This window comes from Xenorhabdus kozodoii (assembly GCF_002632875.1).
Classification (GTDB): domain Bacteria; phylum Pseudomonadota; class Gammaproteobacteria; order Enterobacterales; family Enterobacteriaceae; genus Xenorhabdus; species Xenorhabdus kozodoii.
Window position 1 is genome coordinate 1 of record NZ_NJCX01000028.1, and the last position, 40,614, is coordinate 40,614.

The 40,614-nt window shown below is 40.6% G+C and carries 39 protein-coding genes and 6 pseudogenes; 23 read left to right on the plus strand and 22 right to left on the minus strand.

The window, feature by feature from the left end:
- Positions 1–81: 81 nt before the first annotated feature.
- Both Xkoz_RS16230 and Xkoz_RS16235 read right to left on the minus strand, forming a co-directional pair.
- Positions 82–705, minus strand: coding sequence for a recombinase family protein (locus tag Xkoz_RS16230; protein WP_099143071.1), 624 nt, complete (start codon positions 703–705; stop codon positions 82–84).
- A gap of 7 nt (positions 706–712) precedes the next feature.
- Positions 713–1,543, minus strand: coding sequence for a KilA-N domain-containing protein (locus tag Xkoz_RS16235; protein WP_099143072.1), 831 nt, complete (start codon positions 1,541–1,543; stop codon positions 713–715).
- A 310-nt stretch (positions 1,544–1,853) separates the two neighbouring features.
- Between Xkoz_RS16235 and Xkoz_RS23285 the strand changes: the two are divergent.
- Positions 1,854–2,443: pseudogene (locus tag Xkoz_RS23285) on the plus strand (IS1 family transposase); the annotation flags it as partial.
- A gap of 52 nt (positions 2,444–2,495) precedes the next feature.
- Here the strand turns inward: Xkoz_RS23285 and Xkoz_RS16250 are convergent.
- The 3 genes and pseudogenes from Xkoz_RS16250 to Xkoz_RS16260 all read right to left on the minus strand — a co-directional run.
- Positions 2,496–3,575: pseudogene (locus tag Xkoz_RS16250) on the minus strand (Tn3 family transposase); the annotation flags it as partial.
- A 49-nt stretch (positions 3,576–3,624) separates the two neighbouring features.
- A complete protein-coding gene (locus tag Xkoz_RS16255; protein WP_279627414.1) occupies positions 3,625–4,116 on the minus strand; it encodes a Tn3 family transposase in 492 nt (163 codons plus the stop codon).
- A 20-nt stretch (positions 4,117–4,136) separates the two neighbouring features.
- Positions 4,137–4,706: a recombinase family protein gene (locus Xkoz_RS16260; RefSeq protein ID WP_099143074.1), complete on the minus strand. Its 570-nt coding sequence runs from the start codon at positions 4,704–4,706 to the stop codon at positions 4,137–4,139.
- A gap of 170 nt (positions 4,707–4,876) precedes the next feature.
- Here Xkoz_RS16260 and Xkoz_RS16265 point away from each other — a divergent pair, with 170 nt between their 5' ends.
- Genes Xkoz_RS16265 through Xkoz_RS16280 form a run of 4 tightly spaced genes read left to right on the plus strand, consistent with a single transcriptional unit; the run spans position 4,877 to position 8,843 of the window.
- Positions 4,877–5,137 (plus strand): type II toxin-antitoxin system Phd/YefM family antitoxin, encoded by a 261-nt coding sequence (locus Xkoz_RS16265; RefSeq protein WP_099143075.1) that lies wholly within the window; start codon positions 4,877–4,879, stop codon positions 5,135–5,137.
- A gap of 25 nt (positions 5,138–5,162) precedes the next feature.
- On the plus strand, positions 5,163–5,441 hold the full coding sequence (locus Xkoz_RS16270) for an arylsulfatase regulator (RefSeq protein ID WP_099143076.1): 279 nt from the start codon (positions 5,163–5,165) through the stop codon (positions 5,439–5,441).
- 5 nt (positions 5,442–5,446) lie between these two features.
- A complete protein-coding gene (locus Xkoz_RS16275) occupies positions 5,447–5,761 on the plus strand; it encodes a type II toxin-antitoxin system RelE/ParE family toxin (protein ID WP_099143077.1) in 315 nt (104 codons plus the stop codon).
- A gap of 31 nt (positions 5,762–5,792) precedes the next feature.
- A complete protein-coding gene (locus tag Xkoz_RS16280; protein ID WP_099143078.1) occupies positions 5,793–8,843 on the plus strand; it encodes a Tn3 family transposase in 3,051 nt (1,016 codons plus the stop codon).
- Between the two features lie 157 nt (positions 8,844–9,000).
- On the opposite strand, the gene Xkoz_RS16285 is transcribed toward Xkoz_RS16280, so the two are convergent.
- The gene (locus tag Xkoz_RS16285; protein ID WP_099143079.1) at positions 9,001–10,563 is read right to left on the minus strand and encodes a non-ribosomal peptide synthetase; all 1,563 of its coding nucleotides are present in this window, start codon (positions 10,561–10,563) and stop codon (positions 9,001–9,003) included.
- Between the two features lie 3 nt (positions 10,564–10,566).
- Between Xkoz_RS16285 and Xkoz_RS23290 the strand changes: the two are divergent.
- From Xkoz_RS23290 to Xkoz_RS16310, 5 genes and pseudogenes are all read left to right on the plus strand, one after another.
- Positions 10,567–10,875: pseudogene (locus tag Xkoz_RS23290) on the plus strand (protein RepA); the annotation flags it as partial.
- Positions 10,876–11,671: 796 nt separating this feature from the next.
- Positions 11,672–11,983 (plus strand): BrnT family toxin, encoded by a 312-nt coding sequence (locus tag Xkoz_RS16295; protein ID WP_099143080.1) that lies wholly within the window; start codon positions 11,672–11,674, stop codon positions 11,981–11,983.
- Positions 11,970–12,263: a BrnA antitoxin family protein gene (locus Xkoz_RS16300; RefSeq protein WP_099143081.1), complete on the plus strand. Its 294-nt coding sequence runs from the start codon at positions 11,970–11,972 to the stop codon at positions 12,261–12,263. Before Xkoz_RS16295 ends, Xkoz_RS16300 begins: the two co-directional genes overlap by 14 nt.
- Before the next feature lie 440 nt (positions 12,264–12,703).
- The gene (locus Xkoz_RS16305) at positions 12,704–13,591 is read left to right on the plus strand and encodes a hypothetical protein (protein WP_099143082.1); all 888 of its coding nucleotides are present in this window, start codon (positions 12,704–12,706) and stop codon (positions 13,589–13,591) included.
- 45 nt (positions 13,592–13,636) lie between these two features.
- Complete coding sequence (locus Xkoz_RS16310; protein WP_099143083.1) at positions 13,637–14,080, plus strand: DUF1240 domain-containing protein; 444 nt, start codon at positions 13,637–13,639, stop codon at positions 14,078–14,080.
- A 30-nt stretch (positions 14,081–14,110) separates the two neighbouring features.
- On the opposite strand, the gene Xkoz_RS16315 is transcribed toward Xkoz_RS16310, so the two are convergent.
- The 3 genes from Xkoz_RS16315 to Xkoz_RS16325 form a co-directional block, all read right to left on the minus strand.
- Positions 14,111–14,590 carry an Hcp family type VI secretion system effector gene (locus tag Xkoz_RS16315; RefSeq protein ID WP_099143084.1) on the minus strand — a complete coding sequence of 160 codons (480 nt, stop codon included), beginning with the start codon at positions 14,588–14,590 and terminating at the stop codon, positions 14,111–14,113.
- 125 nt (positions 14,591–14,715) lie between these two features.
- Positions 14,716–15,390 carry a replication initiation protein gene (locus Xkoz_RS16320; RefSeq protein WP_279627413.1) on the minus strand — a complete coding sequence of 225 codons (675 nt, stop codon included), beginning with the start codon at positions 15,388–15,390 and terminating at the stop codon, positions 14,716–14,718.
- Positions 15,391–15,403: 13 nt separating this feature from the next.
- Positions 15,404–15,964 (minus strand): recombinase family protein, encoded by a 561-nt coding sequence (locus tag Xkoz_RS16325; protein WP_099143086.1) that lies wholly within the window; start codon positions 15,962–15,964, stop codon positions 15,404–15,406.
- Positions 15,965–16,217: 253 nt separating this feature from the next.
- Between Xkoz_RS16325 and Xkoz_RS16330 the strand changes: the two genes are divergently transcribed.
- The 5 genes and pseudogenes from Xkoz_RS16330 (at position 16,218) to Xkoz_RS16345 (ending at position 20,316) form a co-directional block, all read left to right on the plus strand.
- Positions 16,218–16,490 carry a CopG family ribbon-helix-helix protein gene (locus Xkoz_RS16330; protein ID WP_099143087.1) on the plus strand — a complete coding sequence of 91 codons (273 nt, stop codon included), beginning with the start codon at positions 16,218–16,220 and terminating at the stop codon, positions 16,488–16,490.
- Complete coding sequence (locus Xkoz_RS16335) at positions 16,478–16,768, plus strand: type II toxin-antitoxin system RelE/ParE family toxin (protein ID WP_099143088.1); 291 nt, start codon at positions 16,478–16,480, stop codon at positions 16,766–16,768. Before Xkoz_RS16330 ends, Xkoz_RS16335 begins: the two co-directional genes overlap by 13 nt.
- 25 nt (positions 16,769–16,793) lie before the next feature.
- Positions 16,794–17,944, plus strand: a pseudogene (locus tag Xkoz_RS22155) (DUF4158 domain-containing protein).
- Positions 17,884–19,722, plus strand: a complete 1,839-nt coding sequence (locus Xkoz_RS22160; RefSeq protein WP_208615289.1) for a Tn3 family transposase — start codon at positions 17,884–17,886, stop codon at positions 19,720–19,722. The pseudogene Xkoz_RS22155 and the gene Xkoz_RS22160 overlap by 61 nt, the downstream one beginning before the upstream one ends.
- Positions 19,723–20,316, plus strand: a complete 594-nt coding sequence (locus tag Xkoz_RS16345) for a hypothetical protein (RefSeq protein ID WP_099143089.1) — start codon at positions 19,723–19,725, stop codon at positions 20,314–20,316.
- 87 nt (positions 20,317–20,403) lie between these two features.
- On the opposite strand, the pseudogene Xkoz_RS20110 reads toward Xkoz_RS16345, so the two are convergent.
- From Xkoz_RS20110 to Xkoz_RS16370, 5 genes and pseudogenes are all read right to left on the minus strand, one after another.
- A pseudogene (locus Xkoz_RS20110) lies at positions 20,404–20,544 on the minus strand (Tn3 family transposase); the annotation flags it as partial.
- Positions 20,545–20,932: 388 nt separating this feature from the next.
- Positions 20,933–21,724, minus strand: coding sequence for an SDR family NAD(P)-dependent oxidoreductase (locus tag Xkoz_RS16355; protein ID WP_099143091.1), 792 nt, complete (start codon positions 21,722–21,724; stop codon positions 20,933–20,935).
- A 141-nt stretch (positions 21,725–21,865) separates the two neighbouring features.
- Positions 21,866–23,038, minus strand: a complete 1,173-nt coding sequence (locus tag Xkoz_RS16360) for an MFS transporter (RefSeq protein ID WP_208615290.1) — start codon at positions 23,036–23,038, stop codon at positions 21,866–21,868.
- Positions 23,035–23,550: a cupin domain-containing protein gene (locus Xkoz_RS16365; protein WP_099143092.1), complete on the minus strand. Its 516-nt coding sequence runs from the start codon at positions 23,548–23,550 to the stop codon at positions 23,035–23,037. The genes Xkoz_RS16360 and Xkoz_RS16365 overlap by 4 nt, the downstream gene beginning before the upstream one ends.
- Before the next feature lie 138 nt (positions 23,551–23,688).
- Positions 23,689–24,270 (minus strand): TetR/AcrR family transcriptional regulator, encoded by a 582-nt coding sequence (locus tag Xkoz_RS16370; RefSeq protein WP_099143093.1) that lies wholly within the window; start codon positions 24,268–24,270, stop codon positions 23,689–23,691.
- 146 nt (positions 24,271–24,416) lie between these two features.
- Between Xkoz_RS16370 and Xkoz_RS16375 the strand changes: the two are divergent.
- From Xkoz_RS16375 to Xkoz_RS16400, 5 genes and pseudogenes are all read left to right on the plus strand, one after another.
- Positions 24,417–24,572 (plus strand): annotated as a pseudogene (locus Xkoz_RS16375) (transposase); the annotation flags it as partial.
- Between the two features lie 682 nt (positions 24,573–25,254).
- A complete protein-coding gene (locus tag Xkoz_RS16385; protein ID WP_099143094.1) occupies positions 25,255–26,256 on the plus strand; it encodes a GNAT family N-acetyltransferase in 1,002 nt (333 codons plus the stop codon).
- Between the two features lie 21 nt (positions 26,257–26,277).
- Complete coding sequence (locus Xkoz_RS16390; RefSeq protein ID WP_099143095.1) at positions 26,278–27,711, plus strand: FAD-binding oxidoreductase; 1,434 nt, start codon at positions 26,278–26,280, stop codon at positions 27,709–27,711.
- Between the two features lie 9 nt (positions 27,712–27,720).
- On the plus strand, positions 27,721–28,875 hold the full coding sequence (locus Xkoz_RS16395) for an acyl-CoA dehydrogenase family protein (protein WP_099143096.1): 1,155 nt from the start codon (positions 27,721–27,723) through the stop codon (positions 28,873–28,875).
- A 60-nt stretch (positions 28,876–28,935) separates the two neighbouring features.
- Positions 28,936–29,496, plus strand: a complete 561-nt coding sequence (locus tag Xkoz_RS16400) for a ferredoxin reductase domain-containing protein (protein WP_099143097.1) — start codon at positions 28,936–28,938, stop codon at positions 29,494–29,496.
- A 365-nt stretch (positions 29,497–29,861) separates the two neighbouring features.
- Here Xkoz_RS16400 and Xkoz_RS26150 read toward each other — a convergent pair whose 3' ends face one another.
- The 4 genes from Xkoz_RS26150 to Xkoz_RS26155 all read right to left on the minus strand — a co-directional run bounded on the left by Xkoz_RS26150 (position 29,862) and on the right by Xkoz_RS26155 (position 31,562).
- Positions 29,862–30,104 carry a helix-turn-helix domain-containing protein gene (locus Xkoz_RS26150; RefSeq protein WP_099143098.1) on the minus strand — a complete coding sequence of 81 codons (243 nt, stop codon included), beginning with the start codon at positions 30,102–30,104 and terminating at the stop codon, positions 29,862–29,864.
- A 29-nt stretch (positions 30,105–30,133) separates the two neighbouring features.
- The gene (locus Xkoz_RS16410; protein WP_167386611.1) at positions 30,134–30,574 is read right to left on the minus strand and encodes an autoinducer binding domain-containing protein; all 441 of its coding nucleotides are present in this window, start codon (positions 30,572–30,574) and stop codon (positions 30,134–30,136) included.
- 627 nt (positions 30,575–31,201) lie between these two features.
- Positions 31,202–31,438, minus strand: coding sequence for a helix-turn-helix domain-containing protein (locus Xkoz_RS25205; RefSeq protein WP_339373903.1), 237 nt, complete (start codon positions 31,436–31,438; stop codon positions 31,202–31,204).
- Complete coding sequence (locus Xkoz_RS26155; protein ID WP_425275097.1) at positions 31,425–31,562, minus strand: recombinase family protein; 138 nt, start codon at positions 31,560–31,562, stop codon at positions 31,425–31,427. The genes Xkoz_RS25205 and Xkoz_RS26155 overlap by 14 nt, the downstream gene beginning before the upstream one ends.
- Before the next feature lie 118 nt (positions 31,563–31,680).
- On the opposite strand from Xkoz_RS26155, the gene Xkoz_RS16420 reads away from it, so the two are divergent.
- Complete coding sequence (locus Xkoz_RS16420) at positions 31,681–32,067, plus strand: cupin domain-containing protein (RefSeq protein WP_099143100.1); 387 nt, start codon at positions 31,681–31,683, stop codon at positions 32,065–32,067.
- Here Xkoz_RS16420 and Xkoz_RS16425 read toward each other — a convergent pair whose 3' ends face one another.
- The 4 genes from Xkoz_RS16425 to Xkoz_RS16440 form a co-directional block, all read right to left on the minus strand.
- Positions 32,068–32,757 carry a helix-turn-helix transcriptional regulator gene (locus Xkoz_RS16425; RefSeq protein ID WP_099143101.1) on the minus strand — a complete coding sequence of 230 codons (690 nt, stop codon included), beginning with the start codon at positions 32,755–32,757 and terminating at the stop codon, positions 32,068–32,070.
- A 740-nt stretch (positions 32,758–33,497) separates the two neighbouring features.
- Positions 33,498–34,478, minus strand: coding sequence for a ParB family protein (locus tag Xkoz_RS16430; RefSeq protein WP_099143102.1), 981 nt, complete (start codon positions 34,476–34,478; stop codon positions 33,498–33,500).
- The gene (locus tag Xkoz_RS16435; RefSeq protein ID WP_099143103.1) at positions 34,468–35,685 is read right to left on the minus strand and encodes an AAA family ATPase; all 1,218 of its coding nucleotides are present in this window, start codon (positions 35,683–35,685) and stop codon (positions 34,468–34,470) included. Before Xkoz_RS16435 ends, Xkoz_RS16430 begins: the two co-directional genes overlap by 11 nt.
- Before the next feature lie 439 nt (positions 35,686–36,124).
- Positions 36,125–36,391 carry a helix-turn-helix domain-containing protein gene (locus Xkoz_RS16440; protein ID WP_099143104.1) on the minus strand — a complete coding sequence of 89 codons (267 nt, stop codon included), beginning with the start codon at positions 36,389–36,391 and terminating at the stop codon, positions 36,125–36,127.
- 1,232 nt (positions 36,392–37,623) lie between these two features.
- On the opposite strand from Xkoz_RS16440, the gene repA reads away from it, so the two are divergent.
- Positions 37,624–37,887, plus strand: a complete 264-nt coding sequence (gene repA / locus Xkoz_RS16450; protein WP_099143106.1) for a replication regulatory protein RepA — start codon at positions 37,624–37,626, stop codon at positions 37,885–37,887.
- 385 nt (positions 37,888–38,272) lie between these two features.
- Positions 38,273–39,358: a Replication protein gene (locus Xkoz_RS16455; protein ID WP_244183495.1), complete on the plus strand. Its 1,086-nt coding sequence runs from the start codon at positions 38,273–38,275 to the stop codon at positions 39,356–39,358.
- Positions 39,359–40,614: the final 1,256 nt, after the last annotated feature.

Below are 40,614 nucleotides of genomic sequence, written 5' to 3' on the forward strand. Positions count from 1 at the left end.
GAAAACGACTCTGGGCAGAAAAGAATTTAACCCAGATTTAACCTGACAGACACCTGTATAAATAACCGGTAGTTGTCAGATCTAATCTGGACTAATACATTTTAATACCCTTTTGCCGTGTTCCCTGAGTTCCCCATCTGGTCCTACATACTTATAGAGAGCTTGTCTGCTAATCCCAAGCTCTTCACATAGTTCAGATACGCTACAATCTCTACTCTTCATGGAAGCTTGTGCCAGGCGAACCTGAGATTTTGTGAGTTTAAAAGAACGTCCACCTTCACGTCCTCTTGCTCTGGCCGCTGCCAGCCCTGCTTTTGTTCGTTCACTGATCAACTCCCGTTCAAATTCGGCCAGCGCGGCAAAAATCCCAAAGACCAATTTGCCACTGGCCGTCGTCGTATCAATTTCTGCACCTTGCCCGGTCAGGACCTTAAATCCGATTTTTCGATCCGCAAGATCATGGATAGTATTCACCAGATGTTTTAAGCTTCGGCCAAGCCTGTCAAGCTTCCATACCATTAACACATCGCCAGGCCTAAGGGCTTTCAAACAGGCATCCAATCCAGGACGTTTGTCTGACTTCCCTGATATTTCATCCTGATAAATGTTTTCTTTATTAACACCGGCAGCAAGTAAAGCATCCAGTTGGAGATCCTGCACCTGACTTCCATCAGATTTGGAGACACGGGTATACCCAATTCGCATGAACGACCTATTTTAATTGTTTAAGTTTTTCAATGGATTTGTTTTCTATCAGGATCTTCATTTGACTGACCGCAACGCGATTCAGTTTTTGGAACCTGTCGTTTGCAGAGAGGCCTTGCTCGATAAGTTCAGCATTGAAGCTCTCTAAATTAGATAACACGACAAGCTGTTCCAGTGTGGCATAGTCCCGTATATTGCCTTTTAGTTCCGGGTTCTCTTTACGCCAGTCGCTGGCTGTCTTGCCAAACAAAGCCAGATTCAATATATCGGCCTCATTAGCGTAAGCAAAGTTTCTTGCTTTTGGGTTAGGCTCCAGGGCGGGAATAATGTTCGTTTTTATTGACTCTGTATGAATATGATAGTTGACCTTGGCCAGAGTGCGCGAAACATTCCATTCCAGATTTTTCTGTTCATTTTCTGCTTGTTTGAGCCGTTGGAATTCTTTTAATAGATAGAGCTTAAACTCCGCGCTGATCCAGGAAGCAAACTCAAAAGCAATATCCCGATGCGCATAAGTTCCGCCATATCTGCCCGCTTTCGAGATGATCCCGATTGCATTGGTGGTTGTGATCCAGCGTTTTGGCGTGAGAGAGAAACTGTTTGCGCCCGCTTCATGTTTAAACCCATCGAATTCGATGGAATTAAAATCGGGATTATGGAGCTGTTCCCACAAACCGATAAACTCAATGGTACTGCGGTTTCTCATCCAGTTTTGCAGAATGTAATCACCGCGGTCGCCATCTTTGTACTTAGCGATGTCAGATAGCGATATATAGTCATCTTGTTTGTCGGAAAAGACAGAGACTTTTATACCCCGAACATCAATTTTTTGCGCCATAAACCTTTCTTCTCGCTTTTGGTGTGTCAGTTAAACGAAGGTTTAAATGACAGCCTTGTTTTAGCCTAAATACGGATGGAAAGATGTAATATAAACTGTATATAAATCTATGTCCATTAAAGGTGGAGATAAAAAGATAAAGTGACATATTAAGAATTAAAAAAATGAATACCAATAAAAAGCGCCTGACTATACTGACTCAACCTGAAATTCAGGACTATTTTGGCCTGCCTCGATTTACTTTGGAGGGTCATGCTCCCAATAGTTAGATTATTGTAGTAAACTTTCCATTTTTTATTACTGGTGAGATATGGCTAAAGTTGATGTGGTTTGTCGTTATTGTCACAAAGCAGAGGAGGTCAAAGGGCATGGAAAAGGAAGCAGTGGACACCCGCGTTATCACTGTTATGCCTGCCGTAAAACCTTCCAACTGAATTACACTTATCAAGCCTGCAAACCCGGAGTGAAAGAACAAATCACTGATATGGCGATAAATAACGGCGGGATCAGAGACACTGCACGTGTTTTGAACGTCGGGATCAATACTGTGCTTCGCACGTTAAAAAACTTGAACCCAGACAAGTAACAACACGGCCTCTGGCAGGAAGTGAGATTCACATTATCTGTGAAATTGATGAGCAGTGGTCATTTGTCGGCAACAAGAAGAATCAACGCTGGCTCTGGTATGCGTGGGAACCAAACCAGAAGCAAATCATCGCACATGTATTTGGCGATCGCAGTAAAAAAACGCTGGAAAAACTGTTGGCGCTTCTGGCATCGTTTGAAATCCAGTATTATTGTACTGATAATTATGCTGTTTATGATTGCCTTCCTGGGAGAACTCACCTCAGAGGAAAGAAATTTACCCAACGCATCGAAAGAATGAATCTGACCCTGCGTACTGGGGTTGTAAGCGGGAAGCCGCCAAAATTTTGCGGGCTTGCCATGCGGCTTATGACAACGTCAGTCCCTCAATCATGGCGTCCAGATCGAGTTCTTTCCCTTCACTGATAAAGGTGTAATGGCCATTCAGAAAAATATGCTGCCAGGCTACGGGGGACATTCGTCTGAGAAGAGCAAGGCCCTGGGTGTTCCCAACCTCTTCATACTTCTGCAACAACCGCGACAGCAGGGCTGAGTTATAATAAATAATAATGATGCTGAGCAGTCGCCCGCACTGATTACTGATCTCCAGCTCAATATCATTCTGTCCGGTCAGCTCTTTTTTGCCACCAACCTGCGCGATTGCTGAACGAAGCTGATGCCAGGATTCAATGCGATTTTGCGACCGGTGGCTGTTTCTGGCCACCTGCGGGTTACGAAGATACCGGAGAATGTAAAGACTGCGGATCAGTTTATCAAACTCAAACAGGGCCTTCCTTGTCGGGTTTTCCGCTGAATAAGTACACAGTTTGCGAATCAGGGAACCCTGAGTAATTTCTTTCATCCCCAGCGTGGCGACGATCTGGTCCAGATGCGGTTTTTCATCAATGATAACTTGCTGATTTATCTGTCCTACAGGCTGGATAAGGAATTTTTTATAACGTTCCGGATCGTCCGCGCAGTATAGCTCTTTCAGCATGTCCTCTATCGAGGTAAATCGGGGTTCGAAACGCAGCCCGAACCAGTAAAGAATGGCAAAATTAGCCCGGTTAATACTGTGCATGTCACCGGTTATCGCCGTGGGTACAATTCCGCTGGTATTCCTGTACCAGATATCGAAAACGTGATGTGCTTCATACTCATGGGCGCCGATGAGATAACCATTCAGTGGAATATGGTTGCACAGCAGGGTGTAGGCCACTACGCCCTTCCCAAGTCCAAAATATTTTTTTGATGCCCGGGCTTTGATCATCGGACGTTCAACGCTGAATTTTTGCCCATCGACAGCGCCATACAGTTCCCCCAACTCCAGTGAATAATACGGGAAGACGGGAAGTGTCTTAATTCCGTCGCCAATACAGTCACATGCAGCCTTCAGCGTGGAGAGACGCAGATATTGCTCGTAGGAATCGTTGAGCGCGTGGTACGGGTCCAGTGGAAGAACCCCCAGATCTGTAAACTTTGAGGGAAAACCCTGATCAGTCATCCCGCCAAAAATGTTGTTTCAGGTGAGACTCCAATATCCTCGCCATCGCTTCCACATCAATCTTCCCGTTATTTCTCTTAAAGTTGTATCGCCCCGTGAACAATGTGTGTGTCCAGGCAATCGGTGAAATCCGCGTAAACTCATCAATAATTTCTTGAGAAACATCATTGACTAGCATCTTTTGGTAGACCGCATTCAGGATCATACTGTTGTAGGCAATGATGCAGTTGGCAACCAATCTGGCCGCATGGGCACTGACCCGGTTTTCAACGATTTTTTTACCCTTGAAGATACCGTTGTAGGTTTTTCGGATGTTACTTTGGAGCTGATGATAGGCTTCCGTACGGTTTCGGGCACTTCGGATCGCTTTTCTCAGTGCCATATCATCAATCAGATTGAGGACATGAGTGCTCTTGAAGATGGCATTATATTCAAACAACGCCGCTTTTAATCTGGCATACGGGTCCTGTGGAAGAACCCCCAGATCTGTAAACTTTGTGAGAGCTACGAGTTATCAACGTGCTTAAATGTGTTCAAAACACGGTAGATGGTTGCTTCGCCTAGCTTGAACTCCTTGGCTAACTGACCAATCGTAATGCCGGACTGACGCTTGAGATAAATATCATTTCGTATATCTTCGGTTAACTTAGCGGGGCGCCCGAATCTGACACCATTCTCTTTCGCTTTGGCGATCCCTTCCGCCTGGCGTTCACTGCGTAAGTCATTTTCAAACTCCGCGATGGTGGCCAGCATATTGAACATAAGACGCCCTGTTGAAGTTCGGGTATCTATATTTTGATCCAGAACGACCAAATCAATATTTTCTTGCTGAAAGCGACTAGAAATTTGTGATAAATGATCCACTGAACGTGCAAGCCGGTCTAATTTTGTGACGATCAGAGTATCACCTTCACGCAGGTAATCCATACAGGCTTGGTATTGCGGGCGATGCGCTGTCCGGCCACTGCGTTTTTCCTGATAAAGACGTTCACACTCCGCTTGTTTTAATTTTTCCAGCTGAATGTCTAAACTTTGACCTGTTGAGCTGACACGCGCATAACCAATTTTTGCCATAATCTATCATTATCCCTTAGACTATTTGATTGAGTACTTATGATAGGAATTTTGAGAGCCATTTCCAATGGTTGTCAAAAAGTATACTTTTTGATAGCTTTAAATTTGATCAGGTCGTTCGATTCGTTTATATTGTTTGAATCATACCATTATTCAATGAGGGGATTATTATGGATGCTCTTTCTGCCAATGAAGCCAAAACTCAGTTTGGCGACATGCTACTCAAAGCACAACGTGCCCCAATCCAAATAAATAAAAACGGAAAACCCGTTGCGGTGGTTATCTCAATGGATGAGTACGAAAGTATTGAAACACTCCGGTTAAAATTATTACAGTCAAGAGCGGCACAGGCCAGCGTTGATATTGAATCCGGTAACATCGCCGATGGTGAAGCTTTTTTTAATGAACTGAGATCAGGTCTGTACGATTAAAACTTCACATATTAAGGAGAAAAAAATGTCTGTAGCCGGGCTGAGGGCAGAACAATTACAGCGGGTGAAGCGTATACACGACTATGCTACCCGTTTTCCTCTTACCGAGACCGGCGATACGCAATTACTGAAAACGTGTTACGACTATATGGGTATATTCAAACAGGTGATAGACAGTACATCAACTGCCCAACTGGATGATATCTGCCAGCAATACACCGGATTTTTCCGATTCTCCAAATTGATGGAAATGCTGGCTCAGGGTATTGCTGAGGGCATCATCAATGTTCCCAGGGATCATTAACCATAATGGACAGACCAAACTACCGCTTAACGCCTGATGCACAGGCCGATCTTATTGAAATCCGCCGCTTTACTGTACAGCAATGGGGTAAGATGCAATCGGAAAAACACCTGTCAGAACTTCAACAAACCTTTCGTTTGCTGGCTGTTACCCCTGCTCTGGGGAGAGGCAGGCCGGACGTGGGAGCGGAAGTATTGAGTTTTCCTCATGTCAGTCATGTTATTTATTACATAATCCATGAACGGCAACCCGTTATATTTGGTGTACTGCACAAACGAATGGTGCCCGCAAATCATCTGGACGGACGCGGGATGATTTGACTGTTTGGCCTCACTGAATCCGGGACTCACAATGGACAATATCAAGCGTATTCACTTATTATCCAGTACAGAAATCGAAGAACTTTATGCTCGTCCCGAATTCAATGATCACGAACAAAACCTGTATTTTTCCTTAAGTCCGGCAGAACGGGCTGCTCTCGAACAGTTCCGTAATATCCAGACCCGTATCTATTTCATCCTGCAACTGGGCTATTTCAAGGCTAAACAACAGTTTTTCAACCTGTCACTTGATGAGGTCAGCCATGATGTTCAGTATATTGTGGCCACTTATTATAGCGATACTGATGCGGCCCTGTTCAAAGGCACACTCTCCCGCAAATATATGCGCAGTCAGCGACAGGCAATACTCTCGCTCTTTGGTTACCGAAACTGGTCTTCTCAATATACGGCTGAAATAGAATCTCATCTCGCCTATTTGTTGCGTTACTATCCCAAAGGGCACAATGCGTTTCGTCAACTGCTGGCGTACTTTGAGCATCAAAAGTTGATGATTCCGTCCTACCGAATACTACAGGATATGTTCAGCCACGCATTTATTGCGGAGGAAAATCGCCTGAATGTTGCGGTTTCCTCGCTGCCCACAGCAATCATTGATCAACTTGTTGCTTTGGTGCAGCGGGATGACGGTATCACCACACTCAATATTATCCGTGCCGATCAAAAGGATTTTCAGTACACCGCCGTCAGAATGGAAGTAGACAAAGCATTACGTATTGAAGATCTTTATCAGTTTGCCAGGGACTTTCTTCCTTCTCTGGGGTTGTCAAAAAATGCCATTCGTTACTATGCGGAAATTGCCGAGCAATATGCTGCCTCCCGGTTGCGGAGATTGAGCAAAACACAACAATGGCTACAGGCATTGTGCTTCGTCTATCACCGCTATCAGCAGATCATGGATAATCTGATTGTGAGTTTTTGTTATCACACGCGGGCGATCATGGATGCGGGCAAAATTTATGCGTCGATAGCACACATGGAGCACAGTTCCAGAGTCGTCACGGACTTTCCCGGACTGGCAAAGTTTCTGAAATGGTTTCCAGAGCGGGATCCGAACATGAGCCAAGCCGAACTGAATGAAGTGGCTTTCAGTATGTTGCCCAAAGCACAATTTTCAGTCATAGCAGAATTTTTGGAAGGCAAATCTTTTGATAAGAAAGCGGCGTTGTGGGAATACTATGGTAAGTCATCCCGCTTGCTCTCGCTGTATCTGCGTCCGGTATTTACCAGAGTAAGACTGGAATATTACAAGAAAAACAGCTATATCGGCGAACTGATTCATGTGTTGAAAACACATTATGCCAGCGGTAAAAGTCCATCCGCCTTAAAAATCTGCGATGAGCTGGGATTCACCATTCCTAAAGGCATGAATGCCTACCTGAAGCGGAAATCCTCGGACACCCGAATTGATCCGTATTTATTTGAATTTTTTATCTATCTAAAGGTTCTCCATGAGATTGAACGAGGCCGTCTGTATTGCAATGACAGTGTCTCGTACTGTGATATTGATACCGATCTGGTTGACGATGCGCTAGTCGATAACGTTGAGAAGATCGCTGAGGAATTTGGTTATTCCAGTCTCCCTGTTTACTGTGACCAGCGTCTTGATGAAGCGCTACAGGGGCTGGATGAGGCATGGGAGAGGACGACTCACAATATTCGTGAAAATAACAACCCTGGCTTTAACGTTCGTGAAACCAAAACCGGACAACAACACTGGAGCCTGCGCTATGACAGCGTTGAAAAGCTTGACGATGCTTTTTTCAAAAACTTACCCAAAGCTGAAATTGCTAACATTGTCATGTTCATCGGTGAGCTGACTGACCTGTGGCGTGGATTTACCCACCTGAAAGACCGTTATACTAAGCGGAAAAAACCGTTATCGCTGGCAATTAATGCTTGTTTGCTGTCGGAAGCCTTTGGGTTTGGTGCCTTGAAAATGGCCGATATGTCAGATTTGGAACTCAACCAGCTTCGCGCAATACGGGAGGATTTTATTCGGGTTGATACGCTTTGTGCTGCCAATGAAATAGTCAGTAATCATATTCATTCACTGGCTATCTTCAAACAATGGAACCTCATGGATGACAAAGTATTGGCTGATGCAGACGGGCAAAAGTTCGCAACCACAGACAGTACGATACAATCGCGTTATTCCAGAAAGCATCTGGGTAAAGGCCGGGGCATCTCGCTCTACACACTGCTCGCCAATTACGTGGCGGTTAATGCGAAAAATATCGGCCTGAACGAGTACGAAGGCCATTCGCTGTACGACATGATTTACAACAATAAAACGGATATTGATATCCATATGGTGACAGGAGATAACCACTCATTGAACAAGCTGAATTTTGTCACGCTGGATTCCATTGATGTGGATTATGTTCCCAGCATCAAGAATGTGCGTCATGCAGCTGACGATATTTATTCAGCTAACCCCCTGGATTATGATACCGGTATCCTCAAACCCAAAGGGGTGATTAATGTCGAACGTATCCGCTCTCAGCGGCGAGGCGTTCTGCGTGTATTGCTTTCGCTTATCATGCAGGAAAACACCCAGGGCAATATCATCCGCAAACTCAACTCTCATGCCCGTTATGCCAGATTAAAAGCGGCGTTGTTTGAATATAATGCCATCTTCAAGAGCACTCATGTCCTCAATCTGATTGATGATATGGCACTGAGAAAAGCGATCCGAAGTGCCCGAAACCGTACGGAAGCCTATCATCAGCTCCAAAGTAACATCCGAAAAACCTACAACGGTATCTTCAAGGGTAAAAAAATCGTTGAAAACCGGGTCAGTGCCCATGCGGCCAGATTGGTTGCCAACTGCATCATTGCCTACAACAGTATGATCCTGAATGCGGTCTACCAAAAGATGCTAGTCAATGATGTTTCTCAAGAAATTATTGATGAGTTTACGCGGATTTCACCGATTGCCTGGACACACACATTGTTCACGGGGCGATACAACTTTAAGAGAAATAACGGGAAGATTGATGTGGAAGCGATGGCGAGGATATTGGAGTCTCACCTGAAACAACATTTTTGGCGGGATGACTGATCAGGGTTTTCCCTCAAAGTTTACAGATCTGGGGGTTCTTCCACTGGACCCGTGAAAGGTAGACAAGATACTTAATCTCTTTTAATTTCATTATTTTTTGTGATTTTTTCTTCATTGAATTATCCAATTCATAGCTAAATCGCTATTTTTTGATGTGTCAGCAATATCGTTTTTGTTCATGAGGCGTTAACACCGCAGCCGCTGCATCGGCGCTCATGCTTAAAGGCGCATTCAGGTTTTCCATGATAAAGTCCTCCAGAAGTGAACTAACAGTAGCTATGTTTTCACGATATAACATCGTGTGGTGTCCACCCCGGACACTGGATAGAATATATCTCCCAGCCCAACGGGAAAGCCACAGCTCGACACTCTCTTTGCCTGAATGCGGGGACTCTTCAGCCATCAGATAAAGTAACGGACTACTGATCTGACCAGAAGGAGAATAATCACAGATAAACTTCACGTGTTGCTCATAAACAGATTTAAAGCCTACGGCCATCGAAGAGTGCTCCGGCAGCATTACGCCATAAATGTCAGCAATCAGCTGTGTCAAATGATTACCCGATAGCTCTTCAGCATCACCCCCTGTATCTTCAAAGCAAGCATCCAACATGATTATGAGGGGTTGATAGCCCTTTTGCTCCAGCAACCATGCCAGATCCTGTGCAATAAGCGCCCCAAAGGAATGACCACACAAAATAATCTTTCCCCCCTGGTGTGTTGACTCGATGCTGAGTAACCAAGTGTCAAGCATCGTGTGATATGACTCAAATGGTAGTTGTTGCCCGTTAAGGCCTTTAAGCGATAAAATTTCCAGCCAAAGTTTGTGGATACAAATTTCTTCCATTGAATTAGGAAAAACACGCACAGGCCTTAATGATTCAGGCTCCATGCCAGCCATTTTGTGCCTGTCAAATTTTCCGTTGTCAGTGATGGGTAAGGAAGCTAAAAAAATAATACGGTGAGGCACCATATAATGCGGTAAAACCTTTATCAAGTCAGCCTTCACGCTTCCTTCTGAAAGTGAGCCGCCATCACCATCGCTTTGGATAAAAGCTAATAAGGTTTTATCTTTTTCAATCACGACAACATCGCTGATGGCAGTGCAGTATTGAATGGCATGAACAATTTCTTGTAGTTCGATACGATACCCATTCAGTTTAATTTGCGCATCTTCCCGGCCAAAATACATCAGTTCTTTACTTCTCTCCCATGAAACAATGTCTCCTGTCCGATAAACACGCACAGGTGCAAACGGCTGGAGATGGAGATAAGTAAATTTCTCCGCTGTGATTTGCTCGCGGTTCAGGTAACCATTTGCCACACCCGGACTTGCAATACACAGCTCCCCTTTTTGGTAGGGCAAGGAGGGTTTATTTCCCTTCATTACAAATAACCGGGTATTAAAGATTGGCCTGCCAATAGGTACCGAACCTCGCCTGTTCTGACACGCCCGGTTAACTTTATATACGCAGCATCCCACGACAGTTTCTGTTGGACCATATTCATTAAAAAATCGGGCATTTGGGAACGCCTTAAGCCAGGGCTCAAGTGTTTCCCATGTGAGACTCTCCCCTCCAATTACAAATATATGCGCAACTTTATGGCTTTCCGCCATATTCAGGCAAGGCGTCAAAACGGAAAGATGCGCCGGCGTGATTTTTATTAGTGCGCTCTCCCTGTAGATTTCCTGACTCAATAACGCCAGTTCTTGTCCCATGGGTATCGGTACGATCACAAAGTATTACTGGGCCTCAAAGCACTATCAGAACTTTCCAGGAAGGAAGCAGCACAGTCGCTATACGTATATTTCGAAAGCATGCCACCATCCACTCTGTTTATCTCTATGAAACGCTTACGTGAGCGTTTAGCCATGGAATCCCAGGTTAAAGACCAGAATGCAACGATAAGACGGGCAATGCTAGATTTAAAAAAAATCGGCTACATCGACTACTCTGAACAAAAAAAGGGTAGAGAAATCATGTTTATAATACATAGCAGGTCACCAAAGTTAGGTCTGACGTCTCAATAAGGCGGTTACTTTCATAACGGCTGTGTCAGAGAGCGGTTACTTTCATAATATGCTCATAGTAGGCGTTCACTTTCATAATAAAGACGGCAACTTGACCTCTAAAACGTTTGGTTTTTAATCAAAACTCATGGGGAAATGTTGAAATTTATGAAAGCAGCTACCTTATGCAGGACTAAAAAGAACTTTTTTATGAAAGTGGGCTCTTAATTATGAAAGTAACCACTTTTTAATCTGTAAGTAAATGATAAATAAAGTAATGATTCAGGCTTAAATCCAAGCGGAGCCTTGTTTAGCACTTATAGAAGGGAAAGCATAAAAATCTGTGGGGCAATCATTTAAATGCTCCCCCCAGACGACCATTCTGAATGGCGAGTTACAGGCGTAATTTGGACTTTGGTATCCCAGCATCAAAATTAATGGGCCAGACGGCTGTACGGTTGATAGTTCTCAGCTATAACGGCATAAACACCAATGTAGTGCCCCACACTTTTTTATGCTTTCCTATTAATTCGATTTCACACGGATGTGAATGATTTTTAGCAGTGGGGAAAATTGACGTAAATTCGGTTTACGTGATCTTTTTGACGTAAAATCCATGAGCACGCAGTGGTGTGCATAGTTATGCATGGCGTTAAAAACGCGTGTAAACCATTTTGCGCGGTTTTTTCGAAGATGACAGTTGTAATGAACCTTTCAGACAAAAACCATGCTGAGGGGCGTACAGGAGGCTCTGGCAACGGCTGTTATGTTAAATTCATAGTTTGTTATTTGACTATATATACTAATATGTATATACATAAATGTATTTTGTGGTGTAAAAAGGGAGTTTGAATTTGAATGGGACTCCGTTAAAGCGGAAACCAATTTTCGTAAGCATGGGATTCGTTTTGAAGAAGCTGCTCTTGTTTTTGATGATCCTTTTCATTTATCAGTTAAGGATCGTTTTGAGAATGGTGAATACCGCTGGCAGACGATTGGAACAGTAAAAGGATATGTGGTTGTGTTGGTTGCCCATACAATAAGATTTGAAGATGGAACTGAAATTATCCGTATTATCAGTGCACGTAAAGCCGAGCGGAATGAGAGGAAACGTTATGAGCATGGTTAGGTATAAACGAAATGAACTGTCACCTCTGACTGAAGATCGGAAATATGAGCTTAATGCATTGTCTGATAGTGATATTGATTACAGTGATATTGCTCCGTTGGATGATGATTTCTGGAAAAAATCCGAACAAGGGAAGTTTTATCGTCCGGTAAAAACGCAAGCTTCGGTTAGGATTGATGCTGATGTGTTGGCCTGGCTTAAAAAAGCTGGAAAGGGATATCAAACGAGACTTAACGCTATCTTACGTGAAGCTATGATGCGTGATTTGCATCATAAGTAATATCCATACAGTCCGTCCATTCGTGGCACACGTAAGCCGGAACCGTCCAAGATTTTGTCATGCTTACTATCTGAGTCACAATACGAACGCTCAACGGCGGGACGGGACTAGATGTGTTTTGTAGCACCGCCCGCACGCAGTCAGTATTACAAAACGCTGGGTCGGGGCAAAGCCCCGACATCCCTTCGCTAATGCCCATAATGTATCAATAACAGGAAGTTTCCCGCTTACAACCCCTAAATATGAGGACAGAAATTTCAATGTCATAGCCAGACTTATCAGCTGGTCGAGGAGCTTAAAACACAGTGTTATATCCCGACAGGGAAACGTGATCCACTTCCCAGTAATTCAGGAAATTTAAAGAAAAAATAGTTGAGTCCGATAAGATATGAGACAAAATGTCAATAAATTATCAGGTTATGTAGTTTTGGGGGTGTCAAATGAGCAGAAGCATTTCAGATGAGTTTATGGATGGGCAGTTAGTATTTGATAATGGAAGATTAAAACCTCTTAGCCATATGAAAGCGTATAGGGAAAAACAATATGCTGAGTTTGAAAGAAAATTAAATGATGCAAAGAATGAAGAACATTATGCTCTAATAACGTTAGAAGAAGCTACAGGCTTTTTAAAAGCAGCATTGTGTAAAAATGGTGAATATAAGGCATGGAAAGATAAAATATTTTCATGTACAGATCCAGTATCGTCGTTTGCAGGAAATATGTTTGATTCTATAGGAGTGATTAAAATAATAAATGAATTTAAAAGTTTTGGTATTAAAGCTAAAGAATATAAAGGGAGAGGAGGATCTAAACATATTAAGATAACAGGTAAACAAAGCGTTAGAAAATTTATAACAGGAACTAATTATCGTCTTGATAATCAAAAAATATTAAAAATAGGAATCGGTTCAAAAAGTCTAGTAAATGGTATAGTTACTGGCGTTAAGGTTAGTATAGTTTTTTCTCTTGCTTATAGAACTATCGAATTTATGACAAAAGATGAATATGAGCTTGCCGATTTTCTGGGTAATATAACAGTTGATGCGGCCAAGACATTGGTTACTGTGTTAGCTACTGCCGCTGTTGGTGAAATAGCGGCTGGATATTTTTTAGCAGCGGGAGTGAGTGTAATAGGCCTTTCTGTTGGATTGTTTTTTATTGGTGTTGGTATAGCGGCACTTTTATATTATCTTGATAATGAATTAGGAATAACAAATAGCGTCATTGAAACGATTAAAGAAGTAGATAAAAAAATACCAGGTGATCATTATGAGATTAATCGCCAAGCAATGGGCGTAAGTACGCCAGCTATTTGGCCTTGGAATTAAATATGGAAATGTTTTTATTTTATGATTATTAAATGAGAGAGCTTTATGCCAAATAAAATTGAAAATAAAAACGAGAAACCGGTAATTTTTTCTTTATGGCGTAGGATTTTTTACATATCAATATTGATGTTGATTATGTTATCAATGTTTTCGGTGGTTTTTTTTTCATGGCGTGATTTCATTTCATTAATTAATTTAAATGATAGGGTTTATTTTTCTTGGAGGGTGTTTTTTATTTCCTTTGGATTTCCAATAAGTATTCATATGTTGTATTCTCTTATGATTGCTTGTTTCTTAGATAAACCTCGACCATATCAAGGTCGTATGGTTAATTTTTTAGTATGGTTATTTTTCTTGGCGTTTATTTTTAGTATTCCTGTATCTTTATATGTTGATAATAAATTGAAATATTTTGGTTATGTAACGTGTAGCAAAAAATCTTTAATTGCACCAAATGAATATGTTAGAAATATAAATTTATGTCATTAAGCATATATTATATATATGCTTAGTTTTTACTTAGTACACTCTGTCTTCCCATATACTATAGGCAGATGTACCTGCTGTTACATGATTCCATGAGATTGATTTATAGTTAAGTATAATTCTTTCATATGGTATGGCATCAAAATCATTTATAGAGTGCGGATAGGTACAAGAAATTTCAGAAATTGTGGCTTCCGTGATTTTGACTTCATAAAAATTCTCTAAATGTCCTATCTGACCAGTTCTGAAGAAAATAAATTTACCATCTAGTGATTCGTTGGAATCTATTGCCATGGCTAATAATGGAGATGATTTATCTATGGGTTTGATAAATTGTATGGGGTGATGACTTACATTCTGTTGACGAGATATTGAATGATCTAAACTGAGTACCTGTATTTGATCTTCGTGCCCTTTTTGGTATCGGTTCCCTATAGAGTCTAGAGTGGAGCAACCTGCGGATATCAATCCTTGCTTCTTGCCGTTTAATGTTAAATAAATTATGTATGACATAAAATTACCATCCTAGTTATTTATAGATAATCTAAATTAATAACATATCACACAGACTTTCTCTAAAAAAGAAATATAAATCCAAATAAACGGTTTGATTTTATATTATTTTCTAATGATTTTTGTTAAATGCTCATTTTTATTTGATTATCCTCTTTAAATATGAAATGTAAAGCGATAACATTACGCCCATCTTTAACAGTATCAACGGATACAAGCAGATTGCTTTTTTGATTTAGTTCTTTTATAGATGGCTTTAAAATAAATTTATTTAAGTCCTTAAATTGTAAATATTTATCTTCTATTCCTAACATGGATCTAAAATCTTTTAGATTAATGATTCTATCTCCAGTTTTTTTGAATTGCATTAATAATTCATAAATTCGTATGCTATAGGTTCTCTTTAGCGCTGAAACATTTTTTACTGCTATGCTACTAGTAAATTGGCCTTTTAATTGTGTCAAATAAGGTATAATTAGATCAGAAAAAACTAATTCTACTTTCCCTTGACCATTAAAATATTTAGCTTGGCCTTGAATCCATCTTATTTTTTCTTCTTTTTCCTTCCAATGAATATAAATCCAACGTTCAGCTAATTTATCAGCAGCTTCCTGTAATCTGCGTTCTGCATTCTCTCTGCCCATATCAGGAAATGCTAAGTAAAACTCACTGGCTGTTAATTGAAATGTTTTTTCAGGCGTGACTGCTTGAGGGTTCAACTTACCGATGCACATCAATAAAACTCTTTGTTCTTGAAGAGTCAATTTATAACTAGGAGAGCGTAAAAAAGTGTGGGGCAATCTAACCGTAAAATCACTCGCCCTTGTTGGCCTCTATATACTTATAGAGGGTTGGTTTTGAGATCCCCATCATTTCGCAGATTTGACCTACCGTATGCACTTTTTCGTCATAAAGCTTCACAGCCAAGGCCTGTTTATCTTTGCTAAGTGACTTAGGTCTACCCCCTTTCCGACCACGTGCGCGCGCCGCCTGAAGACCTGCTTGAGTTCGTTCTCGGATCAAGTTCCGTTCAAATTCAGCTAATGCACCGAAAATATGGAAAACCAGTTTTCCAGAACTCGATGATGTGTCGATTGCTTCTTTAAGACTCTTTAAACCAATCTCTTTAGATTCTAATAATGTCACCATTTCAATCAGATCTTTGAGTGACCGACTAAGTCTGTCCAGTCGCCAGACCACTATGGTGTCACCAGCTCTCGCATACTGCAAAACTTGGTGTAATCCAGGGCGTTCCGCTTTGCCTCCACTCAGCCTGTCTTCAAAGATTTTTTCACATCCAGATTGACTGAGTGCATCTCGTTGCAAATTAAGGTTTTGGTCGTCTGTTGAGACTCGTGCATAGCCAACCAGCATGTGCTTCTCCTTTCTTCAGGCACATTTTAGATATTATCTCCACTTTGAGAGTTAAATAACCCGTAAAACATAAGTATATGTTAACATTGAAATGTTTACCGAGTATATTTACTTTTTGTGGGCTGTAAATCTGTTGCCTTTTGGACTTGCAGAATAGAGTAAATAAAACGAGGGTTTTATTTACTCTGTAGCACATTTGGAAATCTGTGATATAGTAGTAAAAGGTAATACCTTTTACTAACGAGGTGCTTAAATGGCGACATCTGTAAAAATTGACAATGAATTAAAAAGTCGAGTTCAACACTTGGCTGAGACTCGACATCGTTCGCCACACTGGATCATGTGTGAAGCGATCCGAGATTATGTTGAGCGTGAAGAAAAGCGTGAATCTTTCAAACAAGATGCATTGCGAGCCTGGGAAGCCTACCAGGAAAACGGACTACACCTGACGCTTGAAGAAGCTGATGTTTGGCTGGCGAAGCTTGAAGCCGGTGAAGATGCGGAGCTGCCTAAGTGCCACATTTGATTTGGTCTCCGTCAGCTCTCGCTGATGTACAAAGGCTCTATAGATTCCTTGCTCGAAAAGATGAAGAGGCAGCTAAAAATGCCATCAAAACAATACGGGTTGGAGTGAAAATACTCGCACACCAACCAGAAGTAGGACGCCCTGTAAAAGATATGGATCCTGTCTTTCGGGAATGGCTGATTGATTTCGGAAGTAGTGGCTATATCGCGTTATATCGCTTCGATGGTGAAGCCACAATGATTCTTGCCGTACGACATCAAAAAGAAGCTGGTTACTAAAGATAAGAAAGAATTATGACAGATGATGGGCAATGAAAGATTTCTGACCCAACGACAACGTTACCAACCAGTGACGTTGCCGCAGGATTTCTCTGATGAAGAAATGGTTAGAGACTGGACGTTATCGGAAGCGGACCAGAAAGAAGTTAAGCGCTATCGCACCAACTCCCGTCTATTCATCGCCATTCAACTTTGTGCCGTACGTTTATATGGCCGCTTCCTGATGGAGGTTAATGACCTGTCGCCACGTATTGTTAGTTACTCAATAGCCAACTTGATTTGCCGCCATCGCTGACTATCAACACCCCAAATCGAGATGCCACGTTTTCCGACCAGCGAAAGCACATCTTGACTTACTTAGGCTTTGCCAGATATGACGATAATGCACAGGCTAGTTTGGAAAAGTGGCTGTCTAAGCTGGCTGAACAAGGTTATTTGCCAGATGAATTGTTTCTGCGAGCAGAGCAATATCTTTTGAACACCAAGGTTATCCTGCCAGGGCCAACCGTGATGGAGCGTTTGATTATCAGTGTTTGCTCTGATGTTCACGAACGTTTATTTGAATCGCTTTACCAGCAACTATCCACAAAAATTCGGCACGCCATCGATGAGTTGTTGATTGCCTCGCCTGGCGATCAGCGAACGCTGTTTTACCTTCTGAAAGAGGATCCACCTTCGGCTACCATATCATCGATTCAAAGCTACTTAGAACGTTATCGCTCTCTCGATGATACCGGTATCGATACTATTGAATCCCGGATCGTAGATCCGGCATTTATGGATTATCTTTACAAGCTGGCTCGTCGCTACAACGCCAAAGACATTAAACGATTTAAAGAAAACAAGCGCTATTCCTTGATGTTGTGTTTTCTGCTGGAAACACGTAAGGTGTTGTTGGACCACTTGGTAAAGATGCATGATCAGTACATCTTGGACATGCTACGTAAAAGCAAGCAAGTTCATGAGAAGAAACATCGAGCACTTCGCAAACGTCAAAAGAAAGCCATTGATACAGTACTGGATGCTACCCATTTTATCGTGGACTGGCTAGATGATAGACCGTTGAGCAAGGTAGATCTGTGGCAACGCATTGATGAAAAAAACTGCTGGAGTCCATGGATGATTTACATATCTTCAAGCGCCTGGAAGAGCGCGGTTACGGAGATCTGCTGTTAGCCCGTTATCCCAGCATGCGAAAGTATTTCTCGGAATTCCTGCACCTGCCGTTTCAGGCCAAATCCGGTAGTGAACCACTTCTGAAGTCCATACAATTGATTCGTCAGCTTGATGCCGATGAACTGAAAAACCTTCCCAATGACGTACCAACATATTTCATTCCCAAGGAACTACGGCGCTGCCTGAAAGGCAAAAATGGTAAGATTCAGCGCAATGCCTGGGAACTGAGCGTAGCTATCGCTATGAAGGAAGCGTTGCGCTCTGGGGATCTATTTTTGCCCAAGAGTAAACAATACGTCTCTTTCTGGGATCTGATGCTGAACCAACACCGTTGGGAGGACACCCGCAAAGCCGCTTATGAGAAGCTCCAGCAACCATTCAAAGATCAGGTGAAAGCACAATTGATTCTGCAATTTCACCAAAGTGCAGGCGAAGCAGACAAGCGGTTTAACTTGGACACCTTTGCCGACATCAAGGGTGGTAATCTTAAGTTGAAACGTTACGACAAGGCAGACATTCCCGAAGAGGTGAAGAAACTCCAGAAGGTCATTGACGCCAGTATGCCCTCTATTCGCATTGAAGAACTGCTGATGGCGGTGGATAGGGAAACCAATTTTACTCGACACTTTATTCCGGTACAGCAACATCAGTCTAGACCCAAGAACTTCTACAAAACACTAATTTCCGCCCTAATTTCCCAAGCCACCAACTTGGGTGTGGTGGCTATGAGTGCAAGCGTTGATAACGTTACCGTGGATATGCTGCGTCACGTCTTACAGTTCTATGTACGCGAGGAAACCATCACTGCAGCAAGTGCTGAGATTGTGAACCAACACCACCAATTGCCGTTTAGTGAGGTTCATGGCTCTGGCCAAGTGTCGTCATCCGATGCGCAACGTTTTAGGATCAGAGCCGATAGCCTATTGGCTGCTTACTATCCTCGGTACTACGGTTACTATGAAAAAGCGATAGGTATCTACACTCATGTGTCTGATCAATACTCGGTGTACAGCACCAAAGCCATTTCCTGTAATCCAAGGGAAGCATTGTACGTGCTTGATGGAATATTGGAAAACAACACCATCCTGAAGATCCGCGAACATACCACCGATACCCATGGTTACACCGAAATCATCTTCGCGCTATGTTACTTGCTGGGCTATTACTTCATGCCTCGGATCCGAGACCTCAAAGATCAGCAGCTCTATAGAGTGGAGCGTAACGTCAATTACGGTGTGTTCACACCCCTACTAAATAAAACGGCGGATCTGGATATTGTTGAAGAGCAGTGGGATGAAATGATCCATGTAGCCGCATCATTAAAGGAACGTACAGCACCGGCGCATGTAATTGTAGAACGATTGATCAACAACTTCCCTTCCGACCGTTTAGCGAAAGCTTTCACCAACCTAGGTAGGATCATCAAAACCGAATACATTTTGCGTTACATTACCGACAAGTACTTGCGCTGCACGGTCCAACTCCAACTCAACAAAGGTGAGTATCGACACAACCTGCCGCGCTGGATCTTTTTTGCTAACCAGGGCGAGTTTACTACCGGTGATTACTTGGAGATTATGAATAAGGCAAGTTCGTTAAGCTTAGTGTCCAATGCCATCCTGTACTGGAACACATCTAAGATCAGCAACATTGTAGACGAACTCCGAAAGCAAGGTGAGACGGTAGATGATGACCTTTTGGCTCATATTTCCTTACTGCCGTACAAACACGTGTTACCCAATGGTACTTATTTTATTGAACATGAGGAAACTAATTAAATGGGTGAAGTTCACAACTACTTGCCACACCTAACGGTTAATCAATTGTTGATCCATAATCTTATGACCGCGAAAGCCCCTTGTTTCGCATTAGGCTACGTAGAGGACCGGAAAGAGAAACGCGGTTTTATTGCTATACGACCTGAAATTCCAATACCGAACCATATAACGCAGCAAGGCATGAATTTTGGGCATTCCGTTCTTGGCACAAGCCAATACAAGGTGCTTCACTTTGGATTTAAATTCTATGGTAATGCTACGTATCATGGCTTGGTGCCAGCCGGTAATCCCATCATTCAAGCCGTAATTTCCACCATGCTGGATACTCAGGATTACTTTTTCTTCGCCATTAATCCGGACCAAACTGTTACAGCCTTTCGTTCCCAATTCGAGGTCAGTAATCTAGCAGGATTACGCGCCAACCAAATACTATTAGGCGATGACAGTTGCTCATTGGAGCAATATGAAAGTGCAGTGGAGCTCTTTACTAAGAAGCCAGATCCTCCTGGCACAGTGATGACCTGGGTATGTCGTAATAACTGGGATTATCTGGATTTAAAGAAGTACCCACTCGATCTCAATCCTCGGTCATGAAATGAAGCAAGGGAAAATTACGCAGGAATTTACGGTTTGAGTCATATCAGTTAGGACGAAACCGTAAGTTTCTGTTCAAATGCCCCCGCTAGTCCATATACCGCATTCCACAGTCAGCAACGTCAGACCGCTGGCTCGATAGCTCTGATTCTCCAGCCTCCGATCTCTGATTTCACCCAGCCGATGCATAAAGACCGCTCGAGCAAGGTCATTGCGAGCCTCACCTTTCATATGGAAAATAAAAAGGCTGATGGCGGACTGTTCCGGCCACTACGGCATAATGAAAAAGCTTAGCGTACTATTTTTTCCGAATTCTGTGGTTACCCGTTCTACAATCAGTTGGGGCTCATCCAGTTGCGAGGCTTCCGTGGGCGAAGGCATGATTCTGTCCGAGAGCCGGATGCGTTAGAATCGCACGTCCGGTTCGATGAGCGGGGTGTGGAAACGGGATTTATGGTCAGGACAGTAAGGCACCGCCAATCGAAAGAGGCAGCAACAGATATGCCTGACCTGCAAAATTACCGCGCCACATCTCAACTCTACCCATTTTCCAAGCGGACCCCACTCAACGAAGAAACAACATTATGTTGATTTTTATTCTGATTATATGTCGTCCTTAAATACAAGAACCACCGGAAACATCAATAACTTGTCCTGTAATCCAACGACTATCATCAGAAGCGAGAAATCCGACAAGAGAAGAAATATCATCTGGAGTACCAACTCGTGAAAAAACGGATAAGTTGCTAGCTTCCTGTCGAGCATTGTCCTCATTCAACCACCTGCTGTTCATATCAGTGTCTACAATCCCTGGAGCAATAGCATTAACCGTTATTTTTCTTGCACCAAGTTCAGCAGCTAAAGCTAAGGTCAGAGAATCTATGGCACCTTTTGAAGAAATATAAATTGTTGCTTTTGTCTGAGCTACTACTCTGGTTAATGATGTAGATACGTTAATTATTCTCCCTCCTTCTCTAATGTAAGGTAAAGCTGCTTGTATTAAAAAAAATGGAGCTTCAAGGTTAACTGATAACACGGACTTGAAAATATCTTCGTTTGTCGATGATATGGATGCTAAAGGAGCAATTCCTGCGCAGTTAATAAGAATATCCAATCCCTCATATCCTCTTTTCTCCAACTCCTGATAAAATTTACTCCACAACTCATCACTGCCTTTTTTGCCGTTTTCAATGAAATTGGCTTGGATAACACATGTTTCTGCTCCCAATATTTGAGCAGCATCGGCGACATCTAATGCAGCTTCAGAATGCTCAGCATAGTGAATTCCTATAAAAGAAACTCCATCTAGTGCGAGTTTTTCTACAATGGCTCTGCCAATCCCTCGTGAACCGCCAGTAACTAAAGCAACTTTACCATTTAGTTTATTACTTGCTTCTAAAGTAACCATTTATGTCTCCATATTCTATTAAACTAATAGTGATTTAATTCTAGCTTGATGTGACTGAAAAATTTATAAGCTCTTAATTTTTTGGTGATATAGATTGCCACTTATTATCATTGACTATAAATATATTTATATTACTTATTCTTAATTTGTTTTTAATAATGTTTCATTTTCTTTTTTAAAAAGAATTTGTTGTAAGATAAGCACACATAAGACAAAAACAACCAAAACTGCGCCTGTCCAAGTGGCAACTACGGGATTTTCACCAAAAATACCCATGGTAAATGAACTGAATGTGGTTCCTGACGTTACACCTAAGGTTACTAAAGTAGTATGAACAGTGGTGACTAGATACCCAGTTCCTCCCGCTTTAGTAACTCGTGTTACTAAAGCGGGATTCATAGAAATTCCTATTAATCCAACAATAAGAACCATAACTAGAGTTATTGTTTTCACATGACTAAATAAAGATAAATTAATTAGTGCAACAAACAGAATTGAATGTCCAGTTATCAGAACGCCGACTGGATGTGCATCGGCAAATCGTCCTACAATTAAATTACCAATAACAGTGCAGATACCATAGCCTAAGAGAATTGCAGTAGTTGCATCTGAACTGAAGCCTGCATTTTCTTGCAACAAAGGAGTAAAAAAAGAAAAGGAACCATATGCTGCCCCAATGGTAAGAAAACTAACAAGATAGCATAACCACAGCTTTGGTGATCTTAAATTACGCAGATCCTCGGCAGACTCACCTTCAGATGCTTTTTCAAAATCAGGTAAACCCTTAGCTACAATGAGACTAATAACTAATGCAGCAACTCCTAGTAGATAAAAACATGCTTGCCAGTCCCACTGACTAGCTATATAGTGACTCATCGGCAGACCAATGACTGTTCCCATTGTTAAACCACTTAACACAATAGAAACCCCACGCCCAATTTGAGACGGAGATGGAGCTAAACGTGCTGCAATTATTATAGATAGGCCGAAGGTTGCTCCAGACAAACAGCCAGTAATCAGACGAGCCAATGCCAACCACCAATATTGATGTACTACAGGCGCTACTAATTCGATCACAGCATATCCAGCGATAACACAGGATAATGCTAGACGTGGTGGTTGACGGCGTAAAAAAAATGTTATGACAGGAGCCCCTATGGCCATTCCTAGTGCATAAATTGACACCAGAAGCCCTACACGGCTTATTGATTCATTAAGATCAGTCGCAATGCTAGGTAACATTCCAGCAGTTTGTAATTCGCTCATTGTGACAATAAGAATTGCCATCATTAAAATATATAAATAGCGTTTCAAATTTTCACCTCTTGATATGAACCATACTTTGCTCCTATCACACGAGCGAATTCCTGATTAGTGTTGGAAACTTCAGGAATCGGACGACCAGCTTGTGCAGTTAACCCCACTTCAAAGAAAAATCGTTCAAATCCTCCTGGAGTAAAAATCAGCAATTGTTTTGCAAAATCTCTTGTTGTATTTCTAAAACCATGCATCATTCCTTGCGGAACAAACACTAGGCTTCCAGCTGTAGCAGTGAAGGTTTGCTCACCAGCTGATATTTCAAGACTCCCGTATGTCACATAAAAAATCTCATCTTCATTTTCATGGTTATGCCTCGGAGGACCACCTCCTGGTGGAATTGTGGCTTCAAGTATTGATACTCTCCCGCATGTTTCTTCTGTATCTATTAATTGTGTATACAGATCTCCATTCATCCAAACCGCTTTTCCTTCACCTGTTCGTAGGTGTAAAGCAGTTTGGTTTTCACTAGGTAAAGTGTCTTTTTCATGATGAACAGCATTCTTCATTTTCTTGCTCCATGTATTTTTTATCGTTCAATATAAAACTAGATATAAGTGAATTTCACAAAAAAAAGTTAATATTCAAAATCCAATTTTTTATTGATTATTACAAAAATAGATAAAAAAATTATATTGATTTCTAGACTAAAGACCTGACACAATGCCTTCGATTACATCATTTAGATACTCTTTCTCAGGCATAGACTGTCTAAGGATAAGAAGACCATAATAACTAGCTAAAAAAGCTCTGGTTACCTCTATCACAGAACGTTTCTTAGATATTTCATTATTATCCATTCCCTCTTTTATTAGTTGTGATAGAGCAACTTCTATTTTAGTAACGTAGTGGCGATTAATATGTTCTACGACAGGATCTTTATTATTTCGCTCAAAAACTGAGTGCAACGCCATACAACCTCGGTGTGTATCAGATTCAAGATCAGCAGTAATTCCCCACAACAAGAATGCCTTAAGCCTTTCTTTTACTGAACCTATGTCATTTAAAATGCTTTTCTGGATTTCAAATCCTAATTCGTGATAACGGCGTAAAACTTGCTCATATAATTTTTGCTTACTACCAAAAGCGTGGTACAAACTACCAGACCCAATACCAGTTTTTTCACATAGCTTTTTGGTGGAGCTAGCCTCATAACCATGAGTCCAGAAGACATCCATAGCAGAATCTAGAACATCGACGCTGTCGTACTCTTTTGGCCTACCTCTCATCTAAGAACACCTCTAAATTATGTTTATTTTTTATATATATTACTTTTGTAACGAACAGTCAACAATTAAAAACCAATAAACAGGAGCTATGGGATCTGTCGTATTAACAGCGAAATCTCAAGCAAAAATGAGTTCGTTTATTTTCCTTTTCGCATCTGAAAAAGCGTTACTGGGGTCAGCATTTTTGAGGTAGAGGCTATTTTTGTGCAACGGTGGGTCAGTTAACAGATGAGATGATAAAGGCCTATTTGGAACATCACTTTGAACCGAACCCGGATGATCACTTCAGGATGGACAATTGACGCATCGTTCAGCCGATGCGTATCCGGACTTTCAGTCCGTTAATCACTAACCCACCGACTTTAGTCGGTGGTTGTTGAGTTAGGTGTAGCTCTGTGTGGATTAACATTTGGTGGCGTGGCAACATTGTTACAAACAGCTTCTGCAGATGGTGCTGATGTAGCTCAATCCATAGTTGTTACGGTTTGGAACTTAGCTATTGTGGGTGGTGGCATTATAGGAGGAATACTTCTTGAAACCAGCGGGGTGTCTTCACTTCCTTGAGCTACATGCCTATTGTTATTGGTTGGATTAATAGTAACTTGGCAGGCTCAAAAATATGATTTTCCTTATAGTCGGCAAACTGTTCTACCGCATTAACAGAAATAACTTAAACGAAAGTTAGTTGATTGATATTTATAAAATTAGCTAGGAAAAACCTGCATACTCACACATATAGAGTTATCGAGGCGGGATCATTCCCGCCGTTCTCTCACATACATAGACGCCTCCACCGTACATACGGTTTCGTATACGGCTGTTACTGTTTGCATTGAAGTCACGGAGAACACCCTTGCTGGGTGTTCTCACCACAGATGCACCAATAATAAACCTATCCGATCGGATAGGTTTATTCTGCCTTACTGAGATATATCATCCTAATGATCATTGTTAAACATCTATTTTATCGTAATAGGCTAAATCATGCTGATATCCCATTCCGAGCTCATAATCTCACCAATAAAGAAACAAATACGAGCAGAGGCTCAAAAGGTAATTTCATTTCTCTCTAAAACTAATTTACCTACTTATTTGATTGAAATAGAAGGTATTACATCCATTTTTAGCCCAACTGTTTTTTCCCAAGAAGTGATAAATCATTACTTTCTTCATGCAAATACAGGTGAAGTCACGACAGGATATACCTGTCAACTAGCTATTTTCAATGAACTATCTGATTCTGGAAAAACAATTTGCACAGTAATCAATGCTGATCACATTGATTTGATTGCTGATGCATTCCAAGCTGGGTTTATTTTTGGCGGACTTACGTCAAGAATTGATGAAAGTGGAAATATAATTGATTTGGTTCAATTAGTTATATCAAACAATACACATTCACATTCACATTCACATTCACATACACCACACCCATTCGTCCAATTACCAGATGGAGGGATTTCTGATGGTACTTTGACACTTCGCATCACTGATAAAAGCGATAGCCTCATTTTGTATCAGAATCAGTATGATCCTGTAACCCGCCATTGGTCTATTTATCCTGATAAAAGTTACGAAGCTATAGAAAAAGAAGCAAAGCTCGCAAAACTGAAATGGTTGCTTGGCGAAAAAATGTCTCTCACTATTTTTGAAAATGTTAGCGGCAATGCTGTTGGCTATATAAGCCTTCGTCCTGTTATTCCTCCCAAAGTTGCAGATGTTGGCTACGGTATTTTTCTAGATTATCGTGGACTTGGTTATGCCAGTCGCGCTTTAAATATATTTACCGAGTGGGCATTCAATTCAGCAGGATTTGTCAGAATCGAGCTTGGAGTTAAAGCTGGAAATATCGCTTCTAAAAAAGCTGCAATAAAAGCCGGTTATATTCAAGAGAGTATATGCCAGGGCCGGTTGATAAATAGTGATGGCACTTTCAGTGATCAACTCAGCTTCATCAAACTTAATCCTGTGATCACACGTAGTTAATTCATACTACTGAGGTACTCAATGAAAAATGATTTTTTACAGCACGTAGCTGCTAGGATTGGTGACAATTGCGTCATCAACGTTAACTACTTACCTGATAACGTAAGCAACTTTTATAAACGTAAAATCAAAGGAATTTTCCGACCAAATTCACTGACTGCTCTCTCTCAGATAGTTAATGAAGCCAAGAAATACTCTGGTACGAGACTTCATCCAATAAGCATTGGTTATAATTGGGGGTTGGGATCAAAGGAAGATATCGCCGATGGCTCTTACCTTATTGAACTCGACAATATAAATGCTATCCGCAAAATAAACATAGAGCAAGGTTGGGCTATTGTTGAACCTGGAGTTACCCAAGGACAATTATCCACTCTGCTAAAAGGCACTGGGAAGATGATAAATATAACGGCATCTTCAGCGTATTCCAGTTTCCTCGGTAATGCATTAGATCGCGGAGTAGGACTCCGGCATCAACGAACAGAAGATTTGGTTGGACTAGAGGTCATTCTGCCGAATGGAAAAATCATACGAGTCGGTTGGTGGCCTACTGAACAGCATACTGCCATATATTCACACGGTGTTGGCCCATCGCTCGTTCAATTCTTTGCACAATCTAGTTTTGGTATTGTGACAGCAGGTGTTGTCAAATTACATTCCAGACCTGAATTGACAAACATACTTCGGTTTAACTTTTCACGCAGTAATCTCATTCCTGTAATTACAACTTTGCAGCACTGGGTTAGTAATCGTGTAAACAGTGGTGTACTGAAAATATACGATTCAACGGCTAATACCACTTATGGCGGAATAGATAGTACGTATACAGTTCACATGTGTATTGATGGGCTTGAAAAAGATGTTTATGCGAAAACACAACATATTTTGGAGTATTGTGAAATTTCCGATATTTTTTCTAATGCAGTAGCAAGCCAAGTTAACGAAGATCATTATCCTGGTTCTGATATCATCGCCAACCTTGTTGAGGCTGCTCACGTTGGTGATACCAGTTTTAATGATGTTCTTCTCAAAAAAACACTCGGAGCCAAGCATGACATGATAGATAAAACAGATAATGGTTGGATATTCTTTTTACCCCTGCTCCCATTTACACCTGATGCACTTCTAAAAGCATATGAGATCATAGATGAAATTCACGCTGAATCTGGAATTTTATGTGGAGCTACCATAAACGCACTTAATGAGGGAGTTATTGACCTTGTTATTTCTATTGCGTTCAACAAAAAATCAGAAGAGCAACCACGAACTTTACATGCTCTGGATCTTCTGCATGAGAAATTCCAAGAGAATGGTTTTATTCCTTATCGACTAGGGGTGAATCACTCTGAGTGGGCTTCAAAAATAACGCCGAGCGACAGCGAAAACGATTTTATCCGGGAGTTGAAGTCGTTAATTGATCCACAAAACATTATCAGCAATGACCGTTATCTATAGGAGAATAAAATGAACATCAAAACATTCGAACATATACTGGAAGTTACCAAGTCATTGACATCCAGTCTACCAGTTTTAAGTTCAATATTTGAAACCGAACGACGGCTTACTGATGATGTTATTGCCCAGCTTAAAGCTATTGGTGTTTTTAAAATGAACTTCCCAAAAAGTTGGGGAGGCCTTGAACTCACTTCAGCACAACAAACACAAGTTATCGAGCAATTAGCTATTGGCGATCCTGCAGTGGCTTGGTGCGCTATGATCGGTAGTGACTCAGGTATTTATTCAGGTTATTTAAACGAAGAAGTTGCAAAAAAATTATTCACCATAAATACCATCACTGCTGGTTGGATTCATCCACAAGGTATTGCCGAAGAAGTACCCGGTGGTTATTTAGTTAGTGGGAATTGGCGATTCGGTAGTGGACTTAGCCATTGCAACATATTAAGTGCTGGATGCTTTGTTTACAGGAACGGTACAAAATTGTTGGACGAAAATGAAAAGCCGATTTGGCGGGTGATGCTAGCTAAGCCAAGTGAATATCATCTCAAAGACAACTGGTTTACTACTGGCCTAGCAGGGAGTGGAAGTAGGGATTATTCTGCTAAGAATATGTTTGTTCCTTATGAGCATAGTTTCAGTTTTTTAGAACCCCATCGCTCTGGACCTTTGTTCGATACACCTGATGCAATTTTAAGGAATATGTCAGGCATTCCTTTAGGAATGGCAAGGGCTGCTATTGACTACATTAAGGGGCTAGTAGATAAAAAATATGATCGTTCTTTGTCTGTTTCCTGGAGGCTGAGCCCTCGAGTCCAGTCAGTAATCGCAAAATGTGAAATAGATCTCTATGCAGCACGTTGTGCCGTATATTCATCTTTGTCAGAACAATGGGATGCTTTGATAGAGAAGAAAGGTGATGATGAAGAGCTTAGAGTTCGTCCCGCTTTGGCTCGTCATAATGCATTTAAAACAGTTCGAAAAATTATAGCAGAGCTTTACGATCTTAATGGAGGAGCATCTATTTATAAAAATGAATCTCCTTTAGACAGATGGTTACGTGATAGTTACACTATTTGCCAGCACGCAGTAGCAAGTGATTCAATACTCCAACAATGCGGCCAGTACTTGTTGGAGGGAAAGTCGAACAATCTCTTCATTTAAGCTCAATTATAGCTGGTGCTATAACGGTTAGCACCAGTTGCAACTTACGAGGTAGTTCCTGTGTTCGTCGCTATGATAATTAATATTGAACCATTAAATGATTATATTTATCGAATAGTTCTATCGTTTTCTCATCCCTTTATTTTTAAAGCAGGTCAATACATTGAAATGGTACTTCCTTGTGGGAAGTCGGGATATTTTTCTATAGCCTCACTTATTAATTGCGGAAGAAATATTGAGTTACATATATCTGATACTAAAAATAGTAATAGTATTATTAGGAAATTAAAAGTAGGAAATGAAGTGAAGATTAGTCAGGCAAGTGGGAATGCGTGGCTACGTGCTACTTCTGACAGAAGTATGCTTATTGTTGCTTTTGGATCTGGTTTTTCATATGCGCGATCTATTTTGCTATCAGAAGCATTATCAAACTCATCAAGAGAAGTATATTTTTATTGGATAATGCAAAGCAAAGAAAGTATATATGAACTTTATTTAATTAACTCGTTACCAGAGAGATTCAAGTGTCAAGTTTTTCATTATCGTGACAACACAAAAAGTAAGTATGACATTGGTAGAGTATCAGGGCGCGAGCATACTTTGGTTAATATTTTCCCTTAAAATGTAAATTTTATTCTCTAACTCTATAGTCTCCTATAAAAGTTAAAGAATTGTTCGGTTGTCTGTATTTTGCTCGATTTAAACACCATGAAATGGTCATTTTGAAAAATAATAATCTTTAAAAGGTGGCTAAAATAGTGTGCTCGCACCCTGGGTAGAGTATTGAGCAGCATATCCAATTTACATCAAGATATGTCTGCATTTGACATTTATATTGTTGGGGATAGAATAATTGATCTCGCAACTCGCCATGTATTTCATTTGAAAAATAAAGCTTCTATCAACCAAATATTTGGTGATTAATTTTAGTAAGCTCAATTTATTAATTTTTCATTTATATTTTATTTCTTGTTTTTGGATGTAATTTATTTATATTGAATATTTTCAATGTGATATGAAGCAAACTTAAGGGATTGCTTCATATTTACCGTACCTAGTTTTTTAAAAATATTGCCAACATGGAATTTTACTGTAGATTCACTAATAGATAAAATAACTCCAATTTCATAATAAGTTTTCCCTTGACTAACCCAAAAGAGAATCTGGCTCTCTCTCTTGGTAAGTAATACTGAGGTAGGTCTGTAATCAGAGTATAGATTTGATTCCATAAATAATAAAATACTCTGATGAATAGAAATTATCTCCTCGTGAATAGAATGTATTTTTTATTGAAAATTACTCTGCGCCCTGTATTTTTACCAAGTTGACAAAAGCTAAATGCAAGAACATTGTCTTTATGATCATGTAATGGAATCGTATATCCATTAAATGCACCTTCTATATTTATTGGATTGATCTGTAAGTTTTTTACATGTTCAAATACTGAACCACTGTCATCTTTCCACCGGAAAGGCTGAATGCTATTTTTGGCGAATATCATTATAGGGTCGATTATATGAAATGATTGCTCTCTATATCTTGAAAGCCAATAATTTGGGAAGTTTGAGATGATCAAAGGATCTAGGTCATTCCTCTTTGATTGTATAACGTAGGAATAGTTTGTCATCCCCATTGATTCAACAATACTTTGGATTTCTGCAGAAAATTCTAATGATATAAGGTTTGAAACGTTATCCATTACTAACTCCATAGAGAATAATTATTGTGGCTTGGTATTTCATGTTGAGAAAAAAACCATGCATATCTAAAATGTGAGAAATTTACGAAAATAAATTAATTAACATCAGTAATGGTTTATACGGATACGTGTTATGCTTAATTATTTTATGCAAATTATTTAGAATCAGTGTATTACAGATATAGCTGCGAAGTTACGTTTAATATTAATCCGGAGAAAGTTTACATCACCATATAATTCAGAGATATGCGGTTTTCTGTGATTAAACTCCGTTCTAAATGTTTTGCAGGTTAATAACCTTAACCTATTCGAATATAAACGCGATCATTAACCAGTGAGTAATTTATGAGCAGCAAACATTCATAATAATTTAATAGAGCCAATTTTTAGTTAGCAAAATAAAAACCTAACTAATATGTTAATATTTTACATGGTTATATCTCAATTTAGTTATTAAATAATAATTAATAGAATACCGTACATCCGACATTCCTCACTGAATTTATAACTATGTGGTATAGAATAATTAAACTCCTAATTAAAACCTATGAAATCAAATTATTAACTCACAAGATATTTAGATCGGGTTCTGTGGAAGAACCCCCAGATCTGTAAACTTTGTGAATGCTACGAGTTGTCAGTGCGCTTAAATGCGTTCAAAACATGGTAGATTGTCGCTTCGCCGAGTTTGAACTTCTTTGCCAACTGGCCAATCGTAGAACCAGATTGACGGCGGAGATAAGTATCCTTTCGTAGGGTCTCCGTTAATTTAGCGGGACGCCCGAATCTGACACCATTTTCTTTCGCTTTGGCTATCCTTTCCGCTTGACGTTCACTGCGTAAATCGTTTTCAAACTCCGCGATGGAGGCTTAGTATGTTGAACATAAGACGTCCCGTTGGAGTTTGGGTATCAATATTTTGGTTCAGAACGACCAAATCAATATTTTCCCTGGTGTAAGCAAAAAGAGTAATATTTTTAAAATAAATGAGAAAAAATCATGATAGTTGTAAAAATTTATTTTCTTGTATATGTATTAATGTTAAATTTTAATACATTACTTAACAGAGTAAAAAATACTCATATTAAAAATATAAGGATGTAATTGTGATAGAGTTTGCGAGTTTTTCTACAGAAGAGGCTATCAAAGATAATGCGGTTGGTATTTCAGTTAGACAGATGATAAAAAAAGAAGGACTAAATGCTTATGCGACGGTTATTAATGCAGGAAAGAGAGTTGGGTGTCATAACCACAGTATCGGAGAGGAATGGTATATAATACTTTCTGGAGATGGGGAAATTTGGACAGGTAAAGGATCAGACAATGAAGTTCATAATATACAAAAAAGGCGATTTTCTCAGGGGGATATTTTTTGTATTTATCCAAATACAGCACATCAACTTGTCGCTTATGAAAATGTAAAATTAATATTTTTATGCCCAGAGTCCCATCTATCCCATGATAGGGTATGTTTTTCAGATATATGTGAATAATTATTTTGCAAAAGTGATAGACAGTGATTCCCTGAAAAAACTTTCAGGGATATAGTTAGCTATGTTATTTTCATAACAATATCCAACCAAATCTTTCTTACATTTCACCCCTGTTTTTTGATACAGATTTTGGATGTGATTGGTGATTGTTCTGTAAGACAGAAATAACCTTTCAGCGATATCTTTAGTGGAAAACCCTTGCAGAATATAAAACACTATTTCCCATTCTCTTTTACTAAAAAACGTTGATGGAGGTGTAAAAACTAATGATGTTTGCATAGTTATTTTGTTTAGCTTTTCTAGTGTTATCGTATCTACTGGTCTTCCATGGAAAATGGTTCCTCTGCATGTCCCGTTTTCATCAATTAATGGAAATTTATCGAAATACCATGGTTGAAGGTAGGGGCGGTTTTGAAAAGGATGAATTTCAATAGAGGTGACCCGATCTAATAATGTTTCAACTTTCCTGTCGTGTTTCTGAAATTCATCCTGAAAATTGGCAGTTGATGCTGGAAGTTCACCATCAAAATGACCTTCTACATCATACCCTTTAGGAAGGGAGAGTAATTTATGATATTTTTTATTAGCATATATAAATTTTGAGGTATGATCTTTCGCACCCCATGGATCATTACTAATTTCCCAAAATTTTATTAGCGGCCTAATCAAACTTTCTACTGAACAATTCATACGCCACCTTCTGATTAATTATTCGTTTTCATACTTATAATTTAAATAGTAAATAATATTACTCTAGCTTCATGGTTTATCGTTTTCAGATTAAATGTCTAATTAAAAATATTCAATAATAAAATTTATTAAAGGTTTAAGTGAAAATATTCAATAATAAAATCAATTAGCAATGATGGATTGATTATGTGAATTTTTCATCAAAACATTGTACGCCCCGTCATCATTCAATGTATTGAGATGTTCGGACGCTGTGGCCTAAGCAATTAATTCAATAGTTAATACACTGTCATTTTTGGGATTCCGTCTTAGGGGGGCCACAGAATCCCTATCATGCAACTCACAATCTAATTTAGGGCGGGATCTTACATTTTTTATATGGTTATTGTGGGTAAAAACAACCCTCTACCAGCTCAATAAATGTTCATGCCAGATATCAAAACCTCTCAATAAAATCGTATTGAATGTGAGAAATTATCAATATCTGCGAATTGTATGATTTTTACGCTCTCTTCGTCTTTTGTGTTTGCAGGTTATTTTTAGCTGAGCCATGATGGATAGCAGAGGAATATCGATTCACACTCTAGGCCATCAATGCACTGCCAGAGTCTGATAGAAATTAAAATCCCAGCCTTTGATAAGTCGCTCTTCTGTCATGAAATCTTTGGCGATTTCACCCTGAAATTTTTTAAATAAACTGAATAAATTCATTTAGTTATACGATAAAATCGTATGGAGAATTACTCGTTTGAATTGAAATGTTTTTGCATCAAAACTTGGATCATTTTTTCCAGTTCCTCCTCGAATTCTTTTGGTACGCGGTTAAATTCAAAGCTCACGGATCTGTCTTTAATCCGTTTGCGGGCAAAAGAATTCTTATCTTTGAAATCCCAAAGAGAGCTTATTTGCCGCTTTTCTTGCGCGATTTTTTTTATGTTGTTACTGCTGAAATCTTTAAACAGTTTGATGATGATCGATTTCATTTCGTCGGGAGCAACTGGTTTGGTTTTATCCATATTCTGGACTTCATCACGCACACAACTGACGACTTCATCAATCGAAAGATTGTTTTTCTTGATGTTAATGGTGACGTCTAAAAGTGCTTTATAGTCTGGATAGCTCAATTCTGCGATAACAGGGAATACGCCAACAATATCGCTAGGTACTGAAGCACACTGAATTGCGCGAGTCACCTTAGCTTGTGACATATTATTAGACTCAGCAATTTCTTTCTGGGTCATACCCGCTTCTCGCAGCTGGATCAGGCGCAGACCGATTTCACGAATATTGTGCTCTCTTGCAGTCTGGATATCTGCAGCAAGTTGTCTTGCGTCATCGGAGCTGATGTTGGTGTTCGTGACTAAGATATCTAAACCAACACCACAGAAAATAGCAGCGGCACGTCTGCGAGAGCCATCCAGAATTTCTATCTTTCCATCAATACGACGACCGATTGCAGGGAAGAATTGTTGAAGACTGATAGTGCGTATTATGTCGCTGACAGATTCTTTTGTCAGTGCACTTTGATCTCGGCCGTTGACTAAAAAATTAATGGTAGTCTCCGACTCCAGTTTGTCGGCTGGAATGTGCTCTAGCTGAAACATGGCCGTTTGACCCGAGGCAAGTGTGAAACGCTGTTCTGTAGTTTGGTTCTCTACTGGTGTATCCAAGGATACTGAATTAAATGTTCTGCCAATGGTTAGACGTTTTTTATTTTGCATTCTTGCCTCTGTTGACTCTGATGAATTCAATACGATCAAAAACTGCTTTGGCGAAGTCTTCTGCTGCTCTTTTCGCATTCTTTAGCGCTTCGCCACTGCCAATATACGTGGCTGGGTTTGCAGAAATAACGGTATCAAAAGACTCCCCGCAACGTTCGAATCCATCCAAACGCGGGATAGCGAAATCAAGCATATCACCACCAAAAATTTCTTTTGCCAGGCTATGACACAGCTTGTGATCGGTTTTATTCACTAACTTGGACATAAAACCGATGTTACCGCTGAGGCGAGTTGATGCGCCTGTCGATTCGATTATCTCTACCAGCTCTGGTAAACGAGCCAGATATTTCAGCGTACTGTGGAAATCTACCTGTGCAGGTGGGATAGGAGTCATTAAAAAATCCGCTGCGGCGATCGCGTTAGACAGAAAAGAGTCCAGGTGAGGTCCGCTGTCGATAAAGATGAAGTCGTAATCATGTTTCACTTTGTCGATGATGTTCTCTCGAAGGACGGTATAGATGTTCTGGTTTGGCAAGTGTTCTGCGCAGAGTTCTTCCCAACGTGATGCAATGAATGCATCTTCAATGGATGCAGGAATAATGTCTACGCCTGCGACAACTGAGGATGTAATAAATTCAGACAGTAACTCTTCACGTGAAACGTTTTGCAGCATGGCTTGAGCTGATGTTGTATCAACGGAACCGATAGATTGCTCATGATCGAGGAACATGGTGGCCGATGCTTGTGGGTCAAGGTCGATAACCAATATCCTAAGATCTTCGAAAATCAAGTGTGGATGGGTGCGTAGTGCATGTGCCAGAGAAACTGTACTGACGGTTTTAGATACTCCGCCCTTCAAGTTACCGATAAAGAAGGTCAATGCTTCGTGATAACGATCACGGTATTTGGGTACGCCTCTGTGATGGTACAGATCTATGATGTTCTCAATTGTCATTGCGTACTTGGATGAAGAGCCAGCTTGCTTTTTGCCAAATACATATCCCTGCGCTTCCATTTCGTTAACGGCATAATCCACGCTTGCACGCGTTAACTTGGGTAATTTTGCGAGAGCCGCTTTTGAATACGTTTGGTAATAAGCTGTTTTACTCAGCTCCAGCTTTTGGCTTTGGATTTGCTCACTGAGCGACTGGAGTAGACGAACTGACCTTTGCGCAACCTTGTTTAATTGTTTATAGTCTTCATTCATATTTTCACCTTATATGTAGGTTTTTGGAATTTATTTAAATATCCTACATAAAACTATAAATGTAAAATTTTTAAATTGAAAAGCGCTTTACTTTGCTTATTTTTCTCCATAGAAATTTCATGATTATCTTATTGTTTTAAATTATTTTTTATGAAAAATTTCAGGGTGAAATCGCCAAAATTTAGCACCAATTTCAGGGGAGGGAGATTTTGTGTTTTGGCTTAACCAGCTTATCAGGAGGGCTATTGAGAGATCATAAAATTCCACATGAAAAAGAAGAGCTGGTAAACATAGAAACGGGGATATGGTTTTGCAAAGTCAAAGTAAACCAAAAAAGCTGTGAGGTTTAAAAATGGCTAAATCAGGCTGCCATTTAAATCTTACGGCTTTAGATCAAAATTTATCATTTTCACAAACTGGCTAAAAAAACGAAGGTGGGTTATTCCTGTGACTTACTGAGAATCTTACGCTCAATAAGCTGACCACGTTGATCAAAATAACGGCTGGGCCATATTTCAGAGGGATGGACTTCAAGATAGTCAGCGATGATCCGTTCGCCTTTAGGCCACTGTCTGCTGAGTGCATTTGCGAGGGTTGATGAACTGAGTCCGGCTTCACGAGAGAGTGCTGCTAAGGTTGTACCACGCTTGCGTAATGCAGCAATAATGTCGGCCTGATGCCAGTCATTTCTAACATTGTTATTCATTCCTGCTACTCCTTTCCATTAATTAATATTGATGGTGGCGATTCAGACAGGGTTTGCACTACCGGAGTATCCACCGGCGAGACCGAAGCCTCCCCCGTCTGAACCGCCATTGAAAGGGCGATAGCAAACGCACTGGCAGAAACATCCTACCAGTGTTTGGATACTCAGGGGTGCAAATCCCTGACCATTGGTATTTGCCAATGGCGGGAATACTTTAACTGATTGTTTTATCAGACTCAATAACTGAACTGCTAAGTTTAACGGTTATAGCTCCTCTGAATAGCGCACAAACTCAGGGGAGAAAACGGACGGCTAAATCAATCTTTGTTATTTATTCTCGTTCGTGATCACTTTGCTATCCGTATTCCCCTTTGTTTTTCAGACTCATTTTACTTATTTAGAAACATTTTCCCTGCGTGTCGGTTAGGTTCACCATTCCGTGGTGCGTCAGATAATGTGTATACAGGGCGAGGGTTATGTTGAGTTTTTGCAGGAGTTCGCTACGTGCTCTGCACGGCGGTGGAGTACTCCCCGTTCAGTGCCTGATTCAATCAGGATGAACGCCTCATTATTCGTGACGTGTGATATCTCCTTTCTTTATTGCATCAGCCTATTACAAGGCGGTGGGTGAAAAAAAAACGAAATAAGTGAATTAAGGCAGAAAAATGCCAATGAAAAGTGGTGACACTGAGTAAAACGGGGTTCGAATCGTTCGTAAAGCCAGACCGGACGTGCTCTGGACGTTGGCCGCCCGGCGGCGCCACTTGGTAATCGCTTCGCTTAAACGCAAGTGACGCCGCGAAGTTTTCGGGACATTTGTCGTGCGTGATTTAAAGCGCAGGTAAAAGTCGTACAAGTAAAAAGGTTATGGTGAACGTGGCAGAAAACTGCTCAATATATGTGATAAGCCTGTCCCGTGTATAAAGTGACAGGATAACTTTCATCGTCAGACGATATCTGCTTCCAAAAGTGTGCAGATGTACCGCAATATTGCTCTCCCTTTCAGGCTACAGGAGTTTTGTTTCGCCACCCGAAGGCGATCCTGACAGGCGATGGATCATTTTTGTAGAAAAATATTAACGGTTAGGCAAGAAAGCGTCAAATTGGCGTTGTGACTTTTACCTCAATTTACCTGTATATATATATCCGGAAATAACCCATGTTAACTGGTTATGATATATACTCATTTATTCGCCAATATGTAGATTTTGAATTAAACGCATGGAGGTTCTATGTCACAGGCAAGTACAGCTAATTCTTCCTCAAAACGCCCGTATAGAAAAGGTAATCCATTAACTGAGGCTGAAAAACAGCAGGCTTTTGTTGCACGCCGAAAGGCTGCAAACGACAAATTAATCAGGGTTTATGTATCTAATGATCTAAAGATTCAATTGCAAAATATGTGCAAAGACGAAGGGATAACTCAGGGAGAGATGATTAGTCGCTTGATAGAAAAAGCTGGTGCAGATCACAGTATAAATAAGGTTACTTCATAACTTTCTTGAGCGTTCATCCTTCCGGTGCTAATATTGATATTGTTTAATTTTTGTTTAGTTATTTTATTTCTTTGATAAGTTCAGATGGTTTATTGGTGAGAATAAAACAATTAGAAAGGTTTATTGAATTTTTTGTTTCACAGTGCTAGTTTATCAAGGTTTTTCGTTGGTCAGTCACGCCGAAAGGTGACTAAATGCGGTTAGTTGATAACATGATTAACTAACCGTTAAAAAGAAGAAACCCCACAATCTGTAGTCATCTTGGCGGAGGGCATCAGATATATGGGGCTCACTTGCAGAAATCAATTTGTAGTTTCTGCATAGGAGTATAGAACGATGAGACTTCTATTGCAACTTTTTGATCCCCGCCATAAGTGCAGGGGTTGTGCTTAAAAATCAACACCCCCAATCAACTTCCGGTAGCCTTGTTCGCTGCCGACGTGGTGAATCCAACGCCCTACGGCGGGGGCAGTCTAAAATTCACCGGCGCAACACACCGAAACAGGATATCAATATCCCCAAAGGAACACCTGCACGGTTGTCTCGTACCCTGAAAAGTCATGACTGGCGGCGGGACAGGGAGCTTATCGCCTTGCGCCAAAACGGGTATACGCCGTATTCTGAGCGTAAAAATCCGCACTTTGTGCCCAAACCGATGCGTAATTGCACCCGTTCTGAGAGCCGGGAGGCACTAACCTCACTGTCGCTGGCGTTCGTGGCGAATGCCGATTTTTTTCCAGGCCATGATTACCTGTTTGAAATCATGGTTCCATTCGAATTCATTGCTGAAACAATGGGGGTGTTGCATAAATATGATAATGGGCGGATAGCTTATGATGTGGCATTACATGCGTTGTCTGTTCTTGAACAACTCAATCATATTGTTGTTCAGCGGGATAAAGACAGGGACACAGGGCAAAATAAACCGATGCGTATCTGGCTGAAGCCTGAATTTTTCATATCTAAAGGTATCCCCCGTCAAGAAATTCGACAGAGCCTGATCGATTTTCAGAACTGGGCCATCAAAAGTGGTCAGCTTGAAAACCTGGATAAAAAATACCAGCGCCATTTATTGCGCCTGGAACGGTTAGGAATTGACCTCAAAAATAAACATGCACTGCGTCAGTTGCTGAAAAAGATTCGGCGCTCAGTGGTGGCCCCGGATTTACTGGAACAGAAAGCCGAGGTGATCAAACACATTGAAGGAAATCTGGCGGCGTTGGATACCCCAACACCAGAAAATCTGGAAGGGGAACTGAACTGCACTCAACGCGCGGTGGCAAACCTGCGAAAAAATAATAAACCTGAGCAGCCTTACAGGAGTATGTTTATAGATTGGGAAAAAACAACAACACCGGTTGCGGTCTATATTGCGAAGTGTAAATTAAAACAAGAACACCCTCAGTTAAGTGAGAATTCTGAGCAATTTTATCGTCTGTTACTTGAGCAAGAGCGCGTCATACTGACATAACCTGATTTTTGGATGCAATTTCACCATTACCGTGCATGAGCGCGGTTTTGCTGTTTGTTTGATAACACCTATTGGTTGTTTTTTGCGCGCGCAGCACATCAAGTTATTTCCTGGTTTTTTACTATTTCGTTCCCGAAGCACAACTTCAGCGTAAAAATCACCGCTACGCATAAAAATCCCTAAATTAATTTCGAACTTTATCTGTTAATAATAATTAATTTCGAAGTTTATTTCTGAACAAAACTAGCCTTATAAATAAGGAATAACAAATCGAGTTGAGCCTAACGGCATCAACTCTCGAAGTTAGTACCTTTCACTTCGTTAAAGGTAAAAGAAAAAAGCAGCTACAGAGAAAAAAATAAGAAAAGGACTTCGTTTGCAGCGGCTTTAGCCGCGCCACCCACATACTACAATATAACAACTAATTAATTACAACATACTAGACCCCTTATCAACCAATTTAAAAAACAAAAACTTCATCTCCGTCCTCTTTTCTTTTCCCAGCAGGCCTTATGCCCTGCTGGGAAAAGAAAAGAGGACGTTGTAACTAATAAGTCAACGCCCCGTAAGCGGTCGCAAACGCCCGCTAACGCGCAGATAAGTCCCGCCTACGGCGTGACCACTGCGTGCCTTCGGCAAGGCTAATGAAGCAAAATACAACAGGAAATATCTTTAGGCTTAGCAGGAATAGGGGGTATTTCACTCCCCGTTAAATTTTGTTTGGCTCGGCGGTTCAGCTACAACGTCTCCAGTAACACTGAGGAGCCGCCTTCTACTCGCTTCGCTCATGAGTGACCATTACGGGGTCAGCTTGGAGGTCGGAAATTATGCTAGTCGCCTGAGTTCATGTCTTTAGATTCTACGCACAAATCCCGCACATTTTGTCTGCTTTCGGCCTGTCCTAGACAATTCAGTTATGTCTGGAATCAGCCATTGGGAGACCATAAAAATCTGTGGGGCACTACATTGGTGTTTATGCCGTTATAGCTGAGAACTATCAACCGTACTGCCAGCTGGCCCATTAATTTTTGATGCTGGGATACCAACGTCCAAATTGCGCCTTTAGCTCACCATTCGGCTATTTTTGCCCATTCCCCAATAAGGTTCAAAGTTGATGAAGAAAAAAATGGGTACTCAGTTAGCGCTAAGATTTTATTTGTATTAGTCACGACGTGATCTGACACTGAACCTTGAAAGGTTGAGAGTTACCGACTTTGCTATATGGGTGTCGAATCCTTATACAAAATACGAGGTAA

Bases quoted from the DNA above. Each gene is read 5' to 3' on its own strand.
- Xkoz_RS16305 (WP_099143082.1), top strand. From the start codon at position 12,704: ATGAGCAGAAGCATTTCAGATGAGTTTATGGATGGGCAGTTAGTATTT.
- Xkoz_RS16355 (WP_099143091.1), bottom strand. From the start codon at position 21,724: ATGGTTACTTTAGAAGCAAGTAATAAACTAAATGGTAAAGTTGCTTTA.
- Xkoz_RS16365 (WP_099143092.1), bottom strand. From the start codon at position 23,550: ATGAAGAATGCTGTTCATCATGAAAAAGACACTTTACCTAGTGAAAAC.
- Xkoz_RS16285 (WP_099143079.1), bottom strand. From the start codon at position 10,563: ATGGGACAAGAACTGGCGTTATTGAGTCAGGAAATCTACAGGGAGAGC.
- Xkoz_RS16330 (WP_099143087.1), top strand. From the start codon at position 16,218: ATGGCGACATCTGTAAAAATTGACAATGAATTAAAAAGTCGAGTTCAA.
- Xkoz_RS22160 (WP_208615289.1), top strand. From the start codon at position 17,884: ATGGATGATTTACATATCTTCAAGCGCCTGGAAGAGCGCGGTTACGGA.
- Xkoz_RS16235 (WP_099143072.1), bottom strand. From the start codon at position 1,543: ATGGCGCAAAAAATTGATGTTCGGGGTATAAAAGTCTCTGTCTTTTCC.
- Xkoz_RS16440 (WP_099143104.1), bottom strand. From the start codon at position 36,391: ATGAATAACAATGTTAGAAATGACTGGCATCAGGCCGACATTATTGCT.
- Xkoz_RS16275 (WP_099143077.1), top strand. From the start codon at position 5,447: ATGGACAGACCAAACTACCGCTTAACGCCTGATGCACAGGCCGATCTT.
- repA (WP_099143106.1), top strand. From the start codon at position 37,624: ATGTCACAGGCAAGTACAGCTAATTCTTCCTCAAAACGCCCGTATAGA.
- Xkoz_RS16430 (WP_099143102.1), bottom strand. From the start codon at position 34,478: ATGCAAAATAAAAAACGTCTAACCATTGGCAGAACATTTAATTCAGTA.
- Xkoz_RS26150 (WP_099143098.1), bottom strand. From the start codon at position 30,104: ATGGAATCAAATCTATACTCTGATTACAGACCTACCTCAGTATTACTT.
- Xkoz_RS16425 (WP_099143101.1), bottom strand. From the start codon at position 32,757: ATGAATTGTTCAGTAGAAAGTTTGATTAGGCCGCTAATAAAATTTTGG.
- Xkoz_RS16395 (WP_099143096.1), top strand. From the start codon at position 27,721: ATGAACATCAAAACATTCGAACATATACTGGAAGTTACCAAGTCATTG.
- Xkoz_RS16385 (WP_099143094.1), top strand. From the start codon at position 25,255: ATGCTGATATCCCATTCCGAGCTCATAATCTCACCAATAAAGAAACAA.
- Xkoz_RS16325 (WP_099143086.1), bottom strand. From the start codon at position 15,964: ATGCTGGTTGGCTATGCACGAGTCTCAACAGACGACCAAAACCTTAAT.
- Xkoz_RS16435 (WP_099143103.1), bottom strand. From the start codon at position 35,685: ATGAATGAAGACTATAAACAATTAAACAAGGTTGCGCAAAGGTCAGTT.
- Xkoz_RS16230 (WP_099143071.1), bottom strand. From the start codon at position 705: ATGCGAATTGGGTATACCCGTGTCTCCAAATCTGATGGAAGTCAGGTG.
- Xkoz_RS16280 (WP_099143078.1), top strand. From the start codon at position 5,793: ATGGACAATATCAAGCGTATTCACTTATTATCCAGTACAGAAATCGAA.
- Xkoz_RS16260 (WP_099143074.1), bottom strand. From the start codon at position 4,706: ATGGCAAAAATTGGTTATGCGCGTGTCAGCTCAACAGGTCAAAGTTTA.
- Xkoz_RS16300 (WP_099143081.1), top strand. From the start codon at position 11,970: ATGAGCATGGTTAGGTATAAACGAAATGAACTGTCACCTCTGACTGAA.
- Xkoz_RS16265 (WP_099143075.1), top strand. From the start codon at position 4,877: ATGGATGCTCTTTCTGCCAATGAAGCCAAAACTCAGTTTGGCGACATG.
- Xkoz_RS16310 (WP_099143083.1), top strand. From the start codon at position 13,637: ATGCCAAATAAAATTGAAAATAAAAACGAGAAACCGGTAATTTTTTCT.
- Xkoz_RS16390 (WP_099143095.1), top strand. From the start codon at position 26,278: ATGAAAAATGATTTTTTACAGCACGTAGCTGCTAGGATTGGTGACAAT.
- Xkoz_RS16270 (WP_099143076.1), top strand. From the start codon at position 5,163: ATGTCTGTAGCCGGGCTGAGGGCAGAACAATTACAGCGGGTGAAGCGT.
- Xkoz_RS16410 (WP_167386611.1), bottom strand. From the start codon at position 30,574: ATGGATAACGTTTCAAACCTTATATCATTAGAATTTTCTGCAGAAATC.
- Xkoz_RS16370 (WP_099143093.1), bottom strand. From the start codon at position 24,270: ATGAGAGGTAGGCCAAAAGAGTACGACAGCGTCGATGTTCTAGATTCT.
- Xkoz_RS16345 (WP_099143089.1), top strand. From the start codon at position 19,723: ATGGGTGAAGTTCACAACTACTTGCCACACCTAACGGTTAATCAATTG.
- Xkoz_RS16315 (WP_099143084.1), bottom strand. From the start codon at position 14,590: ATGTCATACATAATTTATTTAACATTAAACGGCAAGAAGCAAGGATTG.